The organism is Halomonas sp. BM-2019, from assembly GCF_017584085.1.
The window spans coordinates 2,845,448-2,887,890 of record NZ_CP071922.1 but is presented as its reverse complement, the minus strand read 5'-3'; the positions used below and the strand labels follow the sequence as shown (position 1 = coordinate 2,887,890).

36 protein-coding genes, 1 tRNA gene, 1 other RNA gene and 1 pseudogene are annotated in these 42,443 nt (G+C 69.9%); 25 read left to right on the top strand and 14 right to left on the bottom strand.

All coding sequences use genetic code 11. The features are described 5' to 3' along the window. The 7 genes from J5F18_RS14400 to J5F18_RS14370 form a co-directional block, all read left to right on the top strand. On the top strand, positions 1-836 hold an 836-nt coding region (locus J5F18_RS14400), incomplete at its 5' end, for an ABC transporter ATP-binding protein (protein WP_346299276.1). Then, positions 833-1,606 carry an ABC transporter permease gene (locus J5F18_RS14395; RefSeq protein WP_346299275.1) on the top strand — a complete coding sequence of 258 codons (774 nt, stop codon included), beginning with the start codon at positions 833-835 and terminating at the stop codon, positions 1,604-1,606. The genes J5F18_RS14400 and J5F18_RS14395, both read left to right, overlap by 4 nt. After that, positions 1,603-2,439 carry an NADPH-dependent 7-cyano-7-deazaguanine reductase QueF gene (gene queF / locus J5F18_RS14390; protein ID WP_346299274.1) on the top strand — a complete coding sequence of 279 codons (837 nt, stop codon included), beginning with the start codon at positions 1,603-1,605 and terminating at the stop codon, positions 2,437-2,439. Before J5F18_RS14395 ends, queF begins: the two co-directional genes overlap by 4 nt. 79 nt (positions 2,440-2,518) lie before the next feature. Beyond that, the gene (locus J5F18_RS14385) at positions 2,519-3,079 is read left to right on the top strand and encodes a nitroreductase family protein (protein WP_346299273.1); all 561 of its coding nucleotides are present in this window, start codon (positions 2,519-2,521) and stop codon (positions 3,077-3,079) included. A 13-nt stretch (positions 3,080-3,092) separates the two neighbouring features. Then, positions 3,093-3,596 carry a YiiD C-terminal domain-containing protein gene (locus tag J5F18_RS14380; protein WP_346299272.1) on the top strand — a complete coding sequence of 168 codons (504 nt, stop codon included), beginning with the start codon at positions 3,093-3,095 and terminating at the stop codon, positions 3,594-3,596. Between the two features lie 115 nt (positions 3,597-3,711). Then, a tRNA-Ser gene (locus tag J5F18_RS14375) sits at positions 3,712-3,799 on the top strand. 471 nt (positions 3,800-4,270) lie between these two features. Further along, complete coding sequence (locus J5F18_RS14370; protein ID WP_346299271.1) at positions 4,271-4,696, top strand: DUF3617 family protein; 426 nt, start codon at positions 4,271-4,273, stop codon at positions 4,694-4,696. Positions 4,697-5,336: 640 nt separating this feature from the next. Here J5F18_RS14370 and J5F18_RS14365 read toward each other — a convergent pair. Next, positions 5,337-8,450 (bottom strand): efflux RND transporter permease subunit, encoded by a 3,114-nt coding sequence (locus J5F18_RS14365; protein WP_346299270.1) that lies wholly within the window; start codon positions 8,448-8,450, stop codon positions 5,337-5,339. After that, positions 8,450-9,547: an efflux RND transporter periplasmic adaptor subunit gene (locus J5F18_RS14360; protein ID WP_346299269.1), complete on the bottom strand. Its 1,098-nt coding sequence runs from the start codon at positions 9,545-9,547 to the stop codon at positions 8,450-8,452. Before J5F18_RS14360 ends, J5F18_RS14365 begins: the two co-directional genes overlap by 1 nt. A 281-nt stretch (positions 9,548-9,828) precedes the next feature. On the opposite strand from J5F18_RS14360, the gene J5F18_RS14355 reads away from it, so the two are divergent. Continuing rightward, positions 9,829-11,019: an NAD(P)/FAD-dependent oxidoreductase gene (locus tag J5F18_RS14355; protein ID WP_346299268.1), complete on the top strand. Its 1,191-nt coding sequence runs from the start codon at positions 9,829-9,831 to the stop codon at positions 11,017-11,019. Between the two features lie 107 nt (positions 11,020-11,126). Then, positions 11,127-11,783, top strand: a complete 657-nt coding sequence (locus J5F18_RS14350) for a hypothetical protein (protein ID WP_346299267.1) — start codon at positions 11,127-11,129, stop codon at positions 11,781-11,783. Here J5F18_RS14350 and J5F18_RS14345 read toward each other — a convergent pair. The 5 genes from J5F18_RS14345 to J5F18_RS14325 form a co-directional block, all read right to left on the bottom strand. Then, positions 11,774-12,229 (bottom strand): CopD family protein, encoded by a 456-nt coding sequence (locus J5F18_RS14345; protein ID WP_346299266.1) that lies wholly within the window; start codon positions 12,227-12,229, stop codon positions 11,774-11,776. The two genes, J5F18_RS14350 and J5F18_RS14345, sit on opposite strands and share 10 nt — an antisense overlap. A gap of 33 nt (positions 12,230-12,262) precedes the next feature. Beyond that, on the bottom strand, positions 12,263-12,571 hold the full coding sequence (locus tag J5F18_RS14340) for a YqjK family protein (protein WP_346299265.1): 309 nt from the start codon (positions 12,569-12,571) through the stop codon (positions 12,263-12,265). Continuing rightward, positions 12,561-12,968 (bottom strand): phage holin family protein, encoded by a 408-nt coding sequence (locus J5F18_RS14335; RefSeq protein WP_346299264.1) that lies wholly within the window; start codon positions 12,966-12,968, stop codon positions 12,561-12,563. The genes J5F18_RS14340 and J5F18_RS14335 overlap by 11 nt, the downstream gene beginning before the upstream one ends. After that, positions 12,968-13,291, bottom strand: a complete 324-nt coding sequence (locus J5F18_RS14330; protein ID WP_346299263.1) for a DUF883 family protein — start codon at positions 13,289-13,291, stop codon at positions 12,968-12,970. Before J5F18_RS14330 ends, J5F18_RS14335 begins: the two co-directional genes overlap by 1 nt. 91 nt (positions 13,292-13,382) lie before the next feature. Next, the gene (locus tag J5F18_RS14325) at positions 13,383-14,441 is read right to left on the bottom strand and encodes a phospholipase A (protein ID WP_346299262.1); all 1,059 of its coding nucleotides are present in this window, start codon (positions 14,439-14,441) and stop codon (positions 13,383-13,385) included. A gap of 229 nt (positions 14,442-14,670) precedes the next feature. Between J5F18_RS14325 and mscK the strand changes: the two genes are divergently transcribed. Beyond that, a complete protein-coding gene (gene mscK / locus J5F18_RS14320; RefSeq protein ID WP_346302239.1) occupies positions 14,671-17,871 on the top strand; it encodes a mechanosensitive channel MscK in 3,201 nt (1,066 codons plus the stop codon). Here mscK and J5F18_RS14315 read toward each other — a convergent pair. Then, positions 17,868-18,647 (bottom strand): TlyA family RNA methyltransferase, encoded by a 780-nt coding sequence (locus J5F18_RS14315; RefSeq protein ID WP_346299261.1) that lies wholly within the window; start codon positions 18,645-18,647, stop codon positions 17,868-17,870. The genes mscK and J5F18_RS14315 overlap by 4 nt on opposite strands. Positions 18,648-18,771: 124 nt before the next feature. On the opposite strand from J5F18_RS14315, the gene J5F18_RS14310 reads away from it, so the two are divergent. Further along, positions 18,772-19,800, top strand: coding sequence for an AbrB family transcriptional regulator (locus J5F18_RS14310; RefSeq protein WP_346299260.1), 1,029 nt, complete (start codon positions 18,772-18,774; stop codon positions 19,798-19,800). A gap of 70 nt (positions 19,801-19,870) precedes the next feature. Beyond that, positions 19,871-21,865, top strand: coding sequence for a cation:proton antiporter (locus tag J5F18_RS14305; protein WP_346299259.1), 1,995 nt, complete (start codon positions 19,871-19,873; stop codon positions 21,863-21,865). A 23-nt stretch (positions 21,866-21,888) separates the two neighbouring features. On the opposite strand, the gene J5F18_RS14300 is transcribed toward J5F18_RS14305, so the two are convergent. From J5F18_RS14300 to J5F18_RS14285, 4 genes are all read right to left on the bottom strand, one after another. Beyond that, the gene (locus tag J5F18_RS14300; RefSeq protein WP_346299258.1) at positions 21,889-22,086 is read right to left on the bottom strand and encodes a hypothetical protein; all 198 of its coding nucleotides are present in this window, start codon (positions 22,084-22,086) and stop codon (positions 21,889-21,891) included. Continuing rightward, entirely contained in the window at positions 22,068-22,241 is a 174-nt protein-coding gene (locus J5F18_RS14295; RefSeq protein WP_346299257.1) for a hypothetical protein, read from the bottom strand. Before J5F18_RS14295 ends, J5F18_RS14300 begins: the two co-directional genes overlap by 19 nt. An 89-nt stretch (positions 22,242-22,330) precedes the next feature. Further along, positions 22,331-24,379: a hypothetical protein gene (locus J5F18_RS14290; protein ID WP_346299256.1), complete on the bottom strand. Its 2,049-nt coding sequence runs from the start codon at positions 24,377-24,379 to the stop codon at positions 22,331-22,333. Positions 24,380-24,445: 66 nt separating this feature from the next. Then, on the bottom strand, positions 24,446-25,669 hold the full coding sequence (locus J5F18_RS14285; protein WP_346299255.1) for a carboxylate--amine ligase: 1,224 nt from the start codon (positions 25,667-25,669) through the stop codon (positions 24,446-24,448). A 243-nt stretch (positions 25,670-25,912) separates the two neighbouring features. Between J5F18_RS14285 and ffs the strand changes: the two genes are divergently transcribed. Both ffs and J5F18_RS14275 read left to right on the top strand, forming a co-directional pair. Continuing rightward, positions 25,913-26,009, top strand: an RNA gene (ffs, locus tag J5F18_RS14280) — signal recognition particle sRNA small type. A gap of 135 nt (positions 26,010-26,144) precedes the next feature. Beyond that, positions 26,145-27,176: a histone deacetylase family protein gene (locus tag J5F18_RS14275; RefSeq protein WP_346299254.1), complete on the top strand. Its 1,032-nt coding sequence runs from the start codon at positions 26,145-26,147 to the stop codon at positions 27,174-27,176. A gap of 5 nt (positions 27,177-27,181) precedes the next feature. Here the strand turns inward: J5F18_RS14275 and J5F18_RS14270 are convergent, their stop codons facing one another. Then, on the bottom strand, positions 27,182-28,120 hold the full coding sequence (locus J5F18_RS14270; RefSeq protein ID WP_346299253.1) for a DNA-binding protein: 939 nt from the start codon (positions 28,118-28,120) through the stop codon (positions 27,182-27,184). A 228-nt stretch (positions 28,121-28,348) separates the two neighbouring features. On the opposite strand from J5F18_RS14270, the gene dnaX reads away from it, so the two are divergent. From dnaX to J5F18_RS14240, 6 genes and pseudogenes are all read left to right on the top strand, one after another. After that, a complete protein-coding gene (gene dnaX / locus J5F18_RS14265) occupies positions 28,349-30,307 on the top strand; it encodes a DNA polymerase III subunit gamma/tau (RefSeq protein ID WP_346299252.1) in 1,959 nt (652 codons plus the stop codon). 56 nt (positions 30,308-30,363) lie between these two features. Beyond that, entirely contained in the window at positions 30,364-30,690 is a 327-nt protein-coding gene (locus J5F18_RS14260; RefSeq protein WP_346299251.1) for a YbaB/EbfC family nucleoid-associated protein, read from the top strand. Between the two features lie 150 nt (positions 30,691-30,840). Next, on the top strand, positions 30,841-31,446 hold the full coding sequence (gene recR / locus J5F18_RS14255; RefSeq protein WP_346299250.1) for a recombination mediator RecR: 606 nt from the start codon (positions 30,841-30,843) through the stop codon (positions 31,444-31,446). A gap of 87 nt (positions 31,447-31,533) precedes the next feature. Beyond that, a complete protein-coding gene (gene rnd, locus J5F18_RS14250) occupies positions 31,534-32,661 on the top strand; it encodes a ribonuclease D (protein WP_346299249.1) in 1,128 nt (375 codons plus the stop codon). After that, positions 32,658-32,969 (top strand): YcgL domain-containing protein, encoded by a 312-nt coding sequence (locus J5F18_RS14245; RefSeq protein WP_346299248.1) that lies wholly within the window; start codon positions 32,658-32,660, stop codon positions 32,967-32,969. The genes rnd and J5F18_RS14245 overlap by 4 nt, the downstream gene beginning before the upstream one ends. A 92-nt stretch (positions 32,970-33,061) precedes the next feature. Next, positions 33,062-33,509 (top strand): annotated as a pseudogene (locus J5F18_RS14240) (YcgN family cysteine cluster protein). 10 nt (positions 33,510-33,519) lie between these two features. Here J5F18_RS14240 and J5F18_RS14235 read toward each other — a convergent pair. After that, complete coding sequence (locus J5F18_RS14235) at positions 33,520-35,604, bottom strand: prolyl oligopeptidase family serine peptidase (RefSeq protein ID WP_346299247.1); 2,085 nt, start codon at positions 35,602-35,604, stop codon at positions 33,520-33,522. A gap of 45 nt (positions 35,605-35,649) precedes the next feature. On the opposite strand from J5F18_RS14235, the gene J5F18_RS14230 reads away from it, so the two are divergent. From J5F18_RS14230 to hrpA, 5 genes are all read left to right on the top strand, one after another. Beyond that, entirely contained in the window at positions 35,650-36,084 is a 435-nt protein-coding gene (locus J5F18_RS14230) for a hypothetical protein (RefSeq protein ID WP_346299246.1), read from the top strand. Between the two features lie 10 nt (positions 36,085-36,094). Next, positions 36,095-37,969, top strand: coding sequence for a vWA domain-containing protein (locus J5F18_RS14225; RefSeq protein WP_346299245.1), 1,875 nt, complete (start codon positions 36,095-36,097; stop codon positions 37,967-37,969). Beyond that, on the top strand, positions 37,962-38,759 hold the full coding sequence (locus tag J5F18_RS14220) for a class II glutamine amidotransferase (protein WP_346299244.1): 798 nt from the start codon (positions 37,962-37,964) through the stop codon (positions 38,757-38,759). Before J5F18_RS14225 ends, J5F18_RS14220 begins: the two co-directional genes overlap by 8 nt. A gap of 147 nt (positions 38,760-38,906) precedes the next feature. Continuing rightward, positions 38,907-40,595, top strand: a complete 1,689-nt coding sequence (locus J5F18_RS14215; protein WP_346299243.1) for an AMP-binding protein — start codon at positions 38,907-38,909, stop codon at positions 40,593-40,595. A gap of 231 nt (positions 40,596-40,826) precedes the next feature. Beyond that, a partial coding sequence (gene hrpA, locus J5F18_RS14210; protein ID WP_346302238.1) for an ATP-dependent RNA helicase HrpA occupies positions 40,827-42,443 on the top strand: 1,617 nt, incomplete at its 3' end.

Below are 42,443 nucleotides of genomic sequence, written 5' to 3'. Positions count from 1 at the left end.
GCAAGTCCACCACCCTGGGGGTCGTCTGCTCGCTGGTGCAGAAGAGCGCCGGCAAGGTCTCGATCTTCGGCATCGATATCGACCGGGACTTCGCCCGCGCCAAGTACCACCTGGGCGTGGTGCCCCAGGAGTTCAACTTCAACCAGTTCGAGAAGGTGATCGATATCGTGCTTGCCCAGGCGGGCTACTACGGCATGCCGCGCCGCGAGGCGCTGCCCCGCGCCGAGCAGCTGCTCGGGGACCTCGGCCTGTGGGACAAGCGCAACGGCAGCGCGCGCATGCTCTCGGGCGGCATGAAGCGCCGGCTGATGATCGCTCGCGCCCTGATGCATCGCCCGAAGCTGCTGATCCTCGACGAGCCCACCGCCGGTGTGGACATCGAGCTGCGCCGCAGCATGTGGGAGTACATGCGGCGCATCAACCGCGAGGAGGGCACCACGATCATCCTCACCACCCACTACCTGGAGGAGGCCGAGAGCCTCTGTCGCAACGTGGCGATCATCAACCATGGCGAGATCATCCGGAACACCGGCGTGCGCGAGCTGCTCGCCGAGCTCGACACCGAGACCTTCCTGCTCGACCTCGCCGCCCCCGTGGAGGCCGCCCCCGAGCTGCCCGGCTTCGAGGTGAGCCGGGTGGAGCCCGCCCAGCTGGCGCTGGTGGTGCATCGCGGCCAGCGCATCAACGACGCCTTCGCCGCCCTGAGCGCACAGGGCCTCGAGGTGGTCTCCATGCGCAATCGCGCCAACCGCCTCGAGGAGATGTTCGTCACCATGGTGGAGCAGGGCAACGATGCCCGGGACAAGGCCGCCGCCGTCGCGGAGGACCGCCCATGAACCCGACGCAGACCGCCATCGCCCTCTGGACCCTGGTGGTGAAGGAGATCAAGCGCTTCACGCGGATCTGGCCGCAGACCCTGCTGCCGCCGTCGATCACCATGACCATGTACTTCATCATCTTCGGTAGCCTGATCGGCGCGCGCATCGGCGAGATGGACGGCTTCAGCTACATGGACTTCATCGTCCCCGGCCTGATCATGATGGCGGTGATCACCAACAGCTACTCCAACGTCGCCTCGAGCTTCTTTTCCAACAAGTTCCAGCGCAGCGTGGAGGAGATGATGGTCTCGCCAATGCCCAACTGGGTGATCCTCTCCGGCTTCGTGCTGGGCGGCATGGCCCGGGGTCTAGGCGTGGGGCTGATCGTCTCCATCGTGTCGCTCTTCTTTACCCGCATCAGCGTGGCGCACCCGCTGCTCACGGTCGGGGTGGTGGTGCTGACCGCCGCGCTCTTCTCCATCGGCGGCTTCATCAATGCGCTGCTGGCCAACAAGTTCGACGACGTCTCCATCGTGCCCACCTTCATCCTCACGCCGCTGACCTACCTGGGCGGGGTCTTCTACTCGATCTCGCTGCTGCCGGCCTTCTGGCAGGGCGCCTCGATGCTCAACCCCATCCTCTACATGGTCAACGTCTTCCGCTACGGCTTCCTCGGCGTCTCCGATATCCCGGTGGGCTGGGCGCTGGCCGCCATTCTCACCTTTATCGTCGTGCTCTTCGGCATCGCCCTGTGGATGCTGGAGCAGGGCAAGGGGATCCGCTCATGAGCCACCATCGTCCCGACACCCTGGCCGATGCGCCCCTGGGGCGCGATGCCGCCTACCCGGAGCACTATGACGCCGGGCTGCTCTATCCCATCCCCCGTGCCGCCAATCGCGCCCCGCTGGGCATCGAGGCGGGCGCGCTGCCCTTCGTCGGCGAGGACGAGTGGCACGCCTTCGAGATGAGCTGGCTCAACGCCCGCGGCAAGCCGCTGGTGGCCGTGGCGCGCTTCCGACTGCCGGCCGAGTCGCCCAACCTGATCGAGTCCAAGTCCTGGAAGCTCTACCTGAACGGCTACAACCAGACCCGCTTCGAGAGTCGCGAGGCGGTGATCGAGACCCTGGAGCGCGACCTGGCCGGAGCGGCCGGCGCCCCGGTGGCCGTGGCCCTGCTCGACGTGGACGACGAGGCGCTCAGTCCGCGGCGGCTGCCCGGCGAGTGCCTGGACGACCTGGACATCGAGGTCAGCGACTACACCCCCAGCGCCGAGCACCTGGCGGTGGGGGAGGAGATCGTCGAGGAGACCCTCCACTCGCACCTGCTCAAGTCCAACTGCCCGGTCACCGGCCAGCCCGACTGGGGCAGCGTGCTGATCCGCTATCGCGGCCCCAGGCTCGACCGCGAGGGACTCCTGCGCTACCTGATCGGCTACCGCCAGCATCAGGACTTCCACGAGCACTGCGTGGAGCATATCTTCATGGACCTGCTCGAGCGGGCGCGTCCCGAGCGGCTGCTGGTGCTGGCCCGCTACGTGCGCCGCGGCGGGCTCGACATCAGCCCCTGGCGGGCTACCCCCGGCGAGCGCCCGCCGGCGCCCCTGCGCCTGGCCAGGCAATAGGCCCGGCAGGACACCCGGGCGGCCGGCTGGTACAGTCCCGACTTATCGATTGTCGAACCTTGCCGAGGGAGAGAGGCTAATGGATGCGCTGACGCTGCTGCACGAACGCAGCTCCATGGGCAAGCTGATGGGGCCGGCGCCGAGCCCTGAACAGCTCGAGGCCATCTACCGGGCGGCCCTGCGGGCCCCGGACCACAAGGTGCTGCGCCCCTGGCGCTTCATCGAGTTCTCGGGGGAGGGGCTCGAGCGTCTGGGCGAGCTGTTCGCCGAGGCGGAGTACCGCGAGGACCCTCACGTGGGCGATGCCGCCCTGGACGCCGCTCGCAAGAAGCCGCGGCGCGCGCCCATGATCATCGCGGTGATCGCTCGGGTCACCCCGGACGTCCCCAAGGTGCCGAAGATCGAGCAGGTGATCTCCGCCGGCTGCGCCGCCCACGGCATCCTGCTGGCCGCCCACGCCCAGGGGCTCGGCGCCATGTGGCGCAGCGGCAAGTACGCCTTCGACCCCACGGTGCGCAAGGGGCTCGGGCTCGACGACGAGGACGAGGTGGTCGCCTTCATCTACCTGGGCCAGCTGGGCGGGCGCCACCGGCCCCTCCCCGAGCACGACATCGACGCCTTCGTCGAACACTGGCGCTGAGGGGAGAGCGAGCATGCGCGAGATCGGCACGCCCCACCCGCGGCTCCCCCTGCCCGCCCCGGGGCAGGAGGATGACCCGGCGCGCTTCCTGGCCTGGCTCGGCGAGGCGATCCCCCTGGTCGGGCAGCTGGGCATTCGCCAGATGCATCGCGACGAGGAGCGCCTGACCTGGACGCTGGACCTCGCGCCTAGCCTCAACGACAAGGGCACCGGTTTCGGCGGGGCGCTCACCGCCCAGACCACCCTGCTGGGCTGGTGCTGGACCACCCTCTGGCTGCGTCGCCACAGCCTGGCCCGGGACGTGGTGGTGGCCGAGGCCAGCCAGCGCTTCCTGGCGCCGGTCACCGGCGACTATCGCCTCGTGTGTGAACCGGAGGCGGAGAGCGGGCCGGAGCGGCTTGCCGAGCAGCTCGCCGAGAAGGGCCGGGGGCGCATCGCCCTGGTGCAGCGGCTCTGGTGCGACGAGACCCTGTGCCTCGAGGCCCGCGGCGACTACGCCGTGCTCGCCGACCGCTGAGCGGAAAACGGCTTGCAATCGCGCACTTAAGGCGATAGCATACGCGCCGTCCTTGAGAGAAAGGGACGACGTCCAGATGCCGAAGCCCAGTGCCCAGGTAGCCGGATGACAATGCGGAGGGGTGTCCGAGTGGTCGAAGGAGCACGCCTGGAAAGTGTGTAAGTCGAAAGGCTTCGAGGGTTCGAATCCCTCCCCCTCCGCCACGAGATATTTAAGGGGAATCAAGCATTTAGCTTGGTTCCCCTTTCTCGTTTTTGGCGCTTGGGAGCGGTTTTGGGAACAGATCTGGGAATACTCAGGGCCCGAGCACCTTCTCGATCATGGCCGGGACGTCACGGCCGTCGCTGCGGATCCACTTGCCGTAGCGGCGTTGGGTCATGGTGATGGTGGCGTGGCCGTGAGTGGCGGAGCCCAGCGGCAGCGATTACGGACTCCGCGCAATGTGCGCCACCCGGGGCGGGGCGGTCTATGCCGCGGGCGATCGTGGCACCATTCTGCGCCGAGAAGGGCCCCGAGCCAGAGCCGTGCGCGAGTGAGGCGGCCGTGGTGCGGCTCTGAGCCGGTGTCGCGCCAGCCGCGCGCCGTCGGCCCGGTTGGGCTCCGGCACGGATTGGCGGTAAGCTGACGCCCGTGCCGAAGGAGAGGCATGCCATTCACAGATCGGGAGACACCCCATGCCGTTACGTTCCCTGCTGGCCGCCGCCGTGCTGGCCCTGCCGCTGGCCGCCGTGGCCGACACCCCCAATATCGTGCCGGGGCTCTGGGAGTTCACCAGCACCACCTCGGTGACCGGCGAGGTGCCGATTCCCGACCAGACCGAGACCCACCAGGAGTGTATCGCCCAGGGGGACCTGGACGATGCGGACTTCCAGTTCCTCGAGGTGGAGGAGGGCTGTGAGCTGCTCGAGCACAACGTCTCCGCCGATGGGCTCGACTACCGCATGGTCTGCCACGCCGAAGACGGCGAGGCTAACATCGATGGCCGCATGGACTTCCTGGGCGAGCGCGTCGAGGGGCATGTGGACGTGAACGTCCAGTCGCCCATGGGCGAGATGCAGATGAACACCCGGGTCGAGGGCGCGCGTATCGGCGACTGCTGAGCCACCATCCCGTCAACGACGCCGGCCACCCCACGGGGTGGCCGGCGTCGTTGTAACGGTCGGCAGCTCACCGAAGAGTGTGCTTGAATTATCTGAATTGTAAGGCTATGTTTCAAAATGTAGCTATGCCGAGAGTTGATTCAAGGTCAGTTGCCTTGGTGGCGCGACGTTGAAAAAGAGTCAAACTGCAAGGGAGTGGCTGGCCGCCAGGCATCACGGCGCCAGCCGGCAAGGATCCAGCCAGGGAAGATACAACAGAAGAAGGGAGGCGAGCGGCGAACCCATCGCCCGGCTCGGTAGCCCGTCAAGCGTGCAGGTTCCTGGCGGACAGGCCCAACCCGAGCCGGTGCCTGGCATACCCCTGGAGCGCGGAGGGCCATCACCATGGCCAAGATCATTCGATTTCCGGTTGAGCGGGCTTCCCGAGCGGGCGGCCCCCAGTCGTTAGTGTGCATGTCGGTGGCCTGGCTGCCGTTGTCGATGTGCGGGTATTTCTGGCTGTACTCAACGGATGCCATCCTGACCTGCTGGCTGTGTGCCAGCGGGGTCCCCCCGCGCCCGGCGCCGAGGCAGCGAGGCGGGCTTGCCCGCTTCGGCGGGACGGGGACCCCTCGTACTCCCTGACGGCGCCTCGCCGGCCTCAACGGCCGGCGGGGCCGGTGCCCATCTCCTCGTCGAGCCGGCGCTTGACGTCGCCGGGGGAGCCGGTGTGGCGGGCCATCAGGTCGTAGGCCACCGGCACGATGAACAGGGTGAAGAGCGTGGCGGCGGCCACGCCGGAGAGGATCACCGTGCCGATCACCATGCGTGACTCGCTGCCGGCCCCGCTGGCGAGGATCAGCGGGATGGAGCCCGCCATGGTGGTCACGGCGGTCATCAGGATCGGCCGCAGCCGGGTCACCGCGGCGTCCACCAGGGCGTCGCGGAAGGCCAGCCCCTGGTCGCGCAGCTGGTTGGCGAACTCCACGATCAGGATCCCGTTCTTGGCCGCCAGGCCGATCAGCATGACCAGCCCCACCTGGCTGTAGATGTTCAGCGATTGCCCGGTGACGAAGAGCCCCAGCATGGCGCCGCTCATCGCCAGGGGCACGGTAAGCATGATCACGAAGGGGTGGATGAAGCTCTCGAACTGGGCGGCCAGCACCAGGAAGACCACAAGGGCGCCGAGAATCAGCAGGAAGGTGGTGGCACCGCTGGCCTGCTGGAAGTCCCGCGAGGCGCCGCTGACGTCGGTCTGCGCCTGGGCCGGCAGCACCTCGGCGGCGGCCGCCTCCAGGTAGTCCAGCGCTTCGCCCAACGAGTAGCCGTCGGCCAGGTTGGCCTCGATGGTGATCGAGCGCAGGCGGTTGAAGCGGTTGAGGGTGCTGGCGCCGGCGAAGTCGGTGAGGGTCACCAGGCTGGCCAGGGGGATCAGCTCGCCGGTGCGCGCCGAACGCACCTGGATATTGTCCAGCGCCCGCGGGCTCGCCTGGCTGGCACGATCGCCCTCGATGATCACATCGTACTCCTGGCCGTTGTCCAGGTAGCGGGTCACGTTGCGTCCGCCGAGCAGAATCTCCAGGGTGCGGCCGATCTCGGTGACGGTGACGCCCAGCGAGGCGGCCCGCTCGTAGTCGATGTCCACCCGCAGCTGGGGCTGGGTCTCGCGGTAGTTGCTGTCCAGGCCGATCAGCCGGGGGTTGTCCTCGCGGATATGCGCCATCAGGGTGTCGCGCCACTCCGCGAGCTCCTCGTAGGTGCCGCCGCCCAGCACGAACTCCACCGGCTTGGCGATGCGCTGGCCGAAGCCCTGGCGCATCACCGGGAAGGCCTGCACCCCGGGCAGCCCGTTGAGCTCGCGGCGCACGTCGTCCATGATCGACCAGGCGTCGCGGCGCTTCCCCCAGTCGGCCAGGCCGATGATGCCGAAGCCGTTGTTGAAGTTCTCGATGTTGCCGAAGCCCCGCGGCGCGCGGATCACCACTCGCTCCATGTCGCCGCTCTCGACCATGGGCGCCAGGCGCGCCTCTATCTCGTTCATGTAATCCATGATGTAGTCGAAGGTGGCGCCTTCCGGACCGTTGACCAGGATGATGAAGCTGCCGCGGTCCTCCTGCGGTGTGTACTCGCTGGGCAGCAGGTTGGCCAGCCACACCGTGGCGGCCACCAGCGCCACGAAGACCCCCAGCACCGCCAGACGCGCCTTGAGCACCCAGCCCAGCAGGGTACGGTAGAGGCGCTGGGAAAGTTCCAGCAGCCACTGCACGGCGCGGGCCACGCGGCTGTCCTCCTGGGCCGGCCTGAGGATCTTGGAGGCCATCATCGGCGTCAGCGACAGCGCCAGCACGCTGGAGATGGCCACCGCGGCGGCCATGGTCAGGGCAAACTCCGAGAAGAGTCGACCCACGTTGCCCTGCAGGAAGGCCAGCGGGACGAACACCGCGATCAGCACCAGGGTGGTGGCGATCACCGCGAAGGCGATCTGGCGGGTGCCGCGGAAGGCGGCCACCAGTGGCGTCTCGCCGTAGTCGTGCATGCGCCGGTGGATGTTCTCCAGCACCACGATGGCGTCGTCGACGATCAGCCCGATGGCCAGCACCAGCGCCAGCAGGGTGAGCAGGTTGATGGAGAAGCCCATCAACGCCAGCGCCATGAAGGCGCCGATGATCGCCACCGGCACGGTCACCGCCGGGATCAGGGTGGTGCGCACGTTGCCGAGGAACATGAAGATCACCACCACCACCAGGCTCATGGCGATGAACAGGGTCACCACCACCTGGCGGATGGCGCCGGCCACGAACACCGAGGCGTCGTAGTTGAGGGAGAGCGTCATGCCTTCCGGCAGGCTGTCCTGGACCCGCTCCAGCTCGGCCTGGACCCCGCGGGAGACCTCCAGGACGTTGGCGGTGGACTGCTTCATGATCCCCAGCCCCACCATGGGCACGCCGTTGGCACGGAACATCGAGCGGTCCTCCACCGACCCGACCTCTACACGGGCCACGTCGCCCAGGCGCACCAGGTAGCCGTCGCTGCCCTGGGTCAGCGCCAGGCGCTCGAAATCCTCGGGCTGGTTGAAGCTGCGCGGCAGGCGCACGACGAACTGGCGCTCGCGGGACTCGATGGAGCCGGCGGGGAGTTCCACATTCTCGGCGCGCAGCGCGCCCTCCACGTCGCTCACCGTCAGGTTGCGGGCGGCCAGGGCGTTGCGGTCGAGCCACACCCGCATGGCGTACTCGCTCCCGCCGCCGATCCGTACCCTGGCCACGCCGGGCTGCACCGAGAAGCCGTCCACCAGGTAGCGGTCGGCGTAGTCGGTCAGCTCGGGAATGCTGTAGCCGTCGCCGGAGAGGGAGAGCCACAGCACCACCTCCTCGCTGGCGTCGGCCTTCTGGACCTCGGGCGGGTCGGCTTCGCTGGGCAGGTTGCGCAGCGCGCCGGAGATGCGGTCGCGGATATCGTTGGCGGCGGCATCGATATCCATGTCGAGGCGGAATTCGATGTTGATCCGCGAGCGCCCGTCCTCGCTCGACGAGGTGATCAGCTCGATGCCCTCGACCCCGGCGATACGGTCCTCCAGCAGCTGGGTGATGCGGGTCTCCACCACGCTGGCCGAAGCCCCGGGGTAGCGGGTGTCGATGCTGACCACCGGCGGGTCGATGGCGGGGTACTCCTGCAGCGGCAGGCGCTGCAGGGCCAGCAGGCCGAAGGCGACGATCAACAGCGCCAGCACGGTGGCCAGCACCGGGCGCTGGACGGAGAGGTCGGAGAGACGCATCAGCCACGCTCCTCGCGGCTGGCCTCGAGGATCTCGCGCACCGAGGTGTCGGCATCGGCCACGCCGAGCAGCGCAACCCGGTCGCCCTCCTGGACGCGCTGGACGCCGTGGGCCACCAGCAGCTCACCGCCAGTGAGCCCCTCGCGGATCTCTGCCTGGCCGGTGCGCCGCTCGCCCACCCGTACCCGGCGCCGCTCGACGCGGTTCTCGTTCTGCTCGTCGATCACCAGCACGTACTGGCGGTCGCCACTGGGGATCAGCACGGTCTCCGGCACCACCACGGCGTCCCGCGGGCTGCGCTGCACGATCACCTCCATCAGCATGCCGGGGCGCAGCCGCAGCTCGGGGTTGGCCAGCTCGGCGCGCACCATCACGCTGCGGCTGACCGGGTCGACCCGGGAGCCGACGCTTTCCACGCGTCCCTCGAAGCGCACCGCGGGGAAGGCGGCGCTGCGTGCGCTGAGTGGCAGGCCGGGCTCGAGCAGGGCCAGGAACACCTCGGGCACGCTGAAGTCGAGCTTCATCACGTCGATCTTGTCGAGGGTCACCAGCTCGGTGCCGGGCGTGACCAGGCTACCCACGCTGATGTTGCGAAAGCCCACCACGCCGTCGAAGGGGGCGCGCACCCGGTAGTTGCGCAGCCGCGCCTCGAGCCCCTGGATCTCCGCCTCCACCTGGCGCAGCCGCGCCTGGGCGTCCTCCACGTCGGCCCGGGGCGCCAGGTTACGGCTCTGCAGCTGAGTCAGACGGTTGACCGTGGCGCGGCGTTCGTCGCGCTGGGCCTGGGCGGCGCGCAGCTGGGCCTGCTGCTCGGCGTCCTGCAGGCCCACCAGCAGCTGGCCCGCTTCCACGACCTGCCCGTCGCGGAAGTTCAGCTCGGCGACGGTATCGGTGACGGTGGCGGAAAGGGTGACGCTCTCGTCGGCGCGCAGGGTGCCCAGCGCCTCCAGCGGATCCGACCAGGGCTCCAGGGTGGCGCGGGCACCGATCACCGGCGTCGGCTCCTGGGCGGCAAGCGGCATGGTCGCCACCAGGATCAGGATCACGGCCAGCAGGCAGCCGGCGCGGGCAAGGCGAGGGGTGGGCGTTCTGGTCATGGGGCTCTTGTGCGTGAGAGGCAAGGGACGACTGCCCAATCCGTAGCAATCCTTAACAAGCTATCAATGATCGTACCGAAAAGTGTGGCAACAATGCGCAACACGGCACCACCTTCTTGGTGCGCAATGCGACACCATCTTCTTAGTGTACAAGGGCTATACAATAGTTTCCCAGCTGTAGGGTCGGTGAATCGGGACGCCTGGAGGGTCCCCGACTTGGCGGCTTCCCCGGGCCGGCTGATAGAATGCGCCTCCCTTGACGACGCGGGCCAGGAGTGACCATGACCTATGACGCGGTGATCATCGGCGCAGGCGCCGCCGGGCTGATGTGTGCCCTAACGGCAGGCTACGCGGGACGGCGTGTCCTGGTCATCGACCACGCCAACCGGGCCGGCAAGAAGATCCTGATGTCCGGGGGCGGTCGCTGCAACTTCACCAACCTGGCCACCGGCCCCGGCAATTTCTTCTCCGCGAACCCCCACTTCTGCATCTCGGCGCTGAAGCGCTATCGCCCCGAGCACTTCGTCGAGCTGGTGGAGCGCCACGGCGTCGACTACGTGGAGAAGGCCCCGGGTCAGCTCTTCTGTGCGGAGTCCGCCAAGGAGATCGTGCGAGTGCTGCTCACCGAGTGCGACTGGGCCGGCGTGGAGATCCGCCTCAAGACCGCCGTGGAGCGCATCGAGCGGTGCGGCGAGGGCATGCGCCTGGTGACCTCGGCAGGCACCCTCGACTGCGGGGCGGTGGTGGTGGCCACCGGCGGACTCTCCATTCCCACCATGGGCGCCACCGGCTTCGGCTACGAGATCGCCCGCCAGTTCGGCCTCGCGGTGACCGAGACCCGCCCGGCGCTGGTGCCCTTCACCCTGACCTCCCAGTGGAAGGCGCGGGCCGAGTCGCTCGCCGGGGTGGCCTGTGAGGTGGCCGTGCGCTCGCTTCGCGCCGGCGAGCCCCGCGGCCACTACCGCGAGCCGATGCTCTTCACCCACCGCGGCCTCTCGGGCCCGGCGATGCTGCAGATCTCGAGCTACTGGGCGCCCGGCGACGAGCTCGCCATCGACCTGCTGCCCGGCGTGGACGCCTTGGAGGCGCTTCGCGTCGCGCGCCGGGAGACGCCCAGGCGGCGTCTCTCCTCCTGGCTCGGCGAGCGGCTCCCCAGGCGCCTGGCCCAGGCGCTGATCGACTGGCACGGCGGCGACGGCGTGCTGGCCGAGCGCGGCAACGCCGAGCTGGCCGCCTGGGCCGAGCGGCTCGGCGACTGGCGGCTCAAGCCCGCCGGCACCGAAGGCTGGCGCACCGCCGAGGTGACGCTGGGGGGCGTGGACACCCGCCACCTCTCGTCGAAGAGCTTCGCGGTGCAGGGGCTGCCCCAGCTGCGCTTCATCGGTGAGGTGCTCGACGTGACCGGTGAGCTCGGCGGGCACAACTTCCAGTGGGCCTGGGCCAGCGGCGTGGCCTGCGGTAACGCCCTCTGATCCCCCACCGACCGGGCCCTGAGCTGTGACCGGGGCGCTAAGGCATCTATGCTCCACCCAGGAGGACGCGCGAAGCGCGAGTGCCCGACCCGCAGAGGAGGAGAGAGATGAGCATGATCGCCGTCCACGAAGCGCCGGCGGGCGATGAAACCCCGCTGCGCGACCGGGTGGTCGAGGAGGCGCTGCACCAGGCCGAGGCCCACGGCTGGGAGGCGGTGCGCCTCACCGAGGTGGCCGCGCGCCTGGAGGTGCCGATGGCCGCGGTGCTGGCCGAGTTCCGCGACCTGGACGCGGTGGCGAATGCCTGGTTCGCACGCGGCTGGGAGGCGATGCTGGCCGAGAAGCCGGACGGCTTCGACCACTGGCCCGAGGCGGAGCGCCTGGCGCACAGCCTGCTGGCCTGGCTCGATGCCCTGGCCGCCCATCGCCGCGTCACGGTGGCGATGCTGCGCACCAAGGCGCATCTGCCTCACCTGCACACCTGGGTGCCGATGCTCTTCGACCTGTCGCGCACCGTGCAGTGGTGGCGCGAGGCGGCCCGGCTGCCGGCCCGATACGGCACGCGGCGGGCCCAGGTGGAGGAGGTGGCGCTCACGGCGCTGTTCCTGGCAACCCTGGCGGTATGGGCCAATGACGGCAGCGACGGCCAGGCGCGCACCCGGGCCTTCCTCGAGAAGCGCCTGGCCCGCGGCTCAGGCTGCATGCGCTGGGTGCCCGGCGGCGGTGCAGAGGACCGGGGCCAGGCCGCCGCGCTTCAGATATAGCGTCCGCCGCTGGCGATGGCGGTGGTGAGCAGGCCGAGGAGCAGGTTCACGCCCACCAGCCGCCGGATCTGCGCCAGTTGTCGGCCGCCCTCGGGCCAGTCGGATGCCTCCACCGCCCGGCACAGCCGGCGATAGGGGGCGAACCAGACGTGCAGGTAGATGGCCATCATGGCCAGGCCCACCAGTAGCATCAGGTGGATGTGCCAGCGGGCCGCCGCCATGCCGCCGAACACCGCGAACAGCATCCACAGTCCGCTGGCGAGCAGCACCGCCACCGCGGCCCACACCCAGGGGAAGAAGCGGGCGAAGACCCCACGCCACAGGGCCAGGCGGGCCGGCGGCTCGAGCTGGGCGGCGGCCACCGGCCGCAGCACCATCCAGGCGAAGAACATGCCGCCCACCCACAGGACGGCGGCGATCACGTGCAGGGTCAGGGCGATGGCCATGGGGGCTCCTCGGGGTGTCGCGGGGGGGAAGGCTCAGCGCAGCAATCGTCGTGCGCGCCGCAGCAGCAGGGCGCCGGCGGCCAGGCGCTTGGCGACTCGCAGCAGGGAGTTCGGGTGGCGGGCGCTCTTCATCAGCAGCAGGCCGCCCAGGGCGAGGAGCGGCGCCTTGAAGCGCATCAGCGTCTGCCAGCCCTCGTCGATGGGGCGGCTGGCCTCGCGGCAACGGCTCGCCTCGACCAGGATATCGATGCGCTGCTGCTCGATCTCGGCCTCCAGCCGGGCCTTGCGCTCGGTCTGGCCGTGGCCGGCGGCGTCACGGCGTGCCGGCGGCTCAGCGGTCATGGCGTTCCTCCCGGCGCTCGCGCTCCACCAGGTCGCGGTCGGTGGCAAGATGCCTCAGGGTGCTGACCAGCAGGGTGCGACGTTTGGCCAGCTGGAGTACCCGCAGCGCCAGCAGGGCGCCGCCGCCCAGCAGCAGCAGGGCGCTTGCGGCAATGGCGGTGAGTCGGTAGCTGTCCCAGAAGGCGACGATCACCAGGGCGGTGAGTGCGCCGATGCCCAGCATCAGCAGGATCAGGCTGAGCCCCGCCAGCAGCAGCAGCGCGATCAGTCGGGCGCGCTCTTCCTCCAGCTCGAGGACGGCGAGACGCAGCCGCGTCTCGCCGGTGGCCAGCAGGCTGCCGAGCAGGCGTTTGGCGGCGCCGAACAGCCGCAGTGCCGGTCCCTGGCTTTCCGGCATCAGCGACGCCCGAGCAGCAGGCCGATCACCACCCCGGCCGCGGCGCCGATGCCGATGCTGCTCCAGGGGTTGTCGTGCACGTAGCGGTCCAGGGCGTCGACCTGGTGCTCGACGGAGTCGCGGGCCTCGCCGTAGAGGCGTTCGCCGCGGCTCTCGAGGCGGTCGCGGGTCTCCCTGAGGCGCTTCTCGGCACGGTCGCGCAATTCCTTGATGTTGCTGCGGGAATCATCCGCAGTGGCAGTGACCAGTTCCTCGATGGTCTGGGTGAGGTGGTGCAGGTCTTCCTTGAGCTGCTGGGTGGTCTCGTGGGCACGGTTTGCCATCGGGTCTTCCTCTGACGGTGAATGACAGCCACAGCATAGCAGCCGGGGCACCCCTTGCCAGCGCGGCCGAGGGTCGCGCTCCCGGTCGGGGTCAGCGTGTCAGGCTGCCGCCGCCGAACAGCGGGTTGAGGCTGAAGCCCAGGCTCAGGCGGTGGTTGCGGTGATCGTAATCGATCATGCTCTCGCCATGGCCGTAGTAGTACTGCACGTGGCCCCGGACGTTGCCGTTGAACAGCGGCCAGGAGTAGTCGACCTGGGTGCCCATGTTGCCGGCGCTGGGGTTGCCTCGCACCAGCAGGCTCACCTCGTCCTCCCCCAGGCGCTTGGCGACGGTGACGTCCCCATAGCCCATGTAGCGATCGATATCGGGGTTGTCGTCCTCGCTCTTGGACTCCGGGATGCGCCAGTGGGGGGCCAGGCTGAAGGCCCAGTCGCCGCGCTGGAAGATGCTCTCCACATAGACCCGGTTCCAGCTGCGCGACAGCGGGTCGGAGCGGCCGTTGGACTGATGGTTCAGCGCCAGGCGGTTGCGCACGTTGGTCCAGCCCAGGGCCCGCCAGGCGTTGTCGAAGTTCATGAAGACTTCCGGTTCGTAGTTGGTCTCCCGGAAGGGGGAGGAGGCGTCGGTGTTGTAGGCCTGCCACCAGCTGCGCTGGGTATAGGCGAAGTAGAGGTCGCCGGTGTCGCCGAACACCCCCTCCATCAGGTTGACCTTGGCGCTGAACTGGAACTTCACCTCCAGGTCGTTGGGCCCGTTGAGCTCGGAGATCTCGCGGAAGGCCTCGTGGTTGGGGTTGGTGGTGTAGCTCAGCGGGAAGAGGTAGTTGCGCCGATAGGTGGTGATGGCGAAGGGGTTGCGGCGCGATTCGAGCTCCAGCTGGCGCCGCTCAACGGCCTCCCGGGCGGCCAGCTCGTCCGGGGGGATCTCCGGGGCGTCCTCCGGTTCCGGCAGCGCCCGAAGCTCGTCCTGAAGGGCATCCAGCTCCGCGCCGAGGGCCCGGATACGCGCCTCCAGGGCGGCGCGCTCCGCGGCACTCTCCTCGCCCCCGGGGTTGTCGGGCAGGGAGTCGGACGCCTCGAGCAGGCCGACCGGGAGCAGCAGGGCCATAAGGACGCTGACGAGGGCGGCGGGGCGAATCGGCGAGGGCATGGTGGCGTCCGTGAAATGGAGGAGTTCAGACCGCCGTTCTACCACGCCGGCGGGTCAAGTCAACCGCACGCCTCCACGGGGAAGCGGGATTGCCTTGGCCCCCCCCGGGGGCTGAGAATCGTGGGCAGGCGTCCGGGGTCGGCAAGCGAGGTGGCGAGTGGAGAGAGGTGCGGGCGAAAGCCCCGTCAAGGCGTCGGTGCCACCGCGGTTCGTCGGCCGCTGGGCCGGGGTGGCGCTGCTGCTGACCCTGCTGCTCCTGGCCTGGGCCCCGGCGCAGGCCCGCGAGGCGCTGCCCGAACGCGGCGAGGTGGAGGCGCGGCTTGAGGCGCTCGCCCCCGAGGAGGGCGAGACGCCCAGCGCCGCCCAGCGGCGCGACAGCGAGGCGCTGGAGGCGACCCTGTCGGGCCTCGCCGCCCTGGAGGCGGTGATCGAGCTGCAGCGCCTCCAGGACCGCCAGGCCGAGGTCAATGCCCAGCTGATCTCGGCCCAGACGCTGCCCGAGCGGGCCCAGCAGGCCATCTCCGAGGCGATGCAGGCGGTGGAGCGGGCGCGGCGCGCCCAGGAGGAGCTCGAGGGGCGCGGCCTGGCCCAGGACGACCCCCGGGTCTGGCAGCGCCAGGTGGAGCGGCGCCTGGCCGAGGTGAGCCTGCTGCTGCACCAGCGCGAGCTGAGCACCAATACCCGCCTGCGCGAACTGGATCAGCAGCGCCGCGACCTGCTGCTGCAGCGCCAGAGCCGCCAGGAGAGCGAGCTGTCGCTGCTGCAGAACGTCATCGATCGCCAGCGCCGCCTGGCCTCCGAGCAGGCCATCGCTGATGCCGCCCGGGACGATCCCCTGCTGGAGGCGGGGCATCCGGTGCTGGAGCGCGCCCAGCAGATCAACCGCGACCTGAGCCTGGAGCTGCTGCGCGCCAACGATCGCAACAACGCCCTGCTCCGCGAGAGCCTGGCGGTGCGCAGCCAGCTCGACCACGTGCGCCAGCTGCAGCGTAGCCTCAACGAGCAGATCGAGGCGATTCGCGGCTCCATCCTGCTGTCGCGCATCCTGCGCGAGCAGCGCCGTTCGTTGCCCCAGGTGGCGCCGCGCCGCGACCTCCAGGACGAGATCGCCGACCTGCGGCTGCGCCAGTTCGACCTGGTGCGCCAGCGCGACACCCTGCGCCAGAGTGAGCGGCTGGCCAACCAGCGCCTCGAGGAGGCCGGGGTCGAGATCACTGAGGCCCTGGTGGAGTCGCTGCAGCGCCTCTACCAGTCGCGGCGCGAGCTGGTGGACCGCCTGGAGCAGAGCTACGGCAGCCTGCTCAGCACGGCGGTGGAGCTGCAGCTCAACCAGCAGCAGCTGCTCGAGACCTCCCGGGCGCTCAGGGCCACCATCGACGAGCAGCTCTTCTGGGTCGCCAACACCCGCCCGCTTGACCTGGCCTGGGCGCGGCAGCTGCCGGCCAACCTGGCCCTCGAGTGGCGGGAAGGCGAGTGGCGGATGGCGCTGCCGGGCCGTTGGCGTCCACCCTCGGCGGCGTCGCTGGCCGGCCTGCCGCCGCTGCTGCTGGCCATCGGGCTGCTGTGGTGCCGCCGCGCTATCCGGGCGCGGCTGCTGCGGATCCACGAGCAGATCGGCCGGCTTCGCAGCGACACCCAGCTGCACACCCCCCAGGCCGTCCTGCTCAACGCCCTGATGGCCCTGCCGGGGCCGCTGATCCTGGCCTCCCTGGGGACGGCGCTGGTGACCGGGGGGGAGGGCATCGCCCACGGCCTGGGGCTGGCCGTCCTGCAGCTCTCCCTGGCCTGGGCGGTGATCGCCTGGGCGCGGCGCTTGCTGGTGCGAGACGGGGTGGCGACCAAGCACTTCTACTGGTCGGCGGAGTACGTGGCCCGCCTGCGTCGACTGCTCGGCTGGCTGGGCGTGGCCCTGGTGCCGGTGCTGATGATCGCCACCCTGGCCCGGGATGCCGAGTTCGGCCTGACCCAGCGCCCGGTGGCCCTGGGCCTGCTGGTGGCGGGCCTGCTGGCCATGAGTATCCTGCAGGCGCGGCTGATCCTGGCGCACACCCCCTTCTTCGGCGTGCGCCTGCTCCGGCTGGTGCTGGGGCTGGTGATCGCGGCGGTGCCGCTGGTGTTGATCGGCCTGATCGCAGCGGGCTACGAGTACACGGCGCTCAGCCTGGTGGGTCGCTTCGCGATCACCCTCTACCTGCTGGGCCTGTGGATCCTGGTGGAGGCCACGGTGGTGCGCGGGCTCGCCGTGGCCGCTCGGCGGCTGGCCTTCCGGCGCGCCCTGGCGCGGCGCCGGGCCGAGGTGAAGGAGGGCGCCGAGGGTGGCCTGGAGGTGGTGGTCGAGGAGCCGCCCCTGGACATGGAGCAGATCAACCAGCAGTCGCTGCGCCTCTCCAAGCTGATCCTGCTGCTCGGCTTCGCGCTGCTGCTCTATCTGGTGTGGGCCGACCTGCTCACCGTGCTTGGCTACCTGGAGCAGGTGGCGATCTGGGAGGCCAACGGCGAGCCGGGGGTCGAGCTGGTCACCACGACCCTGTCGGTGGCCGATATCTTCGCCGCGCTACTGATCGTCGGGCTGACACTGGTGATGGCCCGCAACCTGCCGGGCCTGCTCGAGGTGATGGTGCTGTCGCGCCTGGAGCTCAAGCAGGGCAGCGCCTACGCCATCACCTCGCTCCTCTCCTACGCCATCGTCGGCACCGGCCTGGTGACGGCGCTGGCCACCCTGGGGGTGGCCTGGAGCCAGCTGCAGTGGCTGGTGGCGGCGCTGGGGGTGGGCCTGGGCTTCGGCCTCCAGGCGATCTTCGCCAACTTCGTCTCGGGGCTGATCATCCTCTTCGAGCGTCCGGTGCGCATCGGCGACACCATCACCCTGGGGGCGCTGACCGGCACGGTGAGCAAGATCCGCATCCGGGCCACCACGGTCACCGACTTCGACCGCAAGGAGATCATCATCCCCAACCAGACCTTTATCACCGACCAGCTGATCAACTGGTCGCTGTCGGATACGGTGACCCGGGTGGTGCTCAACTACCGCGTCTCCTATGGCTCCGATCAGGCGCTGGTGCATCGGCTGCTCAGCCAGGCCGCCCACGAGAACCCGCGGGTGCTGGCCGACCCCGAGCCCCAGGTCTTCTTCATGGCCTACGGCGAGAGCACCCTGGACTTCGAGCTCCGGGTCTTCGTCAACGCCCTGGGCGACCGGCTCTACGCCACCGACGAGATCAACTGCCGGGTGGGCGAGCTGTTTGCCGAGCACGGCGTCGATATCGCCTTCAACCAGCTGGAGGTCTGGCTCAAGCGCCCAGGGGAATCCCGCAAGGTGCTGGAGGCCGGCGAACTGCCCCGGGCCCAGCGGCATCCGCCGCCGGGCAGCCACGGCGATCCGGGCGATCTCGACCTGGGCGATGGAGGCGGCGGCGATGGCGGCCGCTAGGCGGCCGCCGGCGACTCGCGCACGGCGTGGAGCAGGAACTCGCGGTTGCCGTCGCCGCCCAGCAGCGGGCTCGCCTGCCAGTGGCGAACGCCGAACCCCTGCTCGGCGCAGCAGGCGCGAATCCGCGCCTCCACCTCGGCATAGCGGGCGGGGTCGGTGACCAGCCCGCGGGCGTTGACCCCGCCGGGGCCCACCTCGAACTGCGGCTTGACGAGGCTGGCGAGCTCGCCGCCCGGCGGCAGCAGGGCGGCGAGCTGGGGAAGGATCAGCGTCTGGGAGATGAAGGAGACGTCCATCACCGCGAGGTCCGGCCCCGCGGTGCCCTGCGCCGCCAGGGCCGCCTGCAGGCGAGCGTCGGCGGCCATGGCCCGGGCGTTGAGGCCCTCCAGGCAGGTCACCCGGGGGTCGTCGCGCAGGCTAGGGTCGAGCTGGTCGTGGCCCACCTCCACGCCGATCACATGGCGGGCGCCCGCGCGCAGGGCGCAGTCGGTGAAGCCGCCGGTGGACTGCCCCACGTCGAGTACCAGTCGGCCGCCGAGCTCCAGCCCCAGCGCCTCGATCAGCGACTCCAGCTTGAGCCCCGCCCGGGAGACATAGCGCTCCTCGGGGTCCGCCTCCACGCGTAGCGTCACTCCCTCGGGCAGCTGTTCCCCGGGCTTGGTGAGCACGCGGCCGCCCTCGGCCAGGCGCACCCGTCCGTGGCGGATCAGCCGCTGGGCGCGGGTGCGGGAGCGGGCCAGGCCCTGGGTGACAAGCAGCTGGTCGAGACGTGGCATGGCGGTTCCGTGTGGTGGAAGGGGCCCATTATAGCCGCCGGGCCGATCGGGGTGCAGCGCTGGTCTTTGCGTCGCCATTCGGCATAATGGAGTATTCATTAGTCGGATAATCGAAGGGGCATGAGTGGATCTGGCCGCCGGACAGGCGCTGGCGCGCTCGCTGGCCTTCGGGGCCCTGGGGGGGCTGCTCTTCCAGGTGCTGGGGCTGCCGCTGCCCTGGATGCTGGGCCCGCTGGTCGCCAACCTGGTGGTCTCGGCCCGCGGCCTGGATGTGCGGGTGCCCGAGGGGCTGCGCGAGGCGCTGCTGGGGGTGCTGGGCCTGGTGCTGGGCAGCCAGGTCACGCCGGAGCTCGCCTATCGGGTGGTCGACTGGCCGCTCTCCATGCTGCTGCTGCTGGCCGGTGTGGCGGCGTCTACCGCCGCGGCCGCGGCCTGGTACCGGCGCTGCGGCTTCGATTCGGTGAGCGCCTGGTTCGCCTCTGCCCCCGGCGCAATGACGGCGATGATCCTGATGGGCGAGAAGTGCGGCGGCGACCCCCAGCGCATCGCCATCGCCCAGTCGCTGCGGATCCTCCTGGTGGTGCTATGGCTGCCGCCGCTGTTCTGGCTGTGGGAGGGGGCGCCCGCCGCCGCGCCTGACGCCGCCGCCCCGGCCGCCCACCTGTGGATGCTGCCCGCGCTGTTGCTGCTGGTGCCACTCGGCCGCCGGCTGCGGCTGCCGACCCCGTCCCTGCTGGCGCCGCTGCTGTTCGCCGCGCTGCTCTCCGGCTTCGATGTGGCCAGCCTGCAGCTGCCCGACTGGGGCATGAACATGATGCTCTGGGGGCTCGGCAGCGCCATCGGCTCACGCTTTCGGGGCCTCTCCCGGGGCCGCTTCTTGCGCTATCTGCGCGAAGCGGCGGTGGCGACCATGCTGGCCCTGGCGGTGCTGGCGCTCTTTGCCGAGCTGATCCACCGCCTGCTCGGGGTGCCGCGGGACGTGGCGCTGCTGGCCCTGGCGCCCGGCGGCATCGGCGAGATGGCGATCCTCGCCGTGGCCCTGGATATCGACCCGGTCTTCGTGGCCTTCCATCACCTGCTGCGCATGATCGCGCTGATGCTCGTCGCGCCCTTCTTGGCGCGCTGGCTTCGCCGGCAGTCGGTGTCCGGCTGATATACTGGTCGGTTCAGCACCAACCATAAACGACAGGCAAGGCCCGCAGGGCTGACAAGGGAAGCAGGGGATGCTGGAGCAGGCACTGGTACAGATGCTGTTGTTGCTGGGCGCCACGGTGGCCGTGGTGCTGGTCTTCCAGCGGCTGCGGATCCCGCCCAGCCTGGGCTACCTGCTGGTGGGGGTGCTGCTGGGCTCCCACACCGCCGGACCGGTGGTGCCCGATGACACCATCCGGGTGATCGCCGAGTTCGGCATCGTCTTCCTGCTCTTCACCATCGGGCTCAGCTTCTCGTTGCCGCAGATCTATGCGCTGCGGCATACCATTCTCGGCCTGGGCACCGCCCAGGTGGCCCTGACCACGGCGGTGGTGGGCGTTCTGGCCTGGTGGCTGGGCCTTCCCGGCCCGGCGGCCTTCGTGGTGGGGGCGGTGTTCGCCCAGTCCTCCACCACCATCATCACCAAGCAGCTGATGGAGCAGGGCGAGAGCCAGACCCGCCACGGGCGGCTGGGCACCACCATGTCGGTGTTCCAGGACATCACCGCGGTCCCCTTCGTGGTGGTGATTCCGGTGCTGGGGGTGGCGGCCGCCCAGGAGGTGGCGGGTGCCCTGGGGCTGGCCCTGGCCAAGGCGCTGCTGGCCTTCGCGATCGTGCTGGTATCGGGGCGGTTGCTGCTGCGCCCGCTGTTTCACCTGGTGGCCGAGCGGCGCTCCGCCGAGCTCTTCACTCTGACGGTGCTCTTCGTGTCGCTGGTCTCCGCCTGGACCACCAAGACCCTGGGGCTCTCCATGGCCTTCGGTGCCTTCCTGGCCGGCATGGTGCTGGGTGACACCGAGTTTCGCCATCAGGTGGAGTCGACCATCCGTCCCTTCCGCGACGTGCTGCTGGGGCTCTTCTTCGTCAGCATCGGCATGCTGGTGGAGCCGGCCCTGCTGCCCGCGATCTGGTGGGAGGCGCTGCTCGGGGCCTTGGCCCTGCTGGGCATCAAGCTGGGGCTGGTGACCCTGATCGTGCGCCTCTCCGGCGTGGAGATGCAGACGGCGTTCCGCACCGGCCTGCTGCTGGCGGTGGGCGGCGAGTTCGGCTTCGCGCTGCTGGCCATCGGCCTCGAGGGCAGGGTGATCGACAGCTATCCCGCCCAGGTGGTGCTCACCTCGGTGCTCTTCTCGATGATCCTGGCGCCGTTCCTGATCCGCTACAATCAGCCCCTCGCGGCCCGGCTGTTCGGGCGGGTGACGCCGAAGCCGGAGGAGGTCGCCCCGCCCCCCCAGGAGCCGGAGGAGCAGGGTCACGTGGTGATCTGTGGCTTCGGCAGGACCGGGCAGACCGTGGCGCGCTTCCTGGAGAGCGAGGGGGTCGCCTATGTGGCCCTGGACCTGGATCCAGCCATCGTGCGTGAAGCGCGGCTGGCGGGGCAGCCGGTCTACTTCGGCGACTCCTCTGACGCCGCCGTGCTGGAGAACGTCGGGCTCGAGAGGGCCAGGCTGCTGATCATCAGCCACGAAGATCGCCCGGCGGCGCTCAAGACCCTGCGCCATGCCGTGCAGCTCAACCCCGGTGTCCCCGCCGTGGTGCGCACCCAGGACGAGGGCTCCGTCGCCGAACTGATCGCCGCGGGAGCCAGCGAGGTCATTCCCGAAACCCTGGAGGCGAGCATGATCCTCACCTCCCATTCGCTCCAGGCCCTGGGCGTCCCGCTCTACCGGGTCACTCGCCACCTCCAGGAGCAGCGCACCAGCCACTACCGCATGCTGCGCGAGCTGTTCCGTGGCAGCCTGGACAGCATTCAGGATCTCCGCCCGGCGGCTGAGCAGGAGCGGCTGCACTCGGTGGTGCTGAGCGAGGGAAGCCCGGCCATCGGCCATAGCCTCGCGGAGCTCGATACCGAGCGGGATCAGGTCTCGGTTACCGCCATGGTGCGCCAGGACCGGCGCCGGCGCTATCCAGAGGCGGATACCGAGGTGCAGGCCGACGACGTGCTGGTGCTGCTGGGTACCCGGGACAACCTCGAACGGGTGGAGCGCCGCCTGACCGGCGGCGAGGCCACCGAGGCCGGCGAGTAGAGTCCGGGCCCTGCCGGGGTGGCTCAGGTCTTGTCCAGGGGATGCTCGCGGCTCAGCGCCTTGATGTGTTCGCTCAGCCCCAGGGCCCGGCTGACCTCGAGCTCCAGGGCGATGCCGGTCTCGAGGCTCTCGTCCAGCTGGCCGGCCTCGCTGACCGCCTCGAGCACCGCGCTGGCGCGGCGCGCCTCCACCAGGATCAGGATCACGCTGCGCGAGGCCATGAACTCCAGGCCGAAGAAGGTGAGGTGGGGCTGAGCCCCTGGCCCTGGGCGTTGTTGATGATGGTGGCCCCGGTGGCGCCCGCCTGGCGGGCGGCATCCAGCACCCGGTCGGTCCTGTCCTGGTCGACGAAGATCATCAGCAGCTTGAAGTCCATGGTCACCTCTCCTGTCACTCCTCGACCCCGCCAGGGGCTTTCCCTGACTCTCATTCTGGCAGAGCCTGCCGCGCAAGTCCTGTCCGCGATCAAGGGGCGCCGCCGGGCTCCTGCAAGGCTTGCAGGTCGGTTGGCGGGACCCGATCGGCGCCCCAGCTGCGGTGCACGTAGCCGATCACCCGGTCGAGTTCCTCCTGGGTGATCTGGGCCAGCTCGCCGCGCTCCAGGGGATCGTAGTGGAAGATGTAGAGGCGTGAGGCAAACTGCTCGAAGGGGAGCGAAGCCTCGCCGAAGCGCTCGCCGTTGCCGGCGGTGCTGACCTTGATGCCGTCGCCCCAGTCCTGCCCGCTGTCGTTGTTGGGGTTGTAGAAGTAGACCCGCATCGTGTCCGAGGGGTCGAGGTTGACGCGCAGCACGGTAATGGCGTGCCAGCCGATGAAGCGCGCCGCACTGTCGGTGACGGCAATGCCTGCCGGTTGGGGGTGGATCAGCGGCTGGTTGCCGTTGTAGTAGGGGTGGTAGCTGGCATAGAAATGGCGCAGGAAGGTGTCCAGCTCATGAAGCCGGCCGCTGGTTACATCGACGTTGATGCGAAAGCCGCGGCCTGACCACCAGCCGTGGAACTCGGGGTTCACCCAGCGGTGGGGATCGCCCTCGCGGCCGATGCAGCGCCGCCCCATCTCGGCGTAGATGCGGTCCAGATGGGGCACCACGATCAGCGACACCGGATCGAGGTCCATCGGCAGGCTCTGGGCCACGCCGCCGCTGCTCTCCATCGAGGAGATGGGCTGGCCCTCGAAGTGCATGATGATCTCGTCGTCGCGCGCCGCCCAGGCCACCATCTGCAGCAGATAGTCCGGGTCGTTGTAGGCCCACATGGAGAGCGCCCGGGCCGACTGGCAGGTGGGATTGTTACCCTGGCCCACGCCCAGCGGCAGCCCCAGCATGCACAACACGCCCTCCAGCAGGCGCGCCCGGGGGGAAACCGACTCGCCGAAGGCCAGGTTGAGGCGCGCCTTGGCCCATTCGGAGAGCGTCAGCCCCAGCTGGCGCCACATGGCTGGCGCCACCGGCGGCTGGTAGAGGATGCCGCGCTCGAGCATCAGCGCCAGGCCATAGGCGGCCTGGGGTGTGGCCGGGTGCACCCCGCTGCGGATCAGCGCCGAGACCAGCTCCCGGTAGCACAGCAGGCAGTCGCGTCCGGTGGAGGAGAGGCCCAGCGCCTCGGTCAGCAGATGGTCATTGTGTTCGAGCAGGTGGCGCAGCAGCACCGGGTGGTAGGGCGAGACCAGGCCGGTGTCGTGCATGGCCCGGGCGAAGCCGGTGGCTTCGCCCTGCAGGGCGGCGCTATCCATGCTGGCCAGCCGCTCGCGGTAGACCTCGAGCCCGGGATCCTCGCGGCAGGCCCGGGTCGGGCCGTAGAGCGAGCTGACCAGGCGGTCGGCCCCCTGGCCACTGATGCCCAGGTCGATCTCGGGATTGGCCTGGCAGACGGCGATCTGGGTGACCATCTGCTTGACCGGCTCCACCTGGATGGGGCGCTGCTGGAGGATGCGCCAGATTTCGTCGATCAGGCGGTCGATGATGTATTCGTAGCCGATTCGCTCGGCCAGGTGGCGAAACAGGTGGCGGGGAATCTGCGCCAGGCGCCCCTGGGTTTCCCGCTCGGCCTCGCTTGGCGCCCCGAACAGCAGCCAGAGGTTGATCGCCATCACCTGGGTCAGGTAGTGGTGGGCCTGCTCGGCCGAGAGATGGGGGTGGAGATACTCCCCCTTGGCGACCGCCAGCAGGCGCAATTCGCTGATCGCCTCGATCACCACGGTGTTGGCGTCCGGACTCTTGAGCGCTTGGGTGGTCAGCGAGGGCACCAGAAACTGAGGGGTCTCCCAGTCGGAGCCGAGGAAGACGCCGGCCTCCTCCAGCGCCCGGGCTCGCCGTTCCAGGGCCGCGGTGCCGCCCTCCTGCAGCAGCACGCGGCGGGCGGTATCGAGCACCCGGGGGAGCTTGCCGGGCTTGGCGAACGCCCGCGCGTTCGCCAGCAGGGCGATCGCCTCGTCCAGCTTGTCGCACAGGCCGGCCAGCTTGTCGCCGGCGGCCTGGGCGGGGGGGCTCTCTTGCTCGTGTCGGTGCGTGGTCACGCCGATTCCTTTGTCGTCAGGCCATCATGGTCACCATGACGCCTGGCTCAGCCCGAGAAATCAAGCTCATACATAGAAATCAAGCTCTTCCATCTGCTTGAGCAGCTCCTTCATGCGAGCCGCCTCGTCGCCCTTGAAGTAGATCAGGCCCCAGTGGGTGCCGAAGGCGGTGCGCTTGGTGACGGTCTCTTCGACCGGCGGCGTCAGCTCGTGGGACTCGAAGTAGGGGTCGTCCTCGACCTCCTCGGGGATCTCCAGGCGGCTGACCACGCGGCGTCGCGGATAGACCCCGAAGCAGCCGGCATAGCCGTCGGCATCCACCACCTCCCTGGGGAAGAAGGCCTTGACCTCCTCCACGGTGGATTTGGGATCGAACACCAGCATGGAGGCCTGGTAGGCGTTGAAGCCGTAGACCCGTTCGAGCAGCTCGAAGACCTTGAAGCCCGGTGGGCGATAGGCCACCTCGCCGAAGTACATCTCGCCGTCGCTGGTGACGAAGTACTCGGGGTGGATCAGCCCGAATTCGATGTCGAAGGCCTTGATCAGCTTCTCGATCTGGGCGGTGATCTGGGGGCGGTAGTGCTCCAGCTCCGGCGAGGCGGGGACGAACACCGAGTAGCCCAGCGTCACGTATTCCGAGATGTTGAGGAAGGCGATCTTGCCGTTGTGGATCCAGGCCTCCACGGCGAACTCCCAGCCGTCCAGGTGCGACTCCATCAGCACCGGGAACTCCTCGTCGGGGATGGTATCGATCTCGTCCGGGGTACGGATCACCCGGTGGCCGAGGCAGCCGGCCTTGTCGAAGGCCTTGAGGTGGATGGGGTCGTTGGGGTCACCGTCGAGCTTGAGTAGCGTCTGGTTGACCCGCTTGAGGAAGCGGACCACGTCCGCCTTGTCGTGGGCCTCCTCGAAGATGCCCACCCGAATGCCGCCGAGCTGGGCGCGGCGTTTCATCAGCGCCTTGTCGCGCAGCAACAGGGCCTGGCCGTAGAGCCGCGGCTTGTCGAGCAGCAGCGAGTTGATGGCGCCGGCCCACTCCACGGTCTCCTCGAACAGCGGAATCGCCACGTTGACGCCCATCTCCTTGAGGGTCTCGGCGATCTCCATGGAGCGATCGTTGAGGCGCTCGAAGTTCCAGGAGACATAGGGGATATCGTGTTTCTGGCAGTACTCTTCCGCCCAGTCCGGAGCCACCACCACGTAGCGTCGGTCGAAATTCTCGGCGGCTTCGACGGCGTTCAGGCTCCAGCCCAGCAGGGCGATATAGCCCTTGTTCGGATCCTTCTTCATGGGGCGCCTCCAGATGTCGGCAATGGGTGTATCTCGCGACGACGGCGTCTGTCGTGAGGATAGGGAATGTCCTTCACCATACATCAGTCCGCCCGCTCTCACATTGTTGCGGCGCAGCGTGGGGTGTCGGGGGTTGGCTTGCCCTTGCCGCCCGGAGGGTGCGCTGGTATAGTGCCGACGCACTCGGCAAGTCATTGATCGCTCGCCGGGTTTGGCACCCCGGGTGCCATGTCGTGGTGGCCCCGTCGGTCCTCCCGCAACGCTAAGTCGCAAACCCCGCCAGGCCCGGAAGGGAGCAACGGTAGTGATGGACGCGTGTGCCGGGATGTGGCTGTCGGGGCCGCCTCCCTTTCGGGCCCTTGTCCGCTGGCTGCCCGCTTCGTTCTTTCCCCTCGGCGTGTGTCGATCAGTCTGTTCCTGGCCGGATCAACGTGGCATCGTTCCGGTGTTCGTGATCCGACCCGGCGAGGCCCGCATGCGACTCTATCACTCCGAAACCACCAAGTCGCGTCGCGCCCGTACCGAGCTGCACGATGGCGCCCTGGTTACCCCTTTCGAGTGCCCGGAACGGGTGGATCTCGTGCTCGCCGCCCTGCGCGAGCGGGGGCTGGGCGAGGTGCAGGCGCCGCGGGCATTCGGGCTCGATCCGGTGCTGGCGATCCATGATCGCGGCTATGTCGAGTTTCTGTCCCGCTGCTGGGACGACTGGGTAGCAGCCGGCATGGTGGGTGAGGCGATCCCCAACGTCTGGCCGGCGCGGACGATGCGCGGCGACCGCATCCCCGACCACGTGGAGGGACGGCTGGGCTACTACGCCCTGGCGGCGGAGACCTCCATCTGCGCGGGTACCTTCGAGGCCGCCATGGCCAGCAAGGATGTGGCCCTTGCCGCGGTGGACCACGTGCTGGCCAGCGGGGAGCCGGCCTTCGGGCTCTGCCGTCCGCCGGGCCACCATGCCGCCACCGACCAGTTCGGCGGCTACTGCTTCTTCAACAACGCGGCCATCGCCGCCCAGTGGGCGCTGGATGCCGGCAGGATCAGGGTGGCGATCCTCGATGTCGACTTCCACCACGGCAACGGCACCCAGCAGATCTTCTACGCCCGCGACGACGTGCTCTTCCTCTCGCTCCACGGCGACCCGCGTCACTGCTTCCCCTACTTCCTGGGCCATGCCGACGAGCACGGCGAGGAGGCGGGAGAGGGCTTCACCGTCAACTACCCGCTGCCGCCGGGAACCGGCTATGAGGCCTGGGGCGAGGCCCTCGAGGATGCCCTGGCGCGCATCCGGGCGGCGGACTGCGAGCTGCTGGTGGTCTCCCTGGGGGTGGATACTTTCGAGGGCGACCCGATCAGCGCCTTCACCCTGGCGAGTGGCGATTTCCTCGATGTCGGTCGGCGCCTGGCGAGCCTGAGCCTGCCCACGGTGTTCCTGCTGGAGGGCGGTTATGCGGTGGCAGAGATCGGCGCCAACGTGGCCAACGTGCTGGAGGGCTTCGGGCGCGTCTGACCCGGTCAGCTCTCCTGGGCCTGTTCCCTGGTCGGCCGGGAGCCGCGCTGGCGCTGCTGCACCTGCAGGGCGTCCAGCCGTGACTTGAGCGCCGCCTGGGTGGCCTGCAGGGCTTCGGCGCGGATCTCCGTCTTGGCGGCCCGCTGGGCCGCCTCCTGGGCCTGCTTCTGGGCCTCGTGGCGGGCGCGCTCCAGAGCGTCGAAGCGCTGCTTCTGCTCGGCGCGCAGCTCGGCGACCTCCTGGCGGTGGCGGGCGCGCTCCGCCTGGAGCTCCTTGTGCAGTCCGGCATGCAGCTCGGCCTTCTCGCGGACCTGGGCCAGGACGCTGTCCCGCTGGGTCTCGGCCACTGCCTGGCCGCGCTCCGCCTTGATGCGCTCGGCGTCGGCATCACGGGCCTGGCGTTCGGCGGCCAGCCTTGCCTGCACGGCCTCCTCCAACTGCTCGCGCAGCATCTCCACCTGCTGGCGGGACTGCAGCACGCCCTCCAGATTCTCGCGCACCTGCGCACGTTCCTCCTGCAGGTCGTCACGCTGGGCCTGCGCCTCCCGGGCGGTCTGCTCGGCGACAGCCAGCTGGGCCTCCTGCTCGGCGACGCGCCGCTCCAGCGCCTCGCCGAGCTCGGCCAGGGTGGTGGCATCGGCTTGCGCTTCCTCGATCTGTCGCTCCCTCGACGTGTAGGCGGCGCTGGCCTGCTGGACAAGCTCGCGCTCCAGTGCCTCGATCAGCACCTTCGGCAGGCGGGGGGAGGGGGGGGCTGGCGCCTCGCGAGAAGCGCGCCAGGTGGCCAGATGGCGCTGGATCAGGTTGGGCGAACCGCCCCCAAGATGCTTGCAGACCCGCTGCAGGGTGGGGTCGGCCCCGCGCCCCTCGAGGTTTTCGGCGGCGGCGGCGACCTGGGGATAGGGCATGTCGGCGGGGGGCGGTGCGGAAGGGTGGCGGCTCATGGTCTCTTCCCTGGCGGCGAGGCGCGTTCACGTGAGTGTCTGAGGCGAGACTACCACAGCCGCAGGCGGCGGAGTGGCCCCGGGCGGCTTCTCGAAGGCAGTCGACCGCCTCGCTTTCCGCGGCGGCCCCCAGTCGCTAGAATGGGCAGTCACCGTCGGGATGCGGCCCCATGCAATAGCGGGGCACCATGACGCCGATATCCGACTACCGCAAGGATTCCGCGCTGCATGAGCTATCAGGTCCTGGCCCGCAAGTGGCGACCGCGTACCTTCCATGAGCTGGTCGGGCAGGAGCACGTCCAGCGGGCGCTGGTCAATGCCCTGGACCAGGGGCGACTGCACCACGCCTACCTGTTCACCGGTACCCGCGGCGTGGGCAAGACGACGCTGGCTCGGATCCTGGCCAAGTGCCTCAACTGCACCGACGGGGGGCGTGGCGACGAGGCGGTGACCTCCACCCCCTGCGGCGAATGCGACAGCTGTCGGGCCATCGACGAGGGGCGCTTCGTCGACCTGATCGAGGTGGACGCCGCCTCGCGCACCAAGGTCGAGGACACCCGCGAGCTCCTCGACAACGTGCAGTACGCGCCGACCCAGGGGCGCTACAAGGTGTACCTGATCGACGAGGTGCACATGCTCTCCACCAGCAGCTTCAATGCGCTGCTCAAGACCCTGGAAGAGCCGCCGCCCCACGTGAAGTTCCTGCTGGCCACCACCGACCCGCAGAAGCTGCCCGCCACGGTGCTGTCGCGCTGCCTGCAGTTCACCCTCAAGCACATGCCGCCGGAGCGCATCGTCGGTCACCTGGCCAAGGTGCTGGAGGCCGAGTCGGTGCCCTTCGAGGAGAGCGCCCTGTGGCTGCTGGGCCGCGCCGCTGCGGGCTCCATGCGCGACGCCATGAGCCTCACCGACCAGGCCATCGCCTTCGGCCAGGGGCGCGTCGAGCATGCCGACGTGGCGGCCATGCTCGGCACCCTGGACCAGCGCCACGTGCTGGCGCTGATCGAGGCGCTGGCCGAGGTGGACGCCGCCCGGGTGCTCGCCGAGGTGGCCGCCCTGGCCGAGCGTGCCCCGGACTTCGCCGCCGTGCTCGACGAGCTCACCGGCGTCCTGCACCGCCTGGCCATCGCCCAGATGGTGCCCGAGGCGCTGGACAACGGCCAGGGCGACCGCGAGACGCTGCTTCAGTTTGCCGCGCGCTTCACCGCCGAGGACGTGCAGCTCTACTACCAGATCGGCATCCAGGGGCGCGGCGACATGGCGAACGCCCCGGATCTGCGCACGGCCCTGGAGATGACCCTGCTGCGCATGCTCGCCTTCCGTCCCCAGGGGGTGCCCCGGCCGGCGACCACGCCGCTGCCGCTGCGCGGCACGGGGGCGGGCGGCGCGGGATCTGCCGATCCGGAGGCGGTCAGCCCGCCGGCGGCGCCCCAGGCCGAGGCCGGCCCCCGGCCTGCGCCCGCGGCAGACGCGCCGGCCCCTGCCCTGGCACTCTCTGCGCCCGCAGTGTCCGCTCCGGAGCCGGTAGCGGCACCCGCCGCGCCAGCGCCGCCCCCTCCTCAGGGGCCGCCGCCCTGGGAGGAGGCGGCGCCAGCGCCCACGGTACACCCCCGCGAGACCGAGGCGGGGCTCGCTTCCGAGCCGCTCCGGGAAGCCCGGTTGCCCGAGCCGGCCCCCGTGCCGGCAGCGGTCGCGCCCCAGCCCGAGTCGCCGCAGCCCGAGTCGCCGCAGCCCGAGCCGTCCGCGGCTCCGCCCGCCGCGTCGGCACAGGCCGAGGCGGGCCGCTTCGGCCATGCCGACTGGCTGGCCTGCTTCGAGGCGCTGGGCCTGGGCGGGCTGACCCGCAACCTGGCGGCCAACTGCGTGGTGGAGGATGACGATGGCGCGGTGCTCAGGCTGCGTCTGGACCCGGCGCTCTCCGCCATGCGGGCCGAGATCCATATCGAGCGCATGCAGCAGGCGCTGGCCGATCGCGGCGTGCCCCGCCGCCTGGCGGTGGAGGAGGGGGCGCTGCCCGAGGGCGTCGAGACGCCGCGCCAGCAGGCCGAGCGGTTGGCCGCCCAGCGCCACGCCGAGGCGGTCGCCGCCCTCCAGCGCGACCCCCAGATACAGAAGCTCCAGCAGGCCTTCGGGGCCCGGCTGATCGAATCCACGGTGAAGCCCGTCGACTCCCAGGCGTCTTCCTGAACGACGGGCTCGCCACCTCGGTCATAATCTGACGATCACATTAGAGAGGACTCACCATGTTCAAGGGTGGAATGGGCAACATCATGAAGCAGGCCCAGGAGATGCAGGAGAAGATGCAGCGCGTCCAGGAGGAGATCGCCCGCGCCGAGGTGCAGGGCGAGGCCGGCGCGGGCATGGTCAAGGTCACCATGAACGGCCGCCACGACGTCAGCAAGGTCGACATCGACCCGAGCGTCATGGAGGAGGACAAGGAGCTGCTCGAGGACCTGCTGGCCGCCGCGGTCAACGACGCGGTGCGCAAGGTCGAGGCCAGCTCCAAGGCCAAGATGGAGGAGGTCACCGCCGGCATGAACTTGCCGCCGGGCTTCAAGATGCCCTTCTGACACGGCTGAAACGGCCTGCGCTCGATCATGCTGCGTTAAAAGTCCTCTCGAGTGCTCATTTACACCATGTAAACTCCGCGCTCTCGAGGACTTTTGCCTTGCCTGATCTTCGCTCGCCTCGTTTCAGCTCGTGCCAGTGAGAGACCCTATATGAGCTTTTCCCCCCTCGTCGAGAAGTTGATGACGTCGCTGCGGGTGCTGCCCGGCGTCGGGCCCAAGACCGCCCAGCGCCTGGCCATGCACCTGCTCGAGCGCGACCGCGACGGCGGCCGGCGCCTGGCCGCCGTGCTTGACGAGGCGCTGGAGCGGGTCGGCTACTGCCGGCGTTGCCGCACCCTCACCGAGGAGGAGATCTGCGCGCTGTGCGAGAGCGCCCGGCGCGACGACACCCTGCTCTGCGTGGTGGAGTCCCCCGCCGACCAGCTCGCCATCGAGGAGGCCGGCGGCTTTCGCGGGCGCTACTTCGTGCTCCACGGCCACCTCTCGCCGCTGGACGGCATCGGCCCCGAGGATATCGGCCTCGACCAGCTCGAGGCGCGGGTGGCCGAGGGGGGCATCGAGGAGCTGATCCTGGCCACCAACCCCACGGTGGAGGGGGAGGCCACCGCCCACTATATCGCCGCCCAGCTCGCGCCCCACGGGGTGCGCCTGTCGCGCCTCGCCTACGGCGTGCCCATGGGCGGCGAGCTCGAGTATGTCGACGGCGGCACCCTGAGCCGCGCCTTCAACGGCCGCCTGCCGTTTTCGGGCGACTGAGCGCCCGCCCCGGCCCTGGCGCGACCCGCCAATGACGCCCTCACCGCGACCCCTGGCCGCGACCCACTACTCCCAGTCGGAACCCCCATGCCCCTGACCCCCGAGATACGCTGGATCGACACCCCCGAGGCCCTCGACGCCGCCTGCGCCGAGGTGGCGGATGCCGAGGTGATCGCGCTGGATACCGAGTTCTTCCGCGAGAACACCTTCCACCCGGTGCCGGCGCTGATCCAGTTCTCCGCCGGCGGGCCGGCCTGGCTGGTCGATCCCCAGGCGGTGGTCTGCACGGCGGCCTTCCGCCGGCTGCTGGCCGAGGGGCCCTTGAAGCTGCTCCATGCGGCCAGCGAGGACCTCGAGGTCTTCGCCGGCTGGGCCGGGGCCACTCCCGCGCCCCTGGTCGACACCCAGCTGGCCCAGGGGCTGCTCGGCGAGAACCCCGCCATGGGCTACCAGAAGCTGGTGGCGTTCTGGACCGGCCACACCCTGCCCAAGGACGAGACCCGCTCCGACTGGCTGGCGCGCCCCCTCAGCGAGACCCAGCAGGCCTATGCGGCCCTGGACGTGATCTACCTGGTGGAGGTCTGGCAGCACCAGCGCGAGGCGCTCGAGCGCCAGGGGCGCCTGGCCTGGCTCGAGGCGGATTGCGCCGAGCTGGTGGCCCAGGCCGGCCGCAACGGCGAGGCGGACGGCCAGTGGTACCTGCGCCAGCGCCAGCTGTGGCGCCTCACCCCGCGCCAGGTCGAGGCCTATCGCCGCCTGACCACCTGGCGGGAGGGCGAGGCCCGGATGCGCAACCTGCCGCGGGGCTGGCTGGTCCACGACCGGGTGCTCTACGCCATTGCCGAGACGCTGCCGGAGAACCGCTACGAACTCTCCCGGGTGGAGGGGGGCAAGCCGAGCCTGGTCAAGCGCGACGGCGATACCCTGCTGGCGCTGGTGGCCGAGGCGCGCTACCTGGACGAAGCCGAGCTGCCTGCCGCGCTGCCGTCGCCCATGGCGCCGGAGTTCAAGCGCGTGCTCAAGGCCCTCAAGAAGGTGGTCAACGCCGAGGCCGAGGCGCTGGGCCTGGCGCCGGAGGTGCTGCTGCGCCGCCGCGACCTGGAGGCGCTGGTCACCGCCCACCTGGATGACGAACCGCTGCCGCTACCCACCGGCTGGCGCGGCGAGCGACTGAATGCGGGCCTGACGCGGGCCCTGGAGGAATCCCCCCGATGAGCGACGACCGGATGCGCGGCGACAAGCTGCTGTGCGAGGTGTTCAAGAGCCCCCGCAAGGAGGAGATGTACCTCTACGTGGACAAGCGCGAGGGCCTGGCCCGGGTGCCGGCGGCGCTGCTTGCGCGCTTCGGCCAGCCGGTGTCGGCGATGACCCTGATCCTCTCCGCCGAGAAGCGCCTGGGGCGCGCCCGGGCCGCCGACGTCATGGCGGCGATCCGCGACAAGGGGTTCTACCTGCAGCTGCCCCCCGCCAAGGAGGAGTACCTGCTCGACCTCTACCGCACCCCCACCGAGGCGCGCTATTGATTCATCGCGCCCGAAGCCGCGCGCAACCCGTTAATCGCGCCCGAAGCCGCGCGCAACCCGTTAATCGCGCCTGACGCCGCGGAGGAGACATCATGCGAGAGCGGTTCTGGGAGCACTACCCCCTCGAGGAGCTCACCGCCGAGGAGTGGGAGGCGCTGTGCGACGGCTGGCGGCCAGTGCTGCCTGCTGAAGTTCCAGGACGACGAGAGCGGCGAGCTGGCGGTGCTCAACCTGGCCTGCGAACTGCTGGACGTGCACAGCTGCCGTTGCGGCGACTACGCCAACCGCTTCGCGCGGGTGCCGGACTGCACCCGGCTGACGCCGGCGCGCATCGAGGCGTTCCGCTGGCTGCCCCACTCCTGCGCCTACCGCCGGGTCGCCGAGGGGCGCAAGCTCGCCCGCTGGCATCCGCTGCTCTCGGGCGACCCGGAGCGGGTCCACCGCAAGGGCATCAGCGTGCGCAGCTTCGCGGTCACCAGCCGCGGGGTCCCCGAGGAAGAGTACGAGGACCATATCATCGCGGTGATTCCCATCGATTGAGGGGGGAGGGCTACTCGTGCGCTTCCAGCCCGAGCGCCCAGAGCAGGAAGGCGTCCTGGCGGGCGCCGTCGTGCCACGCCTTGAAGCGCCCCGAGGCGCCGCCGTGGCCGGCGGCCAAGTCGGTACGCAGCAGCACGGGCCCCCGCGCGGTGCCCAGCTCCGTCAGCCGCGCATAGAGCTTGGCCGGCTCCCAGTAGGGCACCCGGGTGTCGTGCCAGCTGCCCTGGAGGAACATCGGGGGGTAGGGGGCCGCGGCCAGGTTGTCCAGCGGCGAATAGGCGCGGATGCGCTTGCGGGCATCCGGCTCGTCGGGGTTGCCCCACTCGGTGTACTCGGCGGTGGTCAGCGGCAGGTCGGGGTTCTCCATGGTGCGCAGCACGTCCACGAAGGGCACGTCGAGCACCGCCGCGCAGAAGGCCTCGGGGGCCAGGTTGAGGCTCGCGCCCACCAGCAGCCCGCCGGCGCTGGCGCCGTAGGCGGCGATGCGCTCGCCGTCGCTGATGCCGTGGGCCACCAGGGTATCCCGGGCGGCCAGGAAGTCGCGGAAGCTGTTGGCCTTGTGCTCGAGCTTGCCGGCGAGGTACCAGGGCTCGCCGCGGTCGCCGCCGCCGCGCACGTGGGCCACGGCGAAGGCCACGCCGCGGGCCAGCAGCTCCAGGCGCGCCACCGAGAACCAGGGGTCGAGCACCTCGCCATAGGCGCCGTAGCCGTAAAGCAGCGTCGGCAGCGGATGGCCGGTGAGGTCGGCGCGCATCACCACCGAGACCGGAATGCGCTCGCCGTCGTGGGCCTCGGCCCAGAGCCGCTCGCTGGTGAGCTGCCCGGGCGCCAGGTCGCCATGGATCGGCTGCTGCTTGAGCAGGGTGCGCTCGCCGCTGTCCAGGTCGTGCTCGATCCAGCTCACCGGCAGTACGAAGGACTCCTCGCGCAGGCGCAGGCGGCGACTGGGGAAGTGGGGCGCATCGCCCAGCGCCAGGCTGCAGGGCGTCTCCGGCAGCGGCAGGCGCTCGTCCCGGGTCACGGCGTGGGCGTCGTCGAACTCGATCACCCTAAGCCGCACCTGGGCCTCGTCGTGGTCGCGCTCGGTCACGACCAGCCCCCAGGCGAAGGCGTCGACCCCCTCCAGGGTGTGGTGGTCGCGGTGGGCAACCAGCGGCTGCCAGGCGTTGGCGTCGACGGCCTGGTCAAGCCGCCCCTCCTCGATCACGTCGAGGCGGAAGTGGGTCGCCTGCCGGTTATGCAGCACGTAGAAGTGGCCGGGGCGGTGATCCAGGGCGATCTCGACGCCGCTCTCCCGCGGGCGGAAGCAGCGGGGCGGGGTGGCCGGCGCCCGGGCGGGGATCAGGTAGCACTCGCTGGTGTCCTTGGAGGCGCTCTCCAGCACCAGCCACGCCCGGGAGCGGGTCTTGCCGAGCCCCAGCCAGAACTCCGGGTCCTCCTCGAACAGCACCCGCACGGGCTCGCCCGCCACCCCCTCGGCCAGGGGCAGGCGCCAGATGCTGTCGGGTCGCTGGGTGGCATCGTAGCGCGTGAAGAAGACGGTGGCGTTGTCCTCCGCCCAGGTGAGCTCGGGGCCGATGCCTTCAAGCAGTCGCGTCGGTTCGCCGGCGGGCAGCGCCTTGACGAAGAGGTCGAACATCTCGTCGCCGCGGGTGTCCTCGGTCCAGGCCAGCCAGTGTTCGTCCGGCGAGAGCGCCATGTCGCCGAGTTCGAGGAAGTCATGGGGCTCGGCACGGGCCTCGAGGTCGAGGAAGGCCACGGCGCGGTCCGGCTTGCCGTTGGGATGGCGCCACCACACCGGGTAGTCGGCCTCGGCGGCGGTCTCGCTCCAGTAGGTGTAGTGGTCCAGCGGGCTGCGCAGGCCGTGGACGGCCAGCTCGCGGCGCGCCAGGTGGCCATGGTAGAGCCGTTCCACCAGGCCCTCCAGGGGAGCGAACCAAGCGGCGAACTCGCCGTTGGCGGCCTCCAGGAAGGCCTTGACCTCGGCGTCAGCGCGGTCCTCAAGCCAGTGCCACTCGGGATCCTGCGGGCGGCGAAAGCGGGCGACCGGTGAGGCGGAGGGGCGATCGGGGGAGTGGGGCGGCTGTGCTTTCATGGCGCGGGATGTACCATACTCAGGACGGTGAAAAGAGAGGTGGTGATGCCGATTACCGAATCGATGACCCTACTATGGCTGGTCTATGGCTTTCTGTCGCTGGTGGTGGTGCTGACCGGCTACCTGGGGCTGGCCTTCCTCCCGCGGCTGCTGCGGCTGTTGATCACCTGGCTGGTGGCGGGCGTGCTGTGGATGCCGGCGCGTTTCCGCCTGCCGCTGGTGGAGGAAGGGGAGTTCTACACTGGCTTCGCCCCGGCGGCGGTGGTGGCGCTGGTCGCCTTCCTCGAGCGCAACGCCGGGGTGATGCTGCCTGCCTTGCTGCTGACCCTGGTCGGTGCGGCGATCGGCGCGGCCTTCGGGCTGTGGCTGTGGTGGCGGGGTCGCCACCGTGATGACTACGTCGACATGAGCGACAACGAGCGAGAGGCTCCCCCCGCCAGGCGCGGCGGCGGCGAGCGTCGGGAGCCGAGGATCGGCTAAGGAGCCGGGAATGGCCGGGTGGCATGGCGCGGAGCGAGGAGGCGGCGCGGTTGTCCGCTGGTTGCTGGTGGCCTGTCTGGTGGGCCTCGCGCCCACCCTCGGCCAGGCTCAGCCGCCTGCGGAGACGCCGGAGGAGCCGCCGGAGGTCCGGGTGATCATCGACGTCTCCGGGAGCATGCGCCACAACGACCCCGACCAGCTCGCCGCCAGCGCCTTGGAGCTCCTGGCCTCGCTGCTCCCCGATGGCACCCGGGCCGGGGTATGGACCTTCGGCGTGCGTGTCGACAACCCCCTGCCGCCGGCCGAAGTGGAGGACGCCTGGCGGGAGCGCGCCATGGCCCTGCGCCCGGCCCTGGTGGAGTACCAGCCCTTTACCGATATCGAGGCGGCAGTGCGGGAGGCCGCCGAGGAGCCGGCCAGCGGCTGGAATCATCTGATTCTGCTCACCGATGGCATGATCGATCTCTCCCCCTCCCGCGGCCCCAAGCCGGCGGTGGACGACGCCTCTCGCCGTCGGCTGCTCGACGAGCTGGCGCCGACCCTGGTCGAGCGCGGCGTGGTGGTCCACGCCATCGCCTTCTCCGACGAGGCGGACCTGGATCTGGTGGAGCGCCTCTCCCGCGCCAGCGGCGGCCTGCCGGCGCTGGTGCAGTCTCCGGAGAGCCTGCTCGGCGCCTTCCTGGATATCGCCGAACGCATCTTCCCCGCCGACCAGGTCCCCCTGGTCGAGGGGCGCTTCGTCATCGAGCCCGGCGTCGAGGCCTTCTCGGCGCTGCTCTTCCATGATCCCGCCTCCGCCGCCTTGGGCCTGGTGGCCCCGGACGGCACCCGCCATGACGCCGACAACCCGCCCCCCGGCGCCAGCTGGCAGGTGGAGCCCCGCTTCGACCTGGTGCGGGTGCCCGATCCGCCCCCCGGCGAGTGGCGCCTGGAGGGCGAGGTCGGCGACAGCCGCATCGAGGTGACCTCCTCGCTGAGCCTGCACACCAGCGAGCTGCCGGCGACGCTCTTCCTGGACTTTCCGCTGCCGGTGGAGGCCTGGCTCACGCGCGGAGGCGAGCCCTGGGAGGGGGCCCCCGAGGGGCTCGCCGCCACGGCCGAGCTGCTCGACGGCGCGGAGCGGGTCCAGGCCAGGGTTCGCCTGAGCCGCCAGGCCGAGCGCTTCGTCGGCGAGCTGCCGGCGCCGACCCAGCCCGGGGCGGCCCGCCTGCGACTGCGCATCGAGGGGGAGGGCCTCTCCCGTCAGCGCGCCCAGGCGGTCAACGTGCTGCCGGCGATCGCCGCCCGCCACGAGCCGGGGTCGTCCCGAGTCGTGCTGGAGGCCCTCCATCCCGAGCTGGATCATGCCTCGGCGCGCCCCTGGGGGGAGCTGGCCGGCGAGCGCCTGATGGCCGAGCCCGCCGCGGCGCAGGCGTGGCGGATCGCCCTGCCTGAGCTCGATCCCAGGGTCAGCCAGCCGATGCGGCTGAGGGCCGAGGTGACCCTTGACGGTGAGCGCCGCGAGCTGGATCTGCCGCGCCTGCTGCTCTTTCCCGAGGCCGAGATCGGCCTGGGGCTGGCCGGCGGCGCCGGCCCAGGTCCCCTGGGCGAGCGCTTCCACCTGGACCTCGCCACCGGACGCGAAGGCTCGGAGTCGCCCGACAGCGCCGCCGACCGCTTCGTCGCCTTCGTCGATGAGCTGACGGCACGGACCGTTGCGCTCTGGCGGGAGGGGGGGCCGGGCCTGGCGCGTCGTGCCGAGGCCTTCGGTGATCCGCGGCTGCTGGCCACGGCGGGCCTGGCCGTTCTGGTTCTACTGATTCTACTGGTTCTGCTGGTTCTGCTGGTCTGGCGTCCTCGACGTGCGCCGCGCAGGGCCCCCCATCGGGAGGATCCGCATGTGTGAACTTCTGGGCATGAGCGCCAACGTGCCCACCGACATCTGTTTCAGCTTCACCGGCTTCCTGCATCGCGGCGGCGGGACCGGCCCCCACCGCGACGGCTGGGGCATCGCCTTCTACGAGGAGGGCGGCTACCGCGACTTTCGCGACCCCCATCCTTCGGTGGGCTCGCCCATCGCCCGGCTGATCACCGACTACCCTATCAAGTCGACTATCGTGATCAGCCATATCCGCCAGGCCAACGTGGGCCAGGTGCGCCTGGCCAACACTCACCCCTTCGTGCGCGAGATGTGGGGGAGCCCCTGGTGCTACGCCCACAATGGCCAGCTCGAGGGCTGGCGGCCGCTCCCGCTCAGCTTCTACCGCCCCATCGGCGATACCGATAGCGAACACGCCTTCTGCTGGCTGCTCGGCGAGCTGCGCGGGCGCTTTCCCGAGCGCCCCGAGAGCGACGAGGCCCGCCAGGGCCTGTGGCGGCTGCTGCACCAGCTCTGCGAGCGCCTGCGCGGCCTCGGGGTGTTCAACCTGCTCTTGGCCGATGGCGAATACCTCTACACCTTCTGCTCCACCAAGCTGGCCCATATCACGCGCCGCGCGCCTTTCGGTCGGGCGAGCCTGTCAGATGCCGAGCTGACCGTGAACTTCGCCGAGCACACCACCCCCAATGACATCGTCTCGGTGATCGTCACCGAGCCGCTCACCGCCAACGAGGCCTGGCACCGCATGGCCCCGGGGGAGCTGCTGGTATGGCGAAACGGGGTGATCCAGGCCCGTTTCGGCCGTCGGGAAGGGTGAGCACTCCCTCCATCCAGGGTTTCAATCCCTGGTTTTAATCACTAGTTTCAATCGTTCGTTTTACAGTCCGGGCCGGCCGGTTTAAGGTAGGGGCCCGAGAGAACAACAAGCGTCGATGGCGCATCGGCGACACAGCGGAGACACGTCATGAGTGAGCATGCCAACGCCACTATCCTCACCGGCCCCGAGCTAAAGGGGCTGGAGCAGTATCGGTCGGTCAGCGATATCTTCCAGGCGGCGGTGAAGCGCTATGCCGACAACCCGGCCTTCACCTGCATGGGCAAGACGCTGACCTTCGCCGACCTGGATCGACTGTCCGGCGACTTTGCCGCCTGGGTCCAGCACGAGACTACCCTGCAGCCCGGCGACCGCATCGCCATCCAGCTGCCTAACGTGCTGCAGTTTCCGGTGGCGGTCTTCGGCGCCATACGGGCCGGCCTGGTGGTGGTGAACACCAACCCCCTCTACACCGAGCGGGAGATGGCCCACCAGTTCAAGGATTCCGGCGCCAAGGCCATCGTGATCCTGGCCAACATGGCCGACAAGCTCGAGAAGGTCCTCGAGCGTACCGATATCCAGCACGTGCTGGTGACCGAGCTCGGCGACCTGCACGGCTTCCCCAAGCGGCCGCTGATCAACCTGGTGGTCAAGCATGTCAAGAAGATGGTGCCGCCCTTCCAGCTGCCCGGGCATGTCCCCTTCCGCCAGGCGCTGAAGGCGGGGGCGGCGCGCCAACATCGCGAGGTGGAGCGCGAGCTGGACGATATCGCGGCGCTGCAGTACACCGGTGGCACCACGGGCCTGCCCAAGGGCACCATGCTGACCCACCGCAACCTGGTGGCCAACATGCTGCAGGCGGGGCAGGCGATCGGGCCGGGCCTCAACAACGGCGAGGAGGTGGTGATCGCGCCGCTGCCGGTCTATCACATCTACACCTTCACGGTGAATTGCCTGTTCCTGATGGAGACCGGCAACCACTCCATCCTGATCACCAACCCCCGCGACCTGGCCAACTTCGTCAAGGAGCTCAAGGGGCTGCCGTTCACGGCCTTCATTGGTCTGAACACCCTGTTCAATGCCCTGTGCAACCGCGAGGACTTCCGCGCCCTGGACTTCTCGAAGCTGCACCTGACCATCTCGGGTGGCATGGCGCTGACCAAGTCCGCCGCCGAGCGCTGGAAGGAGGTCACCGGCTGCGACATCGCCGAGGGCTACGGGCTCACCGAGACCTCGCCGGTCGTCAGTTTCAACCCGGTGGATGCCATCCAGCTCGGCACCATCGGTAAGCCGGTGGCCGGAACCCGGGTCAAGGTGGTGGACGCCGACGGCAACGACCTGCCCCTGGGTGAGCCGGGCGAGCTCTGCGTGCAGGGGCCCCAGGTGATGAAGGGCTACTGGAACCGCGACGACGAGACCGCCAAGGCGATCGACGAGGACGGCTGGTTCCACACCGGCGACATCGCGGTGCTCCAGGAGGATGGCTACATCCGCATCGTCGACCGCAAGAAGGACATGATCCTGGTCTCCGGTTTCAACGTCTACCCCAACGAGATCGAGGACGTGGCGGCCGCCCATCCGGGCGTGCTGGAGTCCGCCGCGGTGGGCGTGGAGGACGAGGCCAGCGGCGAGGCGATCAAGCTGTTCGTGGTGCCCCGCAGCGACGACCTCGACGCCGAGGAGCTGCGCGCCTGGTGCAAGAAGGAGCTGACCGGCTACAAGGTGCCCAGGTACGTGGAATTCCGCGACGAGCTGCCAAAAACCAATGTAGGCAAGGTGCTGCGCCGCCAGCTGCGCGACGAGGAGCGCGACAAGGCCAAGGCCGAGTCTCCCTCCTGATAGGCGTAGCCTAGTCGGACGATAGCCAGCCACAATGACCCTGATTAGGCGTCGCCGCTGACGCGGCGTTACAATGAGCTGCCCGTTCCGGTGTTCCGGTGCGGGCAGTTTTCCTTTCCGCCTTTCGCCACCGGAGCCGCCGTGTCCCACGCGACCCCTGACGCTGTCCCCGCCGATGCTCGAACCGACTCCCAGCGCCTGAGCGCCCTGCGCCAGGCGCTGGATGGCGTGATGCGGCGCGACCGTCCGGCGCTCGACAAGCGCCTGCGCGGCCTGGCGCGGCGGCTCGGTGAGGGCAAGCCGGTGGATCGCGGCCTGCGTGAGGTGGCGCAGGCCGTGGCACGCTCCCGCGACACCGTGGCGCGCCGCGCGGCGCGGCCGGTGACGCTGAACTATCCCGCCGAGCTGCCCGTGGCCGAGCGCCGTGACGAGATCCTCGCCGCCCTGCGCGATCACCAGGTGGTGGTGGTGGCCGGCGAGACCGGCTCCGGCAAGACCACCCAGCTGCCCAAGCTCTGCCTGGAGCTGGGCCTGGGGCGCCGTGGGCTGATCGGCCACACCCAGCCGCGCCGACTGGCCGCCCGTTCCGTGGCCGCCCGCCTGGCCGAGGAGCTCGAGACCCCGCTGGGCGAGCAGGTGGGCTATCAGGTGCGCTTCACCGACCAGAGCAGCGACGAGACCCTGGTCAAGCTGATGACCGACGGTATCCTGCTGGCCGAGACTCGCCATGACCCCGACCTCACCCGCTTTGAAGCGATCATCATCGACGAGGCCCACGAGCGCAGCCTCAACATCGACTTCCTGCTCGGCTACCTCAAGCGGCTCCTGCCGCGGCGCCCCGATCTCAAGGTGATCATTACCTCGGCCACCATCGACGTGGCGCGCTTCGCCGCCCACTTCGCCCGGCCCGCCAGGGGCGAGGAATCCGAGGCGCCGGCCCCGGTGGTGGAGGTCTCCGGGCGCACCTGGCCGGTGGCGGTGCACTACCGCCCCCTGGTGCGCGACGCCGAGGACGAGGAGGACCGCACCCTCCAGGAGGGGATCCTTCACGCCGTGGAGGAGATCGAGCAGATCGAGCGCGAGAAGGGCTGGCTCCACGGCCCGCGGGACATCCTGGTCTTCCTGCCCGGGGAGCGGGAGATCCGCGAGACCGCCGACACCCTGCGCCGGGCCGACCTGCGCGGCACCGAGATCCTGCCCCTCTATGCGCGGCTCTCCAACGCCGAGCAGAACCGGGTCTTCGCCCCGCACCGGGGGCGGCGCATCGTGCTGGCCACCAACGTGGCGGAGACCTCGCTCACCGTGCCCGGCATCCGCTACGTGATCGACCCGGGCCTGGTGCGCATCAGCCGCTACAGCTACCGGGCCAAGATCCAGCGCCTGCCGGTGGAGCCGGTGAGCCAGGCCAGCGCCAACCAGCGCATGGGGCGCTGCGGCCGGGTGGCCGAGGGGGTCTGCATCCGCCTCTACGACGAGGAGGATTTCCTTTCCCGCCCCGAATTCACCGACCCCGAGATCCGCCGCACCAACCTCGCCTCGGTGATCCTCTCGATGCTCTCGCTCAAGTTGGGTGATATCGAGGCCTTCCCCTTCGTGGACCCGCCGGACTCGCGCTTCGTCACCGACGGCTTCAAGCTGCTCTTCGAGCTGGGCGCGGTGGATGAGGGCGGGCGGCTCACCCCCATCGGGCGCAAGCTGGCACGGCTGCCCATCGACCCGCGCCTGGCGCGCATGGTGCTGGCCGGGGCCGAGCAGGGGGGGCTTCGCGAGGTGCTGATCGTGGTGGCGGGTCTCGCCGTCCAGGACCCCCGCGATCGCCCGGCGGAGAAGCGCCAGGCCGCCGACCAG

Coding starts and splice junctions, on each gene's coding strand:
- J5F18_RS14360 (WP_346299269.1), bottom strand. CDS start 9,547: ATGACCAGAACGCCCACCCCTCGCCTTGCCCGCGCCGGCTGCCTGCTG.
- J5F18_RS14300 (WP_346299258.1), bottom strand. CDS start 22,086: ATGGCCTCGCGCAGCGTGATCCTGATCCTGGTGGAGGCGCGCCGCGCC.
- J5F18_RS14275 (WP_346299254.1), top strand. CDS start 26,145: ATGCGACTCTATCACTCCGAAACCACCAAGTCGCGTCGCGCCCGTACC.
- J5F18_RS14230 (WP_346299246.1), top strand. CDS start 35,650: ATGCCGATTACCGAATCGATGACCCTACTATGGCTGGTCTATGGCTTT.
- J5F18_RS14270 (WP_346299253.1), bottom strand. CDS start 28,120: ATGAGCCGCCACCCTTCCGCACCGCCCCCCGCCGACATGCCCTATCCC.
- J5F18_RS14385 (WP_346299273.1), top strand. CDS start 2,519: ATGGATGCGCTGACGCTGCTGCACGAACGCAGCTCCATGGGCAAGCTG.
- J5F18_RS14235 (WP_346299247.1), bottom strand. CDS start 35,604: ATGAAAGCACAGCCGCCCCACTCCCCCGATCGCCCCTCCGCCTCACCG.
- J5F18_RS14295 (WP_346299257.1), bottom strand. CDS start 22,241: ATGGACTTCAAGCTGCTGATGATCTTCGTCGACCAGGACAGGACCGAC.
- J5F18_RS14330 (WP_346299263.1), bottom strand. CDS start 13,291: ATGGCAAACCGTGCCCACGAGACCACCCAGCAGCTCAAGGAAGACCTG.
- J5F18_RS14345 (WP_346299266.1), bottom strand. CDS start 12,229: ATGGCCATCGCCCTGACCCTGCACGTGATCGCCGCCGTCCTGTGGGTG.
- J5F18_RS14315 (WP_346299261.1), bottom strand. CDS start 18,647: ATGCCACGTCTCGACCAGCTGCTTGTCACCCAGGGCCTGGCCCGCTCC.
- J5F18_RS14355 (WP_346299268.1), top strand. CDS start 9,829: ATGACCTATGACGCGGTGATCATCGGCGCAGGCGCCGCCGGGCTGATG.
- J5F18_RS14370 (WP_346299271.1), top strand. CDS start 4,271: ATGCCGTTACGTTCCCTGCTGGCCGCCGCCGTGCTGGCCCTGCCGCTG.
- J5F18_RS14245 (WP_346299248.1), top strand. CDS start 32,658: ATGAGCGACGACCGGATGCGCGGCGACAAGCTGCTGTGCGAGGTGTTC.
- J5F18_RS14215 (WP_346299243.1), top strand. CDS start 38,907: ATGAGTGAGCATGCCAACGCCACTATCCTCACCGGCCCCGAGCTAAAG.
- recR (WP_346299250.1), top strand. CDS start 30,841: ATGAGCTTTTCCCCCCTCGTCGAGAAGTTGATGACGTCGCTGCGGGTG.
- J5F18_RS14350 (WP_346299267.1), top strand. CDS start 11,127: ATGAGCATGATCGCCGTCCACGAAGCGCCGGCGGGCGATGAAACCCCG.
- J5F18_RS14260 (WP_346299251.1), top strand. CDS start 30,364: ATGTTCAAGGGTGGAATGGGCAACATCATGAAGCAGGCCCAGGAGATG.
- dnaX (WP_346299252.1), top strand. CDS start 28,349: ATGAGCTATCAGGTCCTGGCCCGCAAGTGGCGACCGCGTACCTTCCAT.
- J5F18_RS14305 (WP_346299259.1), top strand. CDS start 19,871: ATGCTGGAGCAGGCACTGGTACAGATGCTGTTGTTGCTGGGCGCCACG.
- J5F18_RS14335 (WP_346299264.1), bottom strand. CDS start 12,968: ATGCCGGAAAGCCAGGGACCGGCACTGCGGCTGTTCGGCGCCGCCAAA.
- J5F18_RS14220 (WP_346299244.1), top strand. CDS start 37,962: ATGTGTGAACTTCTGGGCATGAGCGCCAACGTGCCCACCGACATCTGT.
- J5F18_RS14225 (WP_346299245.1), top strand. CDS start 36,095: ATGGCCGGGTGGCATGGCGCGGAGCGAGGAGGCGGCGCGGTTGTCCGC.
- J5F18_RS14380 (WP_346299272.1), top strand. CDS start 3,093: ATGCGCGAGATCGGCACGCCCCACCCGCGGCTCCCCCTGCCCGCCCCG.
- J5F18_RS14340 (WP_346299265.1), bottom strand. CDS start 12,571: ATGACCGCTGAGCCGCCGGCACGCCGTGACGCCGCCGGCCACGGCCAG.
- J5F18_RS14325 (WP_346299262.1), bottom strand. CDS start 14,441: ATGCCCTCGCCGATTCGCCCCGCCGCCCTCGTCAGCGTCCTTATGGCC.
- J5F18_RS14365 (WP_346299270.1), bottom strand. CDS start 8,450: ATGCGTCTCTCCGACCTCTCCGTCCAGCGCCCGGTGCTGGCCACCGTG.
- J5F18_RS14395 (WP_346299275.1), top strand. CDS start 833: ATGAACCCGACGCAGACCGCCATCGCCCTCTGGACCCTGGTGGTGAAG.
- J5F18_RS14285 (WP_346299255.1), bottom strand. CDS start 25,669: ATGAAGAAGGATCCGAACAAGGGCTATATCGCCCTGCTGGGCTGGAGC.
- rnd (WP_346299249.1), top strand. CDS start 31,534: ATGCCCCTGACCCCCGAGATACGCTGGATCGACACCCCCGAGGCCCTC.
- queF (WP_346299274.1), top strand. CDS start 1,603: ATGAGCCACCATCGTCCCGACACCCTGGCCGATGCGCCCCTGGGGCGC.